General features: G+C 51.7%; 44 protein-coding genes, 3 tRNA genes, 1 pseudogene and 2 riboswitches (2 of these 50 cut by a window edge). Of the genes and pseudogenes, 8 read left to right on the forward strand and 40 right to left on the reverse strand.

The annotated features are described in order from the left end of the window. Positions 1-411 carry the 5' end (the start) of a methionine synthase gene (gene metH, locus CLV44_RS10700; protein ID WP_281257822.1) on the reverse strand. 3,300 nt of this gene lie to the left of the window's left edge, so 411 of the gene's 3,711 nt are visible here — the first part of the coding sequence; its start codon is at positions 409-411; its stop codon lies off the left edge, out of view. Between the two features lie 418 nt (positions 412-829). Here metH and CLV44_RS10705 point away from each other — a divergent pair, with 418 nt between their 5' ends. Further along, on the forward strand, positions 830-2,512 hold the full coding sequence (locus CLV44_RS10705; protein ID WP_281257823.1) for an AMP-binding protein: 1,683 nt from the start codon (positions 830-832) through the stop codon (positions 2,510-2,512). Between the two features lie 36 nt (positions 2,513-2,548). On the opposite strand, the gene CLV44_RS10710 is transcribed toward CLV44_RS10705, so the two are convergent. From CLV44_RS10710 to CLV44_RS10725, 4 genes are all read right to left on the reverse strand, one after another. Beyond that, positions 2,549-2,845 (reverse strand): hypothetical protein, encoded by a 297-nt coding sequence (locus tag CLV44_RS10710; RefSeq protein ID WP_106592115.1) that lies wholly within the window; start codon positions 2,843-2,845, stop codon positions 2,549-2,551. 47 nt (positions 2,846-2,892) lie between these two features. Beyond that, entirely contained in the window at positions 2,893-3,567 is a 675-nt protein-coding gene (locus tag CLV44_RS10715; protein WP_106592116.1) for a response regulator, read from the reverse strand. 78 nt (positions 3,568-3,645) lie between these two features. Next, positions 3,646-4,083 (reverse strand): response regulator, encoded by a 438-nt coding sequence (locus CLV44_RS10720; protein ID WP_245912667.1) that lies wholly within the window; start codon positions 4,081-4,083, stop codon positions 3,646-3,648. A gap of 52 nt (positions 4,084-4,135) precedes the next feature. Then, on the reverse strand, positions 4,136-4,795 hold the full coding sequence (locus CLV44_RS10725; protein WP_170069324.1) for a DNA-binding protein: 660 nt from the start codon (positions 4,793-4,795) through the stop codon (positions 4,136-4,138). A gap of 155 nt (positions 4,796-4,950) precedes the next feature. Between CLV44_RS10725 and gap the strand changes: the two genes are divergently transcribed. From gap to CLV44_RS10745, 4 genes are all read left to right on the forward strand, one after another. Continuing rightward, positions 4,951-5,955, forward strand: a complete 1,005-nt coding sequence (gene gap, locus CLV44_RS10730; protein WP_106592118.1) for a type I glyceraldehyde-3-phosphate dehydrogenase — start codon at positions 4,951-4,953, stop codon at positions 5,953-5,955. A gap of 108 nt (positions 5,956-6,063) precedes the next feature. Continuing rightward, positions 6,064-6,149, forward strand: a tRNA-Leu gene (locus CLV44_RS10735). A gap of 91 nt (positions 6,150-6,240) precedes the next feature. Next, the gene (locus tag CLV44_RS10740; protein WP_106592119.1) at positions 6,241-6,459 is read left to right on the forward strand and encodes a hypothetical protein; all 219 of its coding nucleotides are present in this window, start codon (positions 6,241-6,243) and stop codon (positions 6,457-6,459) included. A gap of 42 nt (positions 6,460-6,501) precedes the next feature. Continuing rightward, positions 6,502-6,595, forward strand: a riboswitch (glycine riboswitch). 3 nt (positions 6,596-6,598) lie between these two features. Further along, positions 6,599-6,698: riboswitch (glycine riboswitch) on the forward strand. A 29-nt stretch (positions 6,699-6,727) separates the two neighbouring features. Next, complete coding sequence (locus tag CLV44_RS10745; RefSeq protein ID WP_106592153.1) at positions 6,728-7,345, forward strand: trimeric intracellular cation channel family protein; 618 nt, start codon at positions 6,728-6,730, stop codon at positions 7,343-7,345. Between the two features lie 374 nt (positions 7,346-7,719). Here CLV44_RS10745 and CLV44_RS10750 read toward each other — a convergent pair. The 9 genes from CLV44_RS10750 to mtnN all read right to left on the reverse strand — a co-directional run bounded on the left by CLV44_RS10750 (position 7,720) and on the right by mtnN (position 13,883). After that, a tRNA-Cys gene (locus CLV44_RS10750) sits at positions 7,720-7,793 on the reverse strand. A gap of 19 nt (positions 7,794-7,812) precedes the next feature. Continuing rightward, positions 7,813-7,888: transfer RNA gene (locus CLV44_RS10755), tRNA-Gly, on the reverse strand. Positions 7,889-7,986: 98 nt separating this feature from the next. After that, positions 7,987-8,535 (reverse strand): CDP-diacylglycerol--glycerol-3-phosphate 3-phosphatidyltransferase, encoded by a 549-nt coding sequence (gene pgsA / locus CLV44_RS10760; protein ID WP_106592154.1) that lies wholly within the window; start codon positions 8,533-8,535, stop codon positions 7,987-7,989. A 32-nt stretch (positions 8,536-8,567) separates the two neighbouring features. Beyond that, positions 8,568-10,391, reverse strand: a complete 1,824-nt coding sequence (uvrC, locus tag CLV44_RS10765) for an excinuclease ABC subunit UvrC (RefSeq protein ID WP_106592155.1) — start codon at positions 10,389-10,391, stop codon at positions 8,568-8,570. A 23-nt stretch (positions 10,392-10,414) separates the two neighbouring features. Continuing rightward, entirely contained in the window at positions 10,415-10,729 is a 315-nt protein-coding gene (locus tag CLV44_RS10770; RefSeq protein ID WP_106592120.1) for an excinuclease ABC subunit C, read from the reverse strand. 59 nt (positions 10,730-10,788) lie between these two features. Further along, entirely contained in the window at positions 10,789-10,932 is a 144-nt protein-coding gene (locus CLV44_RS17340; protein ID WP_170069325.1) for a hypothetical protein, read from the reverse strand. A gap of 61 nt (positions 10,933-10,993) precedes the next feature. Further along, positions 10,994-11,884 carry an NAD(P)-dependent oxidoreductase gene (locus CLV44_RS10775; RefSeq protein WP_281257826.1) on the reverse strand — a complete coding sequence of 297 codons (891 nt, stop codon included), beginning with the start codon at positions 11,882-11,884 and terminating at the stop codon, positions 10,994-10,996. Positions 11,885-11,892: 8 nt separating this feature from the next. Next, positions 11,893-13,080 carry a pyridoxal-phosphate-dependent aminotransferase family protein gene (locus CLV44_RS10780; protein WP_106592122.1) on the reverse strand — a complete coding sequence of 396 codons (1,188 nt, stop codon included), beginning with the start codon at positions 13,078-13,080 and terminating at the stop codon, positions 11,893-11,895. A gap of 29 nt (positions 13,081-13,109) precedes the next feature. Next, positions 13,110-13,883: a 5'-methylthioadenosine/S-adenosylhomocysteine nucleosidase gene (gene mtnN / locus CLV44_RS10785; RefSeq protein ID WP_106592123.1), complete on the reverse strand. Its 774-nt coding sequence runs from the start codon at positions 13,881-13,883 to the stop codon at positions 13,110-13,112. 366 nt (positions 13,884-14,249) lie between these two features. Here mtnN and CLV44_RS10790 point away from each other — a divergent pair, with 366 nt between their 5' ends. Beyond that, positions 14,250-14,456: a cold-shock protein gene (locus tag CLV44_RS10790; RefSeq protein ID WP_106592124.1), complete on the forward strand. Its 207-nt coding sequence runs from the start codon at positions 14,250-14,252 to the stop codon at positions 14,454-14,456. Between the two features lie 56 nt (positions 14,457-14,512). Here the strand turns inward: CLV44_RS10790 and CLV44_RS10795 are convergent, their stop codons facing one another. The 8 genes and pseudogenes from CLV44_RS10795 to CLV44_RS17730 all read right to left on the reverse strand — a co-directional run. Continuing rightward, complete coding sequence (locus CLV44_RS10795) at positions 14,513-15,811, reverse strand: DEAD/DEAH box helicase (protein ID WP_106592125.1); 1,299 nt, start codon at positions 15,809-15,811, stop codon at positions 14,513-14,515. A 540-nt stretch (positions 15,812-16,351) separates the two neighbouring features. Further along, a complete protein-coding gene (locus CLV44_RS10800; RefSeq protein WP_245912668.1) occupies positions 16,352-18,934 on the reverse strand; it encodes a sensor domain-containing diguanylate cyclase in 2,583 nt (860 codons plus the stop codon). Positions 18,935-18,936: 2 nt separating this feature from the next. Further along, positions 18,937-19,968 carry a TRAP transporter substrate-binding protein DctP gene (gene dctP, locus CLV44_RS10805; protein WP_106592127.1) on the reverse strand — a complete coding sequence of 344 codons (1,032 nt, stop codon included), beginning with the start codon at positions 19,966-19,968 and terminating at the stop codon, positions 18,937-18,939. A gap of 197 nt (positions 19,969-20,165) precedes the next feature. Continuing rightward, positions 20,166-21,434 carry a HipA domain-containing protein gene (locus CLV44_RS10810; protein WP_106592128.1) on the reverse strand — a complete coding sequence of 423 codons (1,269 nt, stop codon included), beginning with the start codon at positions 21,432-21,434 and terminating at the stop codon, positions 20,166-20,168. Then, positions 21,410-21,721, reverse strand: coding sequence for a helix-turn-helix domain-containing protein (locus CLV44_RS10815; RefSeq protein ID WP_106592129.1), 312 nt, complete (start codon positions 21,719-21,721; stop codon positions 21,410-21,412). Before CLV44_RS10815 ends, CLV44_RS10810 begins: the two co-directional genes overlap by 25 nt. Positions 21,722-21,986: 265 nt before the next feature. Continuing rightward, entirely contained in the window at positions 21,987-22,277 is a 291-nt protein-coding gene (locus tag CLV44_RS10820) for a hypothetical protein (RefSeq protein ID WP_106592130.1), read from the reverse strand. 71 nt (positions 22,278-22,348) lie between these two features. Beyond that, positions 22,349-23,527, reverse strand: a complete 1,179-nt coding sequence (locus CLV44_RS10825; protein ID WP_245912669.1) for a hypothetical protein — start codon at positions 23,525-23,527, stop codon at positions 22,349-22,351. After that, positions 23,528-23,683, reverse strand: a pseudogene (locus CLV44_RS17730) (DUF4236 domain-containing protein); the annotation flags it as partial. It abuts the gene before it with no gap. 233 nt (positions 23,684-23,916) lie between these two features. Here CLV44_RS17730 and umuD point away from each other — a divergent pair. Next, on the forward strand, positions 23,917-24,369 hold the full coding sequence (gene umuD, locus CLV44_RS10830; protein ID WP_106592156.1) for a translesion error-prone DNA polymerase V autoproteolytic subunit: 453 nt from the start codon (positions 23,917-23,919) through the stop codon (positions 24,367-24,369). 1 nt (position 24,370) lies between these two features. Beyond that, positions 24,371-25,645: a translesion error-prone DNA polymerase V subunit UmuC gene (umuC, locus tag CLV44_RS10835; RefSeq protein WP_106592132.1), complete on the forward strand. Its 1,275-nt coding sequence runs from the start codon at positions 24,371-24,373 to the stop codon at positions 25,643-25,645. Positions 25,646-25,682: 37 nt separating this feature from the next. Here the strand turns inward: umuC and CLV44_RS10840 are convergent, their stop codons facing one another. The 18 genes from CLV44_RS10840 to CLV44_RS10925 all read right to left on the reverse strand — a co-directional run. Then, positions 25,683-31,922, reverse strand: coding sequence for a DEAD/DEAH box helicase (locus tag CLV44_RS10840; RefSeq protein ID WP_106592133.1), 6,240 nt, complete (start codon positions 31,920-31,922; stop codon positions 25,683-25,685). Then, positions 31,919-35,242: an STY4851/ECs_5259 family protein gene (locus CLV44_RS10845; protein WP_146139995.1), complete on the reverse strand. Its 3,324-nt coding sequence runs from the start codon at positions 35,240-35,242 to the stop codon at positions 31,919-31,921. The genes CLV44_RS10840 and CLV44_RS10845 overlap by 4 nt, the downstream gene beginning before the upstream one ends. Positions 35,243-35,530: 288 nt before the next feature. Further along, a complete protein-coding gene (locus tag CLV44_RS10850; protein WP_211298127.1) occupies positions 35,531-37,366 on the reverse strand; it encodes a hypothetical protein in 1,836 nt (611 codons plus the stop codon). Continuing rightward, positions 37,366-39,825 (reverse strand): hypothetical protein, encoded by a 2,460-nt coding sequence (locus tag CLV44_RS10855; RefSeq protein WP_211298128.1) that lies wholly within the window; start codon positions 39,823-39,825, stop codon positions 37,366-37,368. Before CLV44_RS10855 ends, CLV44_RS10850 begins: the two co-directional genes overlap by 1 nt. Then, on the reverse strand, positions 39,825-41,306 hold the full coding sequence (locus CLV44_RS10860) for a hypothetical protein (protein ID WP_106592136.1): 1,482 nt from the start codon (positions 41,304-41,306) through the stop codon (positions 39,825-39,827). Before CLV44_RS10860 ends, CLV44_RS10855 begins: the two co-directional genes overlap by 1 nt. Then, positions 41,290-44,676: a DEAD/DEAH box helicase gene (locus tag CLV44_RS10865; RefSeq protein ID WP_106592137.1), complete on the reverse strand. Its 3,387-nt coding sequence runs from the start codon at positions 44,674-44,676 to the stop codon at positions 41,290-41,292. The genes CLV44_RS10860 and CLV44_RS10865 overlap by 17 nt, the downstream gene beginning before the upstream one ends. Before the next feature lie 6 nt (positions 44,677-44,682). Beyond that, positions 44,683-46,107: a protein kinase domain-containing protein gene (locus tag CLV44_RS10870; RefSeq protein ID WP_106592138.1), complete on the reverse strand. Its 1,425-nt coding sequence runs from the start codon at positions 46,105-46,107 to the stop codon at positions 44,683-44,685. Between the two features lie 4 nt (positions 46,108-46,111). Next, complete coding sequence (locus CLV44_RS10875; protein ID WP_106592139.1) at positions 46,112-46,804, reverse strand: PP2C family serine/threonine-protein phosphatase; 693 nt, start codon at positions 46,802-46,804, stop codon at positions 46,112-46,114. Then, positions 46,804-47,475: a vWA domain-containing protein gene (locus CLV44_RS10880; protein ID WP_106592140.1), complete on the reverse strand. Its 672-nt coding sequence runs from the start codon at positions 47,473-47,475 to the stop codon at positions 46,804-46,806. The genes CLV44_RS10875 and CLV44_RS10880 overlap by 1 nt, the downstream gene beginning before the upstream one ends. Before the next feature lie 233 nt (positions 47,476-47,708). Next, complete coding sequence (locus CLV44_RS10885) at positions 47,709-48,779, reverse strand: PDDEXK family nuclease (RefSeq protein WP_106592141.1); 1,071 nt, start codon at positions 48,777-48,779, stop codon at positions 47,709-47,711. Positions 48,780-48,832: 53 nt separating this feature from the next. After that, a complete protein-coding gene (locus tag CLV44_RS10890; RefSeq protein ID WP_106592142.1) occupies positions 48,833-49,369 on the reverse strand; it encodes a HEPN domain-containing protein in 537 nt (178 codons plus the stop codon). Between the two features lie 20 nt (positions 49,370-49,389). Continuing rightward, positions 49,390-50,901 carry a VWA domain-containing protein gene (locus tag CLV44_RS10895; protein WP_106592143.1) on the reverse strand — a complete coding sequence of 504 codons (1,512 nt, stop codon included), beginning with the start codon at positions 50,899-50,901 and terminating at the stop codon, positions 49,390-49,392. A 34-nt stretch (positions 50,902-50,935) separates the two neighbouring features. Beyond that, entirely contained in the window at positions 50,936-52,462 is a 1,527-nt protein-coding gene (locus CLV44_RS10900; protein ID WP_106592144.1) for an AAA family ATPase, read from the reverse strand. 243 nt (positions 52,463-52,705) lie between these two features. Next, positions 52,706-52,960: a hypothetical protein gene (locus tag CLV44_RS10905; RefSeq protein ID WP_106592145.1), complete on the reverse strand. Its 255-nt coding sequence runs from the start codon at positions 52,958-52,960 to the stop codon at positions 52,706-52,708. Positions 52,961-53,010: 50 nt separating this feature from the next. Next, positions 53,011-54,168 carry a restriction endonuclease subunit S gene (locus CLV44_RS10910; RefSeq protein WP_106592146.1) on the reverse strand — a complete coding sequence of 386 codons (1,158 nt, stop codon included), beginning with the start codon at positions 54,166-54,168 and terminating at the stop codon, positions 53,011-53,013. Continuing rightward, positions 54,165-55,706 (reverse strand): type I restriction-modification system subunit M, encoded by a 1,542-nt coding sequence (locus tag CLV44_RS10915; RefSeq protein ID WP_106592147.1) that lies wholly within the window; start codon positions 55,704-55,706, stop codon positions 54,165-54,167. Before CLV44_RS10915 ends, CLV44_RS10910 begins: the two co-directional genes overlap by 4 nt. Then, positions 55,703-56,005, reverse strand: coding sequence for a hypothetical protein (locus tag CLV44_RS10920; protein ID WP_106592148.1), 303 nt, complete (start codon positions 56,003-56,005; stop codon positions 55,703-55,705). Before CLV44_RS10920 ends, CLV44_RS10915 begins: the two co-directional genes overlap by 4 nt. 29 nt (positions 56,006-56,034) lie before the next feature. Then, positions 56,035-57,671 carry the 3' end of a DEAD/DEAH box helicase family protein gene (locus tag CLV44_RS10925; RefSeq protein WP_245912670.1) on the reverse strand. The gene runs 1,798 nt beyond the window's last position, so only the last 1,637 of its 3,435 coding nucleotides appear in the window; its start codon lies beyond the right edge, outside the window; the stop codon is at positions 56,035-56,037.

Raw genomic sequence — 57,671 nt, forward strand, 5'->3', positions numbered from 1 at the left:
TGGGCCAAGAACACCGGCAACATACCGCGGCCGATTCGGAGTCTGAGCCGACACTGCATCAGCGGCCTCGCGTGCCAGACGAGCGGCAGCGACGTTAATCTCGCGGCTCAGCGCTTCCATCTCGTAATCGGCCATGGCGATACGCGTAGCGTTGAACGTGTTGGTTTCAATAATATCGGCACCGGCCTCAAGGTAGGCCGTATGGATGTCGCGGATCATATCCGGCTGGGTCAGAACCAGCAGGTCATTGTTGCCTCTGACATCCAGATGCCAATCGGCAAAACGCTCACCACGATAATCCGCTTCGGACAACTGGCGCTCCTGGATCATGGTACCCATACCGCCATCGAGCATCAAAATACGTTGGTTCAGAGCATGACTGAGCTGTGCGTGCAGATTATTGTCGTTCACGTGTACATCCATTGAGTGAGCTTTTTTAGAGAGGGCATATTGTAGTCTAAACATAAGGCGTTTTGCCTGAGGGCTGATCATGCACTATTGAAAATATTTAAAGATTGTTGCGCTGTAGAGGTTTTGTGGCTGTTTTTTTGCGGTTACGGGTTTGTCCTGAGTGCAAAACCACCCATGTCGACACTTTTTGCATCTCTGAGTTGCACGGAGATTTTACAACTCATACTAAAGTTGTTGGATGTTAGCTTAAGTGTTTGTTAACAAATAAGATATTGTCGTGACCTGTGATCACTCTAAGCCTTTTGTCGTAGTTTACTCTGCACCAACTTTCGTTAGAGTCCTGAGTTAATGACCTAAAGTGTCAACAATAAAAAGCCCTTCTGGAATGACCACACACCGAAAGTTAGAGGATGCTGCAATGACGTATCATGCAGAGTACAGCAAATCTGTCGAAACCCCTGAGCTGTTCTGGGCGGAAAAGGCGGCGGAACTGCCCTGGTTCAAGCAGCCGGTACAGATTTTGTCCAAGGATGAAAACGGTATTGATCGCTGGTTTGCTGATGGTGAAATGAATACAGCCTATATGGCACTGGATCACCATGTCGAAAATGGCCGTGCCGATCAGGCAGCCGTCATTTATGATTCGCCGGTGGCCAACAGTAAGCGGGTGATTACATATCGTGAGCTGCGTGATCAGGTTGCCCGCTTTGCCGGTGTGCTCAAGGCGCAGGGTGTGGAGAAGGGCGATCGTGTCGTTATCTACATGCCGATGGTGCCTGAAGCGCTTGTTGCCATGTATGCCGTTGCCCGTTTGGGTGCGATTCACTCGGTTGTATTCGGTGGTTTTGCGCCGCACGAGCTAGCGGTGCGCATTGAAGATGCCGAACCTAAAGTAATCGTAACGGCGTCTTGCGGTCTTGAGGTCTCCAAGGTCATTGAATACAAGCCGATGCTGGATGAAGCGATCGAGCAGTCCGTTCATAAACCGACCGCCTGCATTGTACTGCAGCGGCCGCAAGTGAAGGCCGAGTTGATCGAAGGGCGTGACCTTGACTGGGAAACAGCCGTTGCCACTGCTGAACCAGCTGACTGCGTGCCGGTCAAAGGCACCGATCCGCTGTATATCCTGTATACCTCAGGTACCACCGGCAAGCCCAAGGGTGTTGTCCGTGACAATGGTGGCCATGCGGCTGCATTGCACTACTCAATGAAGGCAATCTACAACATTGATGCGGGTGATGTGTTCCTGGCGGCGTCTGACGTGGGCTGGGTAGTAGGCCATTCTTATATCGTATATGCGCCGCTGCTGGCGGGTGCAACCACGATCGTCTACGAAGGCAAGCCCGTACGTACACCGGATGCTGGCGCTTTCTGGCGTCTGTGTGAAGAGTACAAGATCAAGGCGTTGTTTGCGGCCCCGACGGCGTTCCGTGCGATCAAGAAAGAAGACCCCGAAGGTCTTCAGATCCAGAAGTATGACCTCTCCAATCTGGAGATCATCTTCATGGCCGGTGAGCGCCTTGACCCACCGACTTACCACTGGACCATTGAAAAAACCGGCAAGCCGGTTATCGATCATTGGTGGCAGACTGAAACCGGTTGGGCAATCTGTGGCAACCTGATGGGTATCGAAGCAAAGGCTCCGAAGCCGGGTTCAGCCACGCTGCCGATTCCGGGCTTCAATGTGCAGATTCTGGACTCCGAAGGCAATGAACTGCCTGCCGGTGAGCAAGGCTCCATTGCTATCAAGTTGCCGCTGCCGCCAAGCTGTTTGCCGACGGTATGGAAAAATCATGAGCGTTTCCGTGCCGGTTACCTGTCCGATTTTCCGGGGTACTACACGTCGGGTGACGGAGGCTACAAGGATGAAGAGGGTTATGTCTTCATCATGGGGCGCACCGATGATGTGATCAATGTGGCGGGGCATCGCCTTTCAACCGGCGAGATGGAAGAGATTGTGGCGGATCATCCTGCCGTTGCCGAGTGCGCCGTCATTGGTATTAACGACAGCCTGAAAGGCCAGGCTCCGGTGGGCCTGGTACTGCTGAAGGATGGTGTCGATCTAAGCGCCATTCCAGGCCCGATCTACCCCAATATATAACTTCGCATAATGTATATTATGTTAAATTAAGTATTATCATACGTAGTGTGTCTCCGTTGGGTTATCAAGATAATTGCAGATCAGCCCAGGATGCAGTTCGACCAGCTCTCGCGTGAGCTCTGACTGCACAACGAACATTTGATGACATGGTGACAGATCTGTCTTGGCCAGGACTTCATAGAGACGCCCTCTCGTAAGGACTTTGTGGTTGTGCTCGATCAGATCAGCTTCGAGCTGAACCAGGCTGCCGACGGGGATGGCCATCCATAGCTGATGGGACTCCAATATCATCTCTGTCCCGATATCGACAACTTCGGGTTTGAGTGCGCACATGGATGCTCACCTGCAAGCTAATGGTGTCTTCAGTATAGACTGTGTGTTTAGGTCTGAATCATTCCAATGCGCAGCGCCAGATGAATGATCTCTGAGCCGTTATTGAGTTGCAGCTTACGCAGGATATTGGCCCGGTGCGCGTGGACGGTTTTGGGGCTTAAGAATACTGTTTCAGCGATGGCGTTGACGCTGCGACCTTCGGCCAATAGCGTGAAAACCTCAAGCTCGCGTCGTGTCAGTTGTGATATGGGTGAGCAATCAGGGCCACCTTCGGCTTCCTGGTTGATCTGATTACTGATCGATGACGAGAAGTATTTTCGGCCGGCATACACTTCACGGACAGCATGAACCAGTTCATTTTGAGCGCAGCGCTTGGTGACATAGCCTTGCACGCCAGCTTCGGCAACACGTGATGGATATGGACTGGCTTCCCAAATGGTCAGCACCAAAATGCGTGCGTTCGGATCACTGAGCATGATCCGCTTGATCGCATCCAATCCCCCTGTAGTCGACGAAGCCTCAGGGGTATCCTGATCCGCCGGCATGGCAAGATCCATCACAACAACATCCGGCTTGACGCTGCGGTACAGATCAACCGCCTGGCTGCCATTCTCGGCCTCGGCAACGATCTCCATATCTGCTTCTTTGAGTAACATGTGCTGGAAACCGGCCCGCACAATCGAGTGATCGTCTACCAGTAAGATGCGGATCTTTTTGCTCATTACGCTGCCTCATCAAATATGACTGAGAGGTTAACAGATTGGTTGCACCTCCTCACTCAAGATGCATTACCTTTTGGTCTAGTCCTGCAGGCTCTCGGCACCACGATAGACACCGGAGGTATCCAGATCGACGGCTTCGGCAGAGAGACCGTTGCCATTATCAAGGTGAGCCGGTATAGCGACCAGGTCATCGCTGAAGCCGATAAGCCTTATGCCCTCTTTTTCACAATGAGCCAATACCTTCTCCAGGGCTTTCAATACCGCTTCCTGGCGATCAGTGAAACGGTCGAGCTGTACGTCGTCCACCCGTTTCCGGCTGGTAACTGTTCGCAACACGTAATCAGAGCTGTCCAGTAACTGGATGGTGAGGCCTGGCAGCTTTTCACGTATCAGTACAGCCTTCACCACTTCGAACAGTGCAACATCACTACAGCTGACGACATCGCCGAGGCGACAGGCTTTCAAGCGCTCGGTAACATCCTGAATCTTACTGTCCGAACTTAGATAAAACTCCATATATTCATAACCTTATGGCTTTAAAGGCATGTGCTGCGTGAATATCTTCAATTCAGCTATTTGCTTTCAGCATGGCATTTTCCTTACTCAGCTGGTCATTCTGACGCCTGATACGCTCAAGTTCTTCTTCCTGGATGCGGGCGTTCACGCGAAGCTCTATCAGGGCTTCATCATGCAAGCCTTGATGACTACCAAGTCGTTGCAGCTGCTTCACTTCATGCAGCGCTTGATCTTTCGCCATGGTCAGACGTATTTGTGCCTCTTCCAAATCGAGAATGCGCCGTTCCAGAGAATGTTTTTCGTCAGCCAGCCGTTCGCAACGTTCAAGCAAGCGTGCATTTTGTTTCTGTGCCTCCTGGAGCGCGGCTTCCCCGCCGGAGCGTCGGGCCTCGACTGATTCACGCAGCTGCTTCTGTTGCTGTTCGATTTCGCTGCGCTGCTGGTTGAAGCGATGTTCCGCATACGCAAGCGCCCGATTCCAGGCCTGGTTGGCCAGTTGAATGACAGGCTCCGGTAGCTCCGGGTGCTCATTACGTCTCTGTACACGCTCGGCCAGAGTATGCCACCAATCGTTAAGTGCGCGATTGATAGTCGTCAAGCTGCCGCTGCCGAGTCGTTCACGAACATTTTGTTGCGTAGGTCGAATACCCTCTTCGAGCAGCCGATCTGCAATTTCGATCGCACGGTCATGCGTGTCATTTTTCTTGGGCATACGATACTCGGTATGTACTAAAGATATGTATTGAAAGTGTAGAGTATTATTTAACGCGCTATCTTGCTGAGGCGCAAGCTCAGTAAAAACAATGAGTTCCCTTAGCCCTGATTTCATCTACTATGGTAGCAACACATGCAAAGGAGTGACTTCAAATGCCAATCAGAATCGCAATAAACGGATATGGCCGTATTGGTCGAAATATCCTGCGCGCACTGTTTGAAAGTGGTCGTCAGGACGAATTTCATATCGTAGCTATCAACGATCTGGGCGATGCGTCAATCAGTGCTCATTTGACCGAATATGACTCGGTGCATGGCCGTTTCATGTGGCCTGTGAGCACAGCCAATCAGCATCTTGTTGTCGGTGAACACCATATACCGATGCTGTGTGAAGCTGACCCACACGCCCTGCCCTGGCGCGACTATGAAGTGGATGTTGTACTTGAGTGTACCGGGCGTTTTACCGGGCGCGAACAGGCCGCCATACACTTGCAGCAAGGCGCCCGAAAAGTACTGGTCTCTGCTCCGGCAAAGGGTGCGGACGCGACAGTTGTTTATGGGGTTAATCAGGGTGTTCTGAAGCCTCAAGACTGTATTGTTTCCAACGCATCCTGTACGACCAATTGCCTTGCGCCGATGGCTCAAGTACTCAACGATGGCCTGGGAATCAATCAGGGGCTGATGACAACCATTCACGCCTATACCAATGATCAGCACCTGACCGATGTGTACCATACGGATCTTTACCGTGCGCGTGCAGCCGCGCTGTCCATGATTCCGACCAAGACCGGTGCAGCCAAGGCGGTGGGTCTTGTGTTGCCTGAGCTTGATGGGCGTTTGTCTGGCTTGGCTGTGCGGGTGCCGACAGCTAACGTGTCACTGGTAGATTTGACGTTCACGGCTTCTCGTGAAACTTCCGTTGATGAGGTCAATGGCTTAATGCAGCGAGCTGCCGATGCTCATATGCGTAACATTATTGAATATAATGCGACCCCTCTGGTATCGATCGACTTCAATCACCATAGTGCTTCCTGTATTTTCGACAGTCTGCAAACTCAAGTCATGGGCAACATGGTAAAAGTATTTGCCTGGTATGATAACGAATGGGCCTTCTCTAATAGAATGCTCGACACTGCAGCATGTATGGCCCGTCTTTAATGACTATGAGCGCGCATTGGTGATTGACATTTCCTCAATACAAAGAGAAAATGTGCGCTCAACGCATTGATTAAAAAGGCAGCTTGCTTTTTAACGGCGTATCCCCCTGCCCGGATGGTGAAATTGGTAGACACAAGGGATTTAAAATCCCTCGGCCTTTGGCTGTACCGGTTCGAGTCCGGTTCCGGGCACCAGTTCTTTCTCTCGCCTCGTTAGCGCCCTTTGCAACATCGATGCAATTCTATTTACACTTTATAGGCAGTATTACTGCCAGGCCAGATCTCTATGACTGATGCTTGTGATGTCTCTGCTTTTCTAATGAGCCTTGAGCTTGAGCAGTTGGATAGTATTAAGTTAAAACTTGAGCAAACGATTACACAGCAGCAAGAAAAAAAGCGTACCCGCTCTCGCCTCCCACCGACGTTCAACGACCTGGATGCCCTCGCGGCTGACACAGGACTTGATCTCAGCGGCCTGATTAAAGACATCAAACGTCGTACTTAAGACTGATGGCTATTGGCACCCGGCAGGTTCTGCCTCTATAATCGCGCAATCGCAGGAGAGTGACCTTTAATATCCATTGGTACGCCGAAGGCGCAAACTCCCATAAACGCTCAGGCCCATGTACTGCGATACCAACTGAATCACGTCGACTGGAGAGTGGTCGGATCATGCCGACCCACCGAAGGGGCAACGCAGCGATAGCTGCGCAAACTCTCAGGTAACCGGACAGGGGGAGAGACGAATCATCACCCATATGGGAGGTTTTTTCGTGCTCACTTCTATTTATATCATTGCGATCATAGCCGAAGGCATGTCCGGTGCATTGGCTGCAGGGCGCCGCAACATGGATATCTTTGGCGTTGGCGTTATTGCTTTCATTACCGCACTCGGTGGCGGCACCATCCGTGACATTCTTCTGGGAAACTTCCCTGTTTCCTGGACTCAACACCCTATCTATATCTATCTGACCATATCGGCAGGCCTACTGACGATTGTTATTGCCCGCTTCATGCATCACCTGCATAAGCTGTTCTTACTGCTTGATGCAATGGGGTTGATCGCCTTCACTATCATTGGCTGCAATGTTGCACTTGAGCTGGAGTACAACATGGCCGTCGTGGTCATGGCGGGCATGATTACCGGCATCTTTGGCGGCATCCTGCGCGACATACTATGTCAGCGCGTACCTGTCGTATTCAGGCATGAACTTTACGCCAGTGTTTCTCTTCTGGTTGCCCTGCTCTATCTCCAGTTGAATGCTTTGGGTATTCAGCAGGATATCAATCTGGTGGCATCTTTTGCGTTTGGTTTGAGCTTGCGCTTGGCGGCACTCTATTGGCACTGGTCGTTACCAACGTTCTGCTACGAACCGGATCGGTGGAAGTAATGCTGGTAGTGGGGCCTGGATCTACTCCAGCCCCCACCATGCTTCTCAATATGCATGTAACGGGCTGCGTTGAGCCAGCCTGGCGCACTGGTCAATAACATTGAAGGGCTGTTTGTCTGCAGCCTTGATTCAAGCACTGCTGTAGGTGTTCGTTACGTGTACTCGAGGCGGGTGTTACTTGCGGTGCGTGCGGGTTAAAAATAATATGCGGGAAGATACTTGATGAAATATGATGCTAGTCAAAAATACGCACAAACAATGCTTATCTGATAGCTTAAGAGATGTATAGGATTTTTCCCTGAAAGGGGCGGATATATCAGAAGGGTTTTATTTGCATATCAGCTGCCGGTCGGCAGCTTGGATCTTTTAAAAAATGGAGGCTGGAGTCGGAATCGAACCGGCGTACACGGAGTTGCAGTCCGCTGCATGACCACTCTGCCATCCAGCCCTCACAGGTATTGTTGAGATGGAGCGGGAAACGAGACTCGAACTCGCGACCCCGACCTTGGCAAGGTCGTGCTCTACCAACTGAGCTATTCCCGCGCCTCAACAATGGAGCGTATTATAGAGACCTCAGTTTCGGTGTCAACCATATTACGAAAGAAAATTTAAAAAAAATTGCTTAAAAATTAACCACTTACTTATATGTCATCGCTCAGGTGCGGCCAGGCTGCACGCAAGTAGACAACCATTGACCAGAGCGTCAGTGCAGCAGCACCGTACAATGCAGCGATGCCCACCCAAGAGAGCATTGAATACAGCGGAGCCCCGATCAGTACCAGAATTGAGACCATCTGTAGCGTGGTTTTGAGCTTACCGATCATGGATACGGCAACACTTGCCCGCTGTCCTAGCTCTGCCATCCATTCACGCAGGGCCGAGATAACTATTTCGCGACCAATAATAATAATGGCGGGAACCGTGATCAGCGGTGAAGCAAACACTTCCACCAATACAACCAGTGCTGCAGCAACCATCAATTTATCGGCCACCGGGTCCAGAAAGGCACCAAAGGGTGAGCTTTGATTTAGCCGTCTGGCCAGATATCCATCAAACCAGTCGGTAATGGCCGCAAGACCGAAAATGCCAGACGCAAGCCACGGAGCCCAATTGTAAGGCAGGTAGTACACAAATATGAAAACCGGTATCAAAACAATACGCAGCAGGGTCAAGAGGTTGGGTATTTTGATTGTGAGCAAGAGAGTATCCCGTTACATCGTAGTCAGCTTTCGGGGTGAAGCGCTGCATATATTTCCTGCGCAAGCGCTCGGCTTATACTAGAGACTTTGGTAATTTCTTCAATACTGGCGCGTTCGATCTCTTTCAGGCCGCCAAAATGGCGCAGCAGCTCGCGGCGACGTTTGGGGCCAACGCCCGGGATCCCTTCCAGTTGCGATTGGCGTCGAGCCTTTCCGCGTTTCGCGCGATGGCCAATAATCGCAAAACGGTGGGACTCGTCACGAATATGCTGCAGCAGGTGTAGCGCAGGCGAGTCAGACTGTAGTGTACTTTCTTCACCCGTTTCCCCTTTGATCAATACTTCAAAGCCAGCCTTGCGGGTTGGCCCCTTGGCGATACCGATCACCATCATGTCCGTAATCTGCAGGCTTTCCAGCACATCCATTGCCTGTGATACTTGGCCTTTGCCGCCATCAATGATCAGCAGGTCAGGTAGCACACCTTCTCCTTTTTTGACTTTAGTGTAACGTCGGGTCAGTGCCTGATGCATGGCGGCGTAATCATCACCGGGCGTGATTCCCTCAATATTGAAACGGCGATAATCTGCTTTTTTTGGACCCTCGCGGTCAAAAACCACACAGGATGCAACCGTCGCCTCGCCAGAGCTGTGGCTGATATCAAAACACTCCAACCGCTGAGGCAGGTAGTCCAGCGATAGTGCGTCCTGCAATGCCAGGAAACGATTGTGGACATTCTGTTTACTGGCCAGATGGCTGGTCAGCTGCTGCTCAGCATTGGTTTGTGCCAAGCGCTGCCACCCTGCTCGTTCCCCCCGCACACTATGCTGCAGGCTTACTTTGCGACCACGTCGCTGCTCTAGTGCCTGCTGTACACATTCCGCCCCATCCACAGGCAGAGCCGTGATGATCAGGGGGGGAATATCGCGCGGACCTGACAGGTAGAACTGGGCTATAAAGGCTGCCAGAATCTCTCCGGGCTCATCTTCAATTGATACCTTGGGATGGTAGGCTTTACTGCCAATAACACGCCCGCCCCGGACATACAGCGTGTGAATCGAAACCCCGCCGGGTTGTATCGCACAGCCAAAAATATCGGCATCGCCGGTCTGTCCGAAGACACACTGCTGTTCTTGCACTTGCTGCAGCGCACTGATTTGGTCCCTGAGCTGTGCAGCCCGCTCAAAATCAAGTGCAGCAGCTGCAACCTCCATATCCCGACCCAGTGCTTGCATGATGTCCTGGCTTCGCCCTTCCAGAAACAACATTGCATGACGTACATCCTGTTGATACTCATCCTCGGAGATAAGCCCGACGCAGGGAGCTGTGCAGCGTCGAATTTGATGCTGCAGGCACGGCCGTGAACGGTTACGGAAGAAGCTGTCATCACATTGACGGATCTGGAAGATTTTCTGCAGCAGGTTGAGGCTCTCACGCACAGCATGGGAGCTTGGGTAAGGACCGAAGTACCTCCCCTTCTGCTTGCCACCACCGCGTTTAAACTGGAGTGCAGGAAAGGCGTCGCGATCAGAGATGAAAATGTAGGGGTACGACTTATCATCACGCAGCAGAATATTGTAGGGCGGTCTCTGCTGCTTGATCAGATTCTGTTCCAGCAGCAGTGCTTCTGTTTCGCTGCCGGTCACTGTGACTTCAATGCGCTGAATACGTGCAACCAATGCCTGTGTTTTAGGGCTGAGCCCGGTCGAGCGAAAGTAACTGCTGACACGGTTGCGGAGATTCTTCGCCTTGCCGACATAGAGAATTTTATCCGCAGCGTCATACATCTGATAGATGCCGGGTCGGCGGGTCAAACCTTGCAGGAAGGACTTGCTATCGAATTCAGTCACGGACAATGACGCGCTTTTGATGATCAGCCAACGGCATTTAGTGTTTTGTTGGCGTCCATGTGCAAATGGGTGGCTGCAGTATGAATGCGCTCCAGTTGCTCACGGGTGGTGTCGAGGATACCGGCGCCGCGGGACAAGGACACTTCCAGGTACACACCAATCTCCGCGTAATAATAGAGGCGAGCATCAAATGAACGCGCGCGTCGGAGTTTGCTGAGTGATATTTGTGCGCCATTCACCAGAATGGTATTGATATCGTTATCAGAAAGAAGCGGGTGGCGTTCTTTCTCCCCGCGCGGGGCGACGGGATCAGGTCTGGAGCGGCTGTTAACGGTCATGGAGACTCCTTAAGCGCGGGATATTGTTGGTGCCGGAGATGCCTCAGGCACCTGCAAACTTACTTCTGCTGCGCTTTGGCGGCATCTTTGCTGATTTCGCGCTTCATGAAGCGGACACCAAAGAAAGTGATCACCAGCATGGATGCGACAATCATGATACTGGGCGCAAAAGACATCATGCTGTACTTGTCGATATCAAACATAAATATACCTCAGTTGTAATCATTCGAGTTGGGGCATGCAAAACGCAGCATTATCGGAGCTTTACCCCCCTTTCTCAAGCCTTTTTAATAGGCTGGAGGTGTCCAGGCGCCCACCATCTGCGGCCTGAATATCGGCATAGAACTGATCCACTAACGCGGTAACCGGCAGGCGGGCACCATTATTACGCGCCTCATTCAGAGCAATCTGTAGATCTTTACGCATCCAATCAACGGCAAAACCGAAGTCATACTCACCCTTCAGCATGCTTTGGTGACGGTTGATCATCTGCCATGAGCCAGCCGCCCCGTGTTGTATAACATCAAATACGGCTTCACCATCAAGTCCGGCCTGCTGAACAAAATGCACTGCTTCAGCCAAGCCCTGAACAAGTCCCGCTATTGCTATCTGGTTGACCATTTTGGCCAATTGACCGCTACCAACCGGACCCAGCAAGCGCTGCGAGCGGGCATAAGCCTCAAGTACAGGGGAGGCGCGAGAATAGTCGGCATCAGCGCCTCCGACCATAATACTGAGCACTCCTCCTTCAGCACCGGCCTGGCCACCGGAAACAGGCGCATCCAGAAAACCGACACCCTTGGCCTTGGCAAGCGCATCAAGCGTGCGTGCAGCGTCAGCGGATGCAGTGGTATGGTCGATCAGAAGGCTGCCCGACTTCATCCCTGCCAACGCACCTGAATCCCCTGTGGTCACTGACAGCAAGTCAGCATCGTTGCCGACACAGGTAAAAACAAAATCCGCATCATGCGCAGCGGCTGCAGGTGTCTCTGCCGTGGTACCGGCATACTCCTGAGCCCAGCGTTCGGCTTTAGCGGATGTCCTGTTATACACACAGACATGATGACCTGCTCGAGCCACATGCCCTGCCATGGGATACCCCATAACGCCCAAGCCGATGAAAGCAATCTTTGCCATGACCGTCTCCTGATTTATCGCGTTAGTTAATGCTCCGTTTCAGCATATACAGCCCTTGCCGCCGCTGCGGCGCGCCCGCCATGAATATCACCATCCAGTTCCAGCAATGTATTCTCCAGCGCATCCAGGCACAGCATGACATGTCGCTGAGTACAGCTGCTACCCATCAGGCCGATGCGCCAAACCTTTCCGGCCAGGACGCCCAGTCCCGCTCCTATTTCCAAGCCGTAACGCTCCAGCAGCGCATTGCGCAGACGCGGATCGTCTATACCCTCAGGGATCGTAACCGAGTTGAGCTGCGGCAGACGCACATCGGCAGCTACCGCCATCTGCAAGCCCATAGCCTCAAGCCCGTCACGCAGTGCGCGATGATGCAGAGCGTGACGCTGCCACGCCTGCTCAAGCCCTTCATCCTGCAACATGACCAGTGCTTCGTGCAGGCCGTACAGTGCATTGACCGGAGCCGTGTGATGGTACGCGCGTTTTGCACCGCCGCCCCAGTACCCCATAACCAGATTCTTGTCCAGGAACCAGCTGGGGACGCGAGTCTGTCGCTGGCTAATCTTTATCAGCGCACGCTCACTGAATGTCACTGGCGAAATTCCGGGCGGGGCTGACAAGCATTTCTGCGTCCCCGAATACAATGCATCAATGCCCCACTGATCGACATCCAGCTCGATACCACCCAGGGAGGTCACGGCATCAACGATGCTCAAGCACCCGTAGTCACGTGCCAGGCGGCAGAGTGCGCGTGCGTCCGAGCAAACACCGGTCGAGGTTTCGGCATGTACAAATGCCAGTGCCTTGATGTCATCGTGTTGCTGCATGATGTGACGCACCTTGTCGACACTGACCGCTGTACCCCAGGCATCTTCAACCATCAACGCAACGCCACCGAAGCGTTCGACGTTTTCCTTCATGCGTCCGCCGAACACGCCGTTCTGGCACACAATAATCTTGTCGCCTGGCTCTACGAGATTGACGAAGCAAGCCTCCATCCCTGCCGATCCAGGAGCCGATACCGGCAGAGTTAGCGGATTTTCCGTGCGCAAGGCGTACTGCAACAGGTGCTTGATCTCATCCATCATCCCGATAAAAGCAGGATCGAGGTGACCTATAGTTGGCCTGGCCATTGCGGAAAGAACACGCGGATGGACATCTGAAGGGCCGGGCCCCATTAAGGTTCTCAGTGGCGGATGGAAGGACTTGATCATGCTTATTCCTTTAAGAACAGTTTATTATGTTATTTATCTAATGCTTCAGGTGAGGCATCGGCTATGCGCTTGACGATGGCCATGACCATCTGCGCGGAGTGCTCAGCCGCAGTTTCCAAAAACTGCTCAAATGACAGGTTTGACTCTTTGCCTGCAATATCAGATAGCGCGCGAATCACGATAAAAGGTGTTTTGAACTGGTGGCAGGTTTGCGCAATAGCGGCGGCTTCCATCTCGACCGCCTGCATGGCAGGAAACAGGACCCGGGTGCGTGCAACGCGTTCCGGGCAGCTCATGAAGCTATCGCCAGTTGCAATCAACCCTCTGACGGTGTTGGTGTGTGGAAGCTGCGCAATGCACTCTTCGGCCATGCGAGCCAACAGCGGATCGGCAGTGAACGCGGGCGGCAATCCCGGCACCTGCCCCGGCTCATAACCAAACACGGTGACATCGACATCATGATGGCGGACCTCATCAGAGATGACGACATCACCGACATTCAATGCGCTATCAAAACCGCCGGCGGAGCCTGTGTTGATGACGCAGTCAGGCGTGAATGTCTGCAGCAGAAGCGTGGTGCCGATCGCTGCATTCACCTTACCGATACCCGACTTGAGCAGAATGATTTCAACACCATGCAAGGTGCCTAGATAGAATTCAAATCCAGACAGGTTTTGTGCCCGCAAGGCACCCAGGCTGTTTTTCAGCAGCTCGATTTCCTGATCCATCGCACCAATCACGGCTATGCGCGGTGGTCTGTCCAGGTCCTGAAGCTGCTCGGAAAAAGAGGATTTTTTGGTCATTGGATATGGGTATCGTTAGCGTGATTGAAGGCAAAAAACGCATGCTACCACGGTTCAATTAATTGGCAATTCATTCAGTGTGTGGAGTCGTTAACAGGGGTAATAAAGGCGTATTCGTATTAATAATACTACGCACGTATTATGTAATTTTAGTACAGATGGCAGTGTTTAAAAATTATTGACACTGCTTTACAACGCTATAGAATGAAAGACGCTTTAAAAAGTTAAGAAGATATTTACCGGCATCAGCACAGTTTTCGACTAGTCGAGCAACGCGTACTGATCCAATCAAGTAGATAGCATCACTTTTAGAGCATTTTATCTCGGACACCTGTCCGAAAATATTTGAATTATAGGAAAGATAGCATGCCTACTACTACCGGCACTGTAAAATGGTTCAACGAAACTAAAGGCTTCGGCTTCATCGAGCAGGAAAACGGCCCGGACGTTTTCGCTCACTTCAGTGCCATCACTGGTTCAGGCTTCAAAACTTTGGCTGAAGGCCAGAAAGTTGAGTTCACAGTAACTCAGGGCCAGAAAGGTCCTCAGGCTGAGAACATCGTTGCTCTGTAATATTTAACAGAGTCGAGCGAAAAAAAGCGATCCCAGGATCGCTTTTTTTGTGTCTGTTATTTAGGCGCAGCGCCTGACGGGCGTGGAGCACGGCGGCGAAACGGCTTTTTGGCTGCCGGCGCACGCTGACCATCCTGATGCTCCCGCTTAGGTGCAGCCTGATGCTTATGGTGCGGCTTGCGCTTATGAGCGCCCGATCTGGCCGATGCTTCCGGTAGCGGATGCGTAGGCTCAAAGCCTTCTATGAGGCGTCGTTCAATAGCCTGCCGAGTCATGCGCTCGATCGCGAACAGGAAGTCACTCTCATCAGCACATACCAATGAAACAGCCTGCCCCGTAGCACCTGCGCGACCGGTACGCCCGATCCGGTGGACATAATCCTCGGAAACATTCGGTAGCTCAAAGTTCACAACCTGAGGGAGCTGGTCGATATCAAGACCGCGTGCAGCAATATCCGTGGCTACCAGCGCTCGAATCTGCCCCGACTTGAAATCTGCAAGTGCACGAGTACGTGCGCCCTGGCTCTTGTTGCCATGAATGGCGGCAGCCTTAACGCCCGCCTCATCCAGGAAACGGGTCAGCTTGTTGGCACCGTGCTTGGTCTTGGTGAAGACCAGGACCTGCTGCCATTCGCCCTGCTCGATCAGCTTGAGCAGTAGCTTGGGCTTCTGGTTCTTATCAACCGGATAAACATACTGCGTCACCGTCGTGGCTGTGCTGTTGCCCGGTGTAACCGATACTTCGACGGGGTCGTTGATGATGCCTTTAGCAAGCGTACGAATCTGATCCGAGAATGTTGCTGAGAACATCAAGTTCTGTCGTTTCGCCGGCAGCACCTTGATAATCTTGCGGATATCGTTAATGAAGCCCATATCCAGCATGCGATCGGCTTCATCCAGCACCAAGGTCTCAAGGCTATCAAAACGGACCGCATTCTGCTGATACAGATCGAGCAAACGACCAGGCGTCGCTACTAGAACATCGACCCCGCCTCTGAGCTGCATCATCTGCGGGTTAATCTTGACGCCACCAAACACGACAGCAGACTTAAGCTTCATGTATTTGCTGTAAGTGGCTACACTCTCTGCAACCTGAGCAGCAAGCTCACGCGTCGGTGTCAGAATAAGTACTCGTACGCGATTACCCTTTACCGGGGTACCCTGGCTCAGCAGCTCTAGAATCGGCAACGTGAAACCGGCAGTTTTGCCTGTTCCGGTTTGCGCGGCAGCCATAACATCGCGGCCAGCCAGAACGGCGGGTATTGCTTGCTGCTGAATGGGTGAAGGGGTGCTGTACTGTTGCTCGGCAACAGCTTTAAGCAATGGAGCGGACAGCCCCAGTGAGGCAAAACTCATGCAGTTTTCTCTTGGTTATAAAAGACGGCCCGGATGATATGGGCGGGTGTACAATGAAACGACCTTCAGAACAGGGGCCGTTATGATGCCAAGCTTACAGGAGCAGGGCTTCGTTCGCCATGACTATTGGTTGGGCACTGTTTTTATCGGTGCGCTTGCCTGACAAATCCTCACTACAGGCGTTGCCACTGCAGCTGGCAGACGGGTGAACTCTTCGTGCGCTTCTGCTAATGTCAGCGCATTATTAAATCCCATAGGACGGTACGCCAGGCTGAGCAATCGGCACGAGCACCTTTCTTAGGGGTAGATCGACACTCAAGACATACCGATACGTACCGGAAAAGCAGGAGAACAACATGAACGTCGAGGTGTGTATAAAACAGCCCTTGTTGAAAATTCACAGTCCGCTCAGGGTATGAGCCAGACTAGCGCATCCTACGCAAGCATCTGTAGCGGTCAGCCTTCCATTACTCGATCCAAGGTGGCAGCTCCCCGCCCTAACGGACGAGGGTTTATGCTAAAGGAAACACCTGAGTTTGATTACGACTGCTCGGTTATGACTTGGTTTCGGCCATTTTCTTTGGCGCGATAAAGCGCATCATCAACCCGTTTCAACAAGTCACCCTTATGATCCCCCGGACGCAAGGTAGCCACACCAAAACTGCAGGTACGCTGACCTATGACCGGAAACCTAATCTGCTCAATCCGATGACGCAGGTTTTCAGCCAACTTGTGTGCTCCTGAAAGATCAGTATTAGGGCACAAAATCATAAACTCTTCACCGCCCCAGCGCCCCGGAAAATCAGTAATGCGTGTGTTCTCTTGCATTAAGTCAGCCAACTGCCGAAGGACCTGATCACCCACTGCGTGACCACAGCTATCATTAACCTGCTTGAAGAAGTCTACATCCAGCATCATCAATGAAAAGGCCTTACCATAGCGCTCATATAGATGTATTTGATGCATTAGCAGGGATTCTATCCTGGCACGATTGAGCAAACCCGTCAGACCATCCGTTGTCGATAAGCGCTCCAGCTTCTCATTCTTGCGCTCAAGTTCTTCACGATGCTGCACCTGCTGAGTGATATCCAGCACCATGCCGATATAACGAGTTTCCCCGTCAGGTACACTTTCGTAACGTCTTGCCGCACAGCGAAACCAGCGAACATCAACGTCTCGGTCAATGATACGCGCTTCGTAATGCCAGTCCGGCATCTGCTGAGCGGTCATTGCTTTCCAACTTCTCAGTACGGGCTTAAAGTCATCTGGGTGTAAAATGCTGGCCCAACCCCGGCTGTTGAGCTCGGCCAGCGAGCTACCAACCGTATCCATGAAATATCGGTTGGCGTAAATAGTGGAACCTTCCGAATCGGCTTCAAAAATGCCAATAGGGGAGAAATCCGCCAGTGCACGGAAGCGCTCTTCACTGGCCCTCAAGGCATCTTCCGACTGCTTACGCTCAGTAATATCGGCCAGATTTAATACCAGACTTTCTATTTGACCGCCAGGGACAGATACCGGGTTACCGGTAATACGACAATAACGGCTTCCCATGCCAGCAAAATCAATCCAGTCCTCCAATACAAAAGCAATGCCCTTTAGCGCCGCATCCAACCGGGGCCTAAGCAGCTGTTGAATACGGCTGTCATCATAAAGCTGCCATATCGACTGGTTTTCAACATCCGATCGACTGCAGCTGTGGTAGCTAAGGTACTGTCTGTTCACTTGGCGATGTTTGAAGTCCCGATCCAACATTACCATCAGCTCTGAAGATGCATCGACAATCTCACCGTATCGCAGCAGGCGCTTTTCATTTTCCTTTTTCTCGGTGATGTCCGTAATGATGGCGAAGTAACAGGCTGTGCGCCCACCAACATCATTCACGGGGGTAATCATGGCCTGCTCAACACATTGCTGGCCATCACTCATGCGATTAATAAATTCACCTTCCCAAACACGCCCTTGCTCCAGATGGCTCCACAAATCCAGGTAAGTACTCTCGGGTGTCTGAGCAGAGGAAAAAATACTCGCTTGCTCACCCAAAACCTGGTTACGGTCATATCCCGAACGCGACCAATAAGTCCTGTTCATATAAAGAATGCGGCATTCAAGATCAGTTATCGCAATGGCCGACGGCATCTGCTCAATCGCTTGGTACAAATGAGCCAGATCGTTAGCTGCCTTGCGCTCCCGCACCAAGCTGTCATGCCAGCGTTTAAGAAAAAACAGCGTCACCAGCATTAACGAGCCTAGGCTCAGCAAAGAGATGAGCAACCGTTTCTGCCAGCCAGCAAGCGCCTCACTACGATTGATAACAGCAAGCGCCCTAACAGGCTGTTGACCCAATTGGCGAATGGCGTATAGATGCTCGTCAGCTAAAACCAGGCGAGTGCCGAAGGCAGAAAATTCGTTCAACGTCAGATGGCGCTGCAGTTCCACCAGCAACTCCTCCATCTTCTGTTGATCATGATCACCTGCAACCAACATCAACTTGTTCTGGCTATCCAGCAACATCAGGTGCTGATTACCGTAAGCCTCATCACTTTCAAGTTCAGCCTCGATTTGCTCCGGCGCAATGGTGGCCAGCAGAGAGCCAATAACACGACTGTCAGGGCCATATACCAGTCGGGCTAGCCCCAGTTGTCCATTATCAATACCCATGGCCATGTGGCTGCCTACCGCTATTGATGAGCGCACCCACTTGGGTGAAGATTGACGGACACCTTCTGCACGCCCGACACTCACCAGCCCTTCTCCCGACTGGTTGTATAACACTAGGCTGTCCAACGACGGTGACGTCATCATCGAGCGTATAAACAGGGGTCTTAGACCCGGCTGTTGCTCTAGCAACTGTGGGTCGGACTCAAGAATTTGGCTGACATCATGCATAACGTGATCCGTTGACATGAGGGCGATATCAAGAGCACTGGCATAGGCGCGCAACTGGGTTTGCAGCCGTTCACCTGCACTTTCAAGACTGTACTTGTAATCCTGATAAAGCCCCCAGGCCAGCATACCCGACATGATAAACAGCAACGCCAACGCGCCAGCAATCATTGGATGCCATAGCGCTCGGCGCTCGCTGCCTGCTTTCTGTGATACTTGAAGGGGAGGGACACGCATGTTCATTCTCCCAGTGCAGCGGCTGCTCTAGTCACCAAGCTCGGGTCTACCCCCATCTGGCGAACCATGGCAGGCTCTTCCTGGCGGGCAACCTTACGCCAGCGCATCAGCGTATCAGCACTGGGAGAGGTTACTTTGATCCCCTGCTCAATGAGGGCACTCCGCGCTGAAAGTTGCGCCTTGATGGCCGCATAACGCTGTGCATCAACAATTTGGTCCCAGGAGTTACGCACCTGCTGTTGCAGTGGTGCCGGCAAGTTAGCCCAGAAACGAGCATTGATCATCGGCACATATTGAGCAAAGTATTCCATATCCTCAAAACTGGTGCTAACGCCATTACGCCACAGTTTGGCACTGCGAATAGTCTCATGCGTTGTCAAAACGCCCGTAATTTGATTTCGGGAAAGTGCATCGGATAGGTCCGGCCAAGCCACCACAACCGGATCGGCTCCAAAAGCCTGTAACCGCTTCCTGTTAGCGATGCCACCTGGAATACGGATTTTAGCGCCAGCAAGATCTTCATGAGCCTGAATATCAGCATTTGTAAAATATAGATGTGCATGCCCCAAATCTAACCAACGGCCGGGCACGGCAACACCCAAACCCCTCGCGATGCGTTGGCTGACCAAAGCGCCGATTTCACCATCACGAACGTGGTAATTTTCCTCGGCTGTACGACCGTAAAACAGGGGCAACATGTACAGCCCGACATCAGGTACATAACGGTCCAGCTGCCACATACCGGGTACGGCCATTTCGACTTTGCCACTTGAAAGTGCGGCTATCACATCGCGATCCCGAAACAGCTGCGCACTGTGATAAAACTCCACATCAATACGCCCTTCAGTCACCCGCTCCAGTTCAAGGGCGAAATGCTCAATCGCCTGAGTCTGGACATGGGCTCGGGTATTCTCAGTGGATATACGCAAGCGGTACTCAGCCTGCCCCATTGCTCCAGCTGGGATCCCAACCAGAAGAGCCGCACTCAATGTAACCTTGATCAGCGCGGCACGAATTCCTGTTCTCACTTGCATTGTCCGGCCATCTCCTTCTGCAAGCCTGTGTAAAATCGTTGGCTCAATGCATCTGTACTGATTACGCATAGTGTCGCACACGGGTAACATTAATTCATTGACCTAGCAGAAACATGAACGCAGTAGACATGGAAGAAGGTCCATAAGCAGCTAGGGACTACATCGAGCCTCATCGAGCTTAAAGATCTGAGCTCCAGTCAGACCGCCAGCCGTGCTGCCATATCTGCAATCACGCCATGTTGGATTTGCCTCAGCAGACGCAACTCACCGTCTTTGCTCACCCCTGTCGGATACGGGGTTGTCTGCAGTTCTCCGTAGATCAGAGGTAGCTGCTGCGCAACTGTCTTAACCATACGATTGACCGTTTGCGCCTGTAAACGCGGGGGAACCTTGAGAATACGGCCCAGCTCTGCGAGGTAGGCAGGACTCACCTCGCCTAGTGTCCTCACTGAGCTAATTTTCCACTCCAGTCTCGCATTCAACCAACCATTGTCAGGTTCATATACCGCCGTACTGAGCAAATCATAATGTGGTGTCAGAACCACTCCTTCCGGCGACATATAGAATGACAGGTTCTTGAGGTGGTTATCCGTATTACCAATCAACAGGCAGAACACAAACCAATCGAACAACACTTTTCGCGTCGCCGCCTTGGCTCGGCACTGATCAACTATGGCCGTCAACGTGTCAGGCAGGCATTGGGTGTACTTGAATGCCCTGTCCAGCGACAACAGCTGACAGGTGTCAATGACATGCAGTCGCTGCATTCCGTTACCCTTCAGTGAACGGTCGAAACGCTCTACCAGGTAAGCTGGCTCCGGTACGTGAATCACATATACTTCGGGCACGACCAGCCCGACCGCACGCGCCAGCTTCATCATCACAAACTCATTGATGGCACTATGGGGATACTGATCGGGCTTGCTATGGTTAGGTTTCAGAATATGGGTAGACGGTTCAGCGGCATTAGGCTCAAACAGCTCTCCGTTGTCGAAAATGATAGGTAGTTTGTGCTGAGCGCCAGCCAGTGACATTCGCTTACTTCCGCCCTGAGACAACGGTACATCAGGAAGGGCTTTAATTCGAGCCGAGAGCTCCGCAAATGACAATGGGTGTCGTCCTCCCTGGCCCGGGGTCTCACCAGGGCCCAACAGGGTCAGCGCACCTGCAGACTCTGCCCCGAAATGTGCCAGCAGCCCAAAGGCATCGGCCTCATCAATATCGGCATCAGCCGCCAGCAGTGTCCGTGCCCCTTCTTCAGGAAGCAGGTTATCGAAGAACCACTGGATGGGTCGCTTACTCGATCCATCCTCGATGATAACTGCCGAGCGAGGCAGCGTCGGACACAGGTCGAACATCTTCCACGCAGAGTCGTATTCAAAGGACCATAAGTTATTATGCTCCCTCAGTGTCCCCACCTTGGTTTGGTTCGACCACACCACTAACGTTCGATCTGAGACAGCCATTTTTCGCGCCTGTGATTGGGAATAGCAGTATCTTGAGATAGCAGCTGCTGCTTGAGTACGTCGGCAGCATCACCGGGTAAATCAACGGTAACTTCAATCCCCAGCTCTTCCAGTAGCACCAGCAACAGCCCTGTCTGGATCGTAGGTTTGCCCTTTTCGACATCCACTACATATTTGTGACTGCAGCCTGCCATAGCGCCCAGATCGTCTTGGCGGAGCCCCTGAGTTTTTCGTGTGAGTCGAACCAGCGTCCCGATATCTTCCACGCTCTCGATGTGAACCTTCATATAGCCACCAAAATAACCGTTCGGTTATATAATATCGAAAAACCTGATGTTTTCAACAAAGTATAACCGAACGGTTAAATATGAACGTTGTAAACGCTCAGAGCGGCTATTAATAACCGATCGGTTATTTTAATACCAGGCAAGTGGGGTAAATAAGTGGTTGCAAGGTCCCCATCGTGCGCACAGCAGACATTCCAAGTTCTCAAAAGTGTGTGCCACAACACAGATGAAGGGGGTCAAGGCTCTATGCTCCCCTATTCCATCATCACCCTGAAACCACAAGACCAAACTCTGCAGTCTCACCATCCTGTTCATTTTCGTCAAACATTCGGCAGGCTCGCCGCTCCTCTTTCAGTGTTGCCAGAGCGGAGAAAAAGCAGCCTTCGCACAAGTGCACCTCATATCGTTCGCCATCATGACGAGATCCATATCCCCATTCAGCTCGAAGCTCGCCAAATTGAGGGGGTCGTTCCCCTCCGCCAGATGTACTGACACCGCATACATCGCAGCGCATGTCTTCGACAGCATCGACAACCTTTTGCGTCATGATTTTCATGGATGCTTCCTCTATGTATCGACTCTGTACCAGCATCAGATTACCAAGAAGGCATGATCATCGTCGCTGATTCAGGCTAGTAGCTCTATCGGCTCAACAGGTCTAAAAATCCCGGTCTTGGTCATCTCTCGCAGAAGATCAAACCGCTCCAGTGCTGCTATGGGGTCCACCTGCTCCAGCTGCTCAAAATTCAACTGCGCAAAGTCGTTTTTATCGACCTGTACTGACAGCAGATACTCATCATTAATATGCCCTGTGCCCTCATCCAGTCGTTGGGAATAGCCTGACACGACGACCCGCTCGACACCCGGAATCAGCGCCAGCACAACACCAGTCAAACGCAATACAACGCCGTGGATATGCTGGGCGTACTCCTCGCGCAACTGACGTCCTGACTTCTGTTTGATCAACAACCGACGATTACGAGCACCATAACGAGCCATGCGTGCCGGGATGTCCTCAATTTCGGGCAGGTCAACATCCAGGTAGACCGCTCGCGTGTTCAGATCGATATCAAAATCCACCACCGTTTCCCGGGGCCAGTCCAACTCGTTCAATTCCGCTGTGAGGATCTCTACGATTAACGACTGATCCTTGTCAAGCTGATCGTGGAAGGCGTCGGCCTGTTGCTCCTCCTGTTGCTGATGCGCGGCCCACGCATAATTCCATTCGGCCACTTGTTGCTCATACTGTTGGTGCTGTTGTTCGTAGGTTTTATCAATCTGAAGACAGGCGTTCTTCCACAGTTCAAGATCAAACTGCCACTGGGTGTGGGCCTGCTCATGGGCCTGAAGCAAACGTTGCTGGCGCCCCGGAATGAAACGGTCCCAGAGGCGCAGTTTCAGTTCGGGTTTGACCGGACGTGTCGGGCGGCGCTCACGCTCAGGTTTAATTGGGGCAGGCTCGGTGAAAGGTTCAGGCTCATAGTCCGGAATAGCACTATCCGGCGGTACGATGTCGTGATGGATATTCAGCAACAGGTCCATATCGCCATTGATCGAATCCATCTCGGATTCCAGCCAGCTTGCCATTCGGTCAGCATATTCAGACCAAACCTGTTGGCACTGTACAGGGGGCAGAGGTTGTCCGCTCTGGCCAACCAGACTGACTTGGCCTTTCTCGTCCAGCTGTGGCCGGAATGATGCCAGCGCATCAGATTCCAGGCGGGATTGAGCGTTCTGACGCTGCTGCGTGCGCGCCGCTCGACGCTGATGACTGGGCGAACCTGATAGGCGAGTGCGGTACGACATGCCTGTTCCAGGCACTCCCACGTTCCCCCAGAGCCCATTCTTGCCCAGCGTTACGGATGCACCGCGCACTCCCGCCGATACACTGATGCCACGCTTGCCCAAGTTCAGCCGTATACCTGGCGCCAGACGGATGGTGTTACGAAATCGAAAAGCCATAGGTGTGTATAAAACAGTCCTTGTTTAAACAGTGATTTGCTAAACGGTTGCCAAGGCGCACCGAAGCGCATGCACTGCACAACCTACCCTATTCCACGTCAGAACCAAACTTTCCCTTGGCATGAGCCGAGTTGCTGGCTTTCACCTACCGACATGTCCGCTGCTTGCAGCTTATAAAGCGCTATGTGTACAATAAAAACTGTATATATATCCAGTATAATAAAGAGATTATCATGAGTATATCCATCATTGGAATGCCAGGATCCGCTGAGAACTTAGCGAGTACCCAATTGCGGATCCCTTTGTATCTCGAACGTGTTTCAGCTGGATTCCCGTCACCAGCTCAGGACTATATCGAGGACACGCTCGACCTCAACGCTCTGTGTATCCAGCACCCCTCGGCAACATTTTTTGTCCGCGTCGAGGGTGAATCCATGACTGAGACCGGCATTTACCCTGGCGATATTCTGGTGGTCGACCGCTCGGTACGCGCCTCTCATGGAGATGTTGTCATTGCCTGTCTCGATGGTGAGATGACTGTGAAAGAGCTGGCCCTCCGGCCACGGGTCAAGCTCCTGCCTCGTAACCCGCTGTTCCAGCCTATTGAAATTGCTGATGGATCCGAACTGAATATTTTCGGCGTAGTCACCAGCATTGTTCGTCACCTACACAAAGCCGGTAGCTGACGTGGCCAAGAGCACTTTTGCACTAGTCGACTGCAACAACTTCTACGCCAGTTGTGAAAAATTGTTCCGACCTGACCTAAAAAACGCGCCGGTCGTGGTGCTCTCCAACAACGATGGCTGTGTGGTCGCCCGATCGCGAGAGGCGAAAGCGCTGGGCATCAAAATGGGGGTACCTCTGTTTCAGATACAGCATCTGATTAAACGCCATGGCGTTGTGGCATTTTCCAGTAACTATGCGCTCTATGCGGACATGTCAGCCCGGGTTATGAGCATCCTGGAGGAACTATCGCCCCGTGTGGAGGTGTACTCCATCGACGAGGCCTTTTTGGACCTGAGTGGGGTTAAGCATGCCATGTCGCTGGAGGCTTTCGGGGTTGAGGTACGTTCTAAGATTCAGCAGTGGACAGGGATAACCGTGTGCGTCGGTATCGCTCCGACCAAAACACTCTCTAAACTGGCGAACCATGCCGCCAAACGATATCCAGCCACCGGAGGTGTGGTTGATCTGACAAGCCCGGAACGCCAGCGAAAATTGATGTCTCTGTTACCTGTTGATGATGTGTGGGGCATCGGGCGACGCTTGTGCAAACGTCTCCAGGCCGATGGAATTGAATCCGTGTTAGATCTTGCCAATGCCGATCCCAAACGGATGCGCCGCCATTACTCGGTGGTTGTGGAACGTACCGTGAGAGAGCTCAACGGCGAGTCCTGCTTGGATTTGGAAGATATGACACCGACCAAAAAACAGATCGTCTGCAGCCGTAGTTTCGGTCAACGCATCACGACCTACCAAGCGATGCGGGAGGCCGTTTGCCAATATACTTCCCGTGCTGCCGAAAAGCTGCGTGGCGAGCAGCGCTGCGCCAAGCAGATCACCCTGTTCATGCGTACCAACCGGTTTAACCCAGAGGAGCCACAGTATATGCCTTCTCTAACAGCAGAATTGCCTACACCCACCGATGACACCCGCGACTTAGTTGCCGTGGCCATGCGACTGCTGAAATCCAGCTGGCGAGACGGCTACCGATACATGAAGGCCGGCGTGATGCTCTCGGACTTCTATGAATCCGGCGTCTACCAACCCAGTCTGTTCGATGAGGTGGCTACCCGACCCAATGCCAAAGCGCTGATGTCGGTGTTGGACACCATCAACCACAGTGGCAAGGGGCAAATATTCTTAGCTAGCCAGGGCTCTCAAAGGCACTGGGCCATGAGGCGTGGGCACCTTTCGCCCGCCTATACTACTAGATGGGGAGAGTTACCTCTGGTACGGTAATATAACCGTGTTAATACTAACAACCTCTAGTAAAGCCTCACAAGCTGACTTCATACAGCGCAATATCTGTCGGCCACTCGCCACCGTGCGATAGTTTGACCCCATTCCAACTGTCCAGCATCTGTTTTACTTGTTCCATGATTGGCAGACTGAAATCGAAGCGTTTCAAACCGTATGCATCCGCTGTACATTTCCAGTATCCCATCCCCTGGTCAAAGGCCAGCTTCAGCTGAGTACTCGATTCAAGTTCAAGCGTAAGAACACGGCGATGGCTTACCTCTGCCAGAGAATCCCGTGCATTGATCACTGGACGGGTACCCATAAGTGCTGAGACCCACTCCTCCAACACCTCCTCCATATCCTGCAGATTATTCCAGTTATCCCACAGCTTATCGCCCGTATGCCCAAGAGGCGCTGCAACTGTTTCGACTGTGACCGATTTGACGCCATCACTTGGGATTACACGCATAAAACCAGCCAACAACATCACCGTCCAGGGTGAACGCAGATAACGGTCTTCATACCGGATCGCGACAACCTTCTCACCCTGAAGCTTGGCCATAAAACCAGGTGCTTTATCAGTCAAAAGCGCCCTGAAGCGGTCATGTAGGTTAACAATCGGACCGTTCAGCTCTTTGGTGACCTCAAGCACGGTAGCAGTAGCATAAGTGCCCAGCCACTCGTCAGTGTTGATCGGATCAAGCTCCCACTCAGACAGTCTCTCGGAGGTCACCCAAATGCTGGCATCCTGGGCTTGCAGCCAATCTGTACCGGGAATGACAGATAGTTCAGAGTCGGAGAGCAAAGTAACAATACCCTCCTCTTTATCCACGATCTGAACTGGCGCGTGAACACCACTAACACTCTGTCCCGCATTCAGCTGTGCAACCCTGATACCAAACCGAGACAACAGCGCCAACTCCTCCTTAATGACAGACGGTAAGCTCTGCGTTTCCAGAACCACACTGACATCACGGTCATCGATCACCTTCAATGCAATCAGCTGCTTACGGAATTCAGGTGCTCCCAAGTCCCACAGGTTGCAATCACCTCCGAGGCGAATCCGAATCTCCTTGGCTGATTTGTTGATCCAGTGACGGATAAATCGACCGGGCTCATAAGGCCAATATGTGGCGCCGTCGACCGTATTGAAGGGTGCTGGCAGCTGCAGGTGTTCAGCGAAGCGGCTTTCCTGAATCCACTCAAGCGCCAGCCGCCGGTTCAGCTGCTCGAATTCAACTCGGCTGTCCTTGCTGGCCAGGCATGAAGAACAGGCCGTCTGACAATTTGCAGAGCATTCCAATTTCTTGAGCGCTGCACTCAACAGCTTTGTCATTTCCTGCAAGGCAGTCAGCACAAAGCCCGCGCCACCGGCCACGTTATCGTAGACCTGTACAATGTATCGTTTTTCGCCTGTTTCAATGTCACGATCAGGACGAACACCAAAGCCCATTTCGCTACTGGCAATGCCCAGCTGATCAGAGACAGCGTCACGCAGGGCAACCGCGAGCGTTGTCGCTATCACACGGCCTGTTTCATCCTCCGGAATCCATCCGCCCGTTAACGGGTTGCGGAAAGTCCATTCGACGACATGTGTTCTTGCCTGATAGCCGAGATGAAGGTTGGGCATAACCCTCTCGCCTGAACACTCGGGTTGGCTCTTGCTCCCCGTGGCGCCACCAATTGGACGGTGATTCTTGTCCGGTTCCATTCCTTTTGGAAGATTGCCATTGGGGGTCATTGAATCAGCGCGGCCACAGCTCATACATACCGCGAACCCATTGCCGTTCTCTCCACCGGAGCGAACCACTATCTGTCCGTTTTCACCAAAGCGAACAAAGCCACATGCAGGATCCGGCAGTGCTACAGTCGCCCCTTTGACATGCACAAGGGGCCTCTCGACAGGCATGAATTTCTGCGAAGAGACGTCATTAGTTGTCGGCTCGTAGAAATCCGTAACAAATCCCAGAGGGCGAAGCACCTTCTTAACCTGGAGATCAGGAATCTTCGCATCACACTGCGGACAATGGAGATCGTCACCATGCGAGTAGGCATACTCCTGATAGCTTGGTGTACCACAGCTCACACACTGCCAGGAAAGGTCAAACTTCTGGCTACCGCCGCTTGCTCCTTCCTGATAAGACTGCATTTTGATACCCGCCGAACGGTATACACGCCCATCAATGACAATCTGTGCGCCGGGCGCATATTCCCTTACCGCGATATCCAGCCCCCTTGAAGGCTGCTCCTTGTAGGTAAATATGTTGTCCTCTCGTCCGGATTTCTGGGAGTCAGCTGTACTTTTCTTGTTCTTGAAGTCCTCAATATTGTAGGTATTGAGGGCAACAACATTGGTCGGAAAACCATATCCCGGCAGGAACGCTCGTGCAGCCAACTCTTTCAGCAAGTACTCCCCTTCATGACGGACCTTCTCCAGCTCCAGTGCTTTCTTATAGCTCGGGTCTGTTGCCGCATTCAGGCGCAGGTTGATCTGCCGGTATTCCTCTTGCCAGCCCTCAGCCAGCTTATCAATAGCCTCAGCGCAATTAGTCGCCAAAGTATCAATGCCGGCAAGCTCCAAGGCGGTTCGTTTGACGATTCGCTTTGCCCCCTCCTCCAACGCCTTGGCCTCACTGCCCAACCAATCGATGAAGCGGTCAACAACACCCTCATGGGCATGGAAAAACCACTGTACCGTCAGTCGGGTACGGTCGCCCTCTGATGCAGTCTGTGCTTTCAAAAATTGTGACAGCAGGTAGGAGTTAACATGCCTCTGTACCAAGGGTTCAGCATTAAGCGTGATTACAGGGGCCGGAATCGCAGTACTGAATGCCCACTTGGGGTTGTTGAACACGCGCGTGTTGTGCGGATCAGATTTGCACAGGGTGTAAGCGATAGCTCGGGCCTCACTGCGGCGACCCGCGCGGCCTGCGCGCTGCAGATAGTTGGCAGGATGCGGTGGGACGTTGTTCATCACCACGGCGGAGATACCGCCAATATCCACCCCCATTTCCATGGTTGTAGAGCAGTTCAGGACGTTGATCTTCCCTTTCTTAAAGAGCTCTTCATATCCTTCCAGGCGTTTTGAGGACTGCTGAGCAGAGTGTTCTGCTGTTCGATAGTAGAAGCCTCCCTCGACTGTGCGATCAGAGATATCACTCCACAGGCTGACCTGGCGCAGCTGCTGAACAACGTCGTTGTTAGCCACCTTGCCTCGAATAGCCAACAAGGCACCTTCATCCTCACCCTGAGGAGCCAACGCAGTAAAATCTGGTACTGTAATCGACTTGCATTCCAGCTGGACGCGCTCAGCTTTTCTCGGGATATAAGGGGTTAAACCTCTAAAGGTTGTGTCCAGCAAGCGATAACTAATCGGACACACCCAAGCCTTCTGAGGCAAAGTAAAGGTGATGGCTTGGCGCGCAAGCGTGTAGCCACTGCCGCTTGGACTTTGCAGGATCTGCAAGCGTGTAAGCTCCTGCCATGCGGACTTGAGCCATTCATTGATCTTGTCTCGATCGGTAGCGGAATGCGAATCCAGCACAACACCATGAATCAGCAATTTCACTAGACGTGACGGTTGTCTTCCAGGCTTAAACTGAGGCCATGCTTTAGAGCGTGAGGTGTCCTGGTAATCAATGTTAGGCGCTACCAACTCTTTGGGCGCAAACTTGGCTCCCAACCAATGACGTTCATTTTCGTTCATGACAATGAACGTGTTTTCACGTACATGAAAATCAAGCGCCACCTTCAGGAAGTCTTTCCAATCCTGCAGGCTCAAAGCCTCCCTTTCCTGATCATTACCCACTTTGGGGGCCAGCGTTTCAGCCCAAAAACGAGGGACTGACTGAACATTCTCCAGCCCCAGATAACCCACCTGAACCAGTGCCAGTGTTTCGGTACTGTTCTGGTTTTTTGGACGGCGAGCAAACTCACGCAGCAACAGCAAGCTTGCCAGAGTCATGCTGTTGTCATGGCCACCAAAGAACTCTGGGTTCGCGTAGCGGTTGTAATCAAGAATTGAATGTTTGATATCGTTGGCGGCAGCAAGATCTGAAGCCAATTCCTGCCAGCCAAGCTTCGCTTGCTGCGAAGCACTTGCGGGGTCCTGCTTCAGCTTTGCCTGATCGCGCCGCTGCTGAGCAAAGTCCGACATACCCATCTGTTCAAGCTGTTCGGCTTCCTGAAGCAATTCTTCCACCGATTTATCCGGTAGTGCGGGAGCATTCAAATTCTCGAGCGCTTGCCGGTTACGAAGAATCGAGAATACAAGCCCCCTAAGCCGAGATCGCTCCGCTTCCTGCTGCATGCGCACGGCCATGCGTGCCGTACCCTGACGGCTGTCCGTGAAAGTGATCAACTTGCGACCACGGCCCGGAAGGCTCTCAGGATTGATGTCTTTGCCTTCAGGATCGGGACAGAACTCCAATACAGTCGGCACAGCATTGCTGACGTAGAACGGAGCCCCAAGGTAACACTTGCGCAGGAATCCTGCAGGTGCATGACCAGACTCGCCACACTGACTACACTCTGAACCTTTGTCCGTCGCCAGATGAACGTTAATCACTGAGGGTGTACTCAGCGCACCCAGCTCAGCTGTTTCCTTGTTAAAAGGAACGATCTCGTACTTCTGATCCACCTCGGTCGAAGCCAAAACCACAGACTGCTTGCCTGAATATTGACTGTCTTCGACTTCTGGTACGGACTCATCATTGACGTCATCCAAAAGCGAGAATTCATCGCCGGAATAGGGACTGGCCTGACGCAGCGTGCCATTCGCATCCTCAGCGACCAAATGCGGCGTTTTACAGTCACCGCAGAATGCCAACTCATAGACTGGAGCACTGCATTCACAGCGGGCGCGCTGAGTGACATAGACATTACCGAATGGCCATTTTTTGAGATGCTCTGATTTGGCACTGCAACCAGGGTCGATGCAGCTCCAGAGGCCATGCAGCATACGCTGGTGGAGGTGACCACGCAGTTTCAGGAAAGGCGGCTCGTCCTTTGATGGCTGGGTGTCACTCATCAAGTCGATCCACTGCAACAGCTCCTGCTGCTGTGCTTCCTTCTGCTTGCTTACCAGCGTCGTAGCCACTGCACCGATAAGCTCATTGAGATCCAGAGGCTTTTCACTGCCCACCAGCGTCTGCCGCACTCGATAAGCCAGCGGGTGATTGCACAGGGCAGTATAGCGGTCTCTCGAAACGGTGTTACCTGGGTCAATGGCACGCATTTCATCGAGTGTGCGCATGGGGTCCGGATCGTGCTCAACTGAGGGTACCTGCCGTGAACCACTGATCACCACGACCTGATCGTCAGGCACACCCGCCAGCGATGCCAGATAGGACTGTAGTTTTTGTGTCGCCCCTTCCCCGGCAATAGTTGCCGATGTAGCCACAAAACGAATTTCATGTGCCTGCTTGCCGAAGGCTTCCACCACACGACGCAGCAGCAGCGACAACTCAGCAGCCTGAGAGCCTACATAGGTGTGCGCTTCATCCAGCACAATCCAGCGCAAAGACTGCTGCTCTCGTGAAATGCGCAGAATCGGATCGTCCACCTGACGGACCAGCATGTATTCCAGCATGGTTGCGTTGGTCATCAGGATCGGTGCGGGCTCCTTGCGCAGCCGCTCACGTGACAGTATCTCGTTGGGCCGTTCGCGCTGTGTCTTGCGAACAGAGCTCTCATTTTCTTCGGTATTGCCGTTATACAAGCAGAAGCGGATGTTGTCGTTGAATGGCGAGGTCCATGCATCCAGACGCTCGCGCTGAGAGTTGATCAATGCGTTCAGCGGGTACAAAAAGAGTGCTCGTACACCCACCAGTGCGCTTTTGCTTTGTTCATGCTCATTGACCAGATCCTGCAGGATCGGAATCATGAAGCACTCAGTCTTGCCCGAGCCTGTGCCGGTGGTAATGACCGCAGACTTGGGCTTATCGGCCAGCAAGGTGTTCCAGCTTTCCAGCTGATGCTTATAGGGCCGAATATCGGCGTCAAAACCGTAGTTATCCGCGGTAGTGAGTGCGTTGACGACGGATTCCGACAGCAGATTGCCTTTCAAGTCCGCAAAGGTCGGTTCACCTGACTGCCAGCCAAAGGTATGCTCAAAAACAGGCGGCGCCAGAAAGCAGCCTTCCTCCCCCATGCGGTTGTGCATCTGCTCGGCAAGATGTGTTCTAAGCCCGGCATCGTTGATGCCCAGAATGGACAGCGTCGCTTCACGCGTACGACTCAATGACTGATTGATCAAATCCTTAAAATAACCGCTCATGAGTGACTCCCTTTAGCGTGAAGCAAACCGGACAAAGTGGCTGAGTAAACCGGCCCATACCAGCCATCCCGGTCAAAATCAGACAAAACACGAAAACCAAAGCGCAAAGCAGCTTCTTCTGCTTCCAGCTCAGACAAGCTCGCTACACCCGCCGTCAGGCAGGCTGCAAACACAGGCATATAAAAAACTGATCGCATATAACCAGGCATTTCGAGCCCCCGCATCCAGGCATAATCCTCATGCTGACGAACCCAGTTGCTCAAGGCTTCATTAAGGATCACGGGCCATTGCGCATCCTCCTGACGCATACGAAGTTTGCTTAACCAATCGGGTAGTACAAACTCAAGGGGCACCTTCCTTATGCTCTCTCCCTCACTAGCACAAAGCTCACCCGAAAAATCTTTAAACAACGGCACCTGAACAGACAGCAAGCCCATGCGCGACTTTGCACTGCTCTTGACCATCTCCTCGGGAATACCAAACTGCTGCGACACGCCCTGAACATATACCAGAAGCGCTGATTTCCATTGCTCAACCGTTATCGCTTCCCAGATGACCGCCAGTTCCTGCTGCAGTCGTTCAGCAAAACGCGCATCCATTTCGAGTCGGAATACCGCGAGGGCCAATGCCTGAGGGTGACGACTCAGATGCTTCCAGCTTTCAAAAGCTGACAGAGGAACATGCTTGTAACGCTGCTTCAGCTCAGTCAGGTAGAGCCAGCTACTGTGCAGAAAATGCACTGACATATCATCCAGCACATCATTGAATACGTCCGGCCGAAGCCTGGGGTGATAGTAACGAGCAGCAGAGTTAAGCGTTTTAATCACCTGCCCATCATCGGGTGTACAAGCAGCGACATCGGGTACATGTAGTGCCGGACGGAAGAAAGTGGCTGAGCCTTCGGCTGGATACAGCAACCAAGGGCCATCCTTTTGCAGTCGTGCCGGTAACTCGAAAACACCCGTTGTCAGGCTTTGGATTGATTGGGGTTGTAGCTCAACAGGAGCCTCCTCGGGAGTCTGCACTTTCATGGCCATGACCACAGTCCCTTCCGCCCTGTGCACCAACGGCTGAAGATTATGATCAGTCAGTTCAAAGAACTGTCCCAGCCCGCCTGTAAACCGAATTTCAGCACTATAACGACGAATATCTAATTGCTTGAGTGGGCGTGAGGTTTCTATCTTGCAACGAACAACTGCATCCTGCTCGGCACTACAGCTGAACAGGGACAAGATGTCGTCATAGAGCGAGAACAGGCTCACCTGTGTCGAGGTGCTCTTAACGTCATAGGTATAACGCTTTTCCAAACCCGCCGCTCGCCCCATCAGTTCAAGCGAGAGGTGAAAAGTTTGCGTTCTACCCGGAGGAGGCGTCATGACCAGTGACATTCCCAAAATGCGATCCAGTGTGAGGTCATGTGCTCGGAACAGGCTACCGTCATCTTCAACCAGCTGAACACCCTCTTCGGGGTAAGGTAGCCGAATTACAATACCATCAGCGTGGTTGCGTTGATCTGAGATCTCCAGCAACACCCGGTCGGGTTGCTGATCAACTGGCGTCAGCTCAACGGTAGTGGTACTCCCTTCTCTTCGAACCTCAGTGTGCAGGCTTTCGTTCAGCACACGAACCTTTAGCCCCTGCACCGTCCTAATTGAAATACGCGCCGGCACCTGCGAAGAAGCAGGCAGCGACGCAATCGAAAAATCACGGGGTAATACACCCAGCTTTCGACGCGCCAATACCTGTTGATCCGGGCCAAGCACCTCAACCTTGAAGCTTCCAACCAGAGGCAGTGAATCGATGCTCTGGAACACCTGATCATTCACTCGGTACGACTCAGGTCTTCGCCCCTCTGCCGATGCGCTGGCGAGCATACAGCGGGGCCACCCAAGCCAAGTCGCAATTGGAAGTGTTTCGTAGGGTGATAGCACCCCCTGAAATTCAACACGCTCAGCAGCAGACGAACTTCCGGGCTCAATCAGATAACTGGCACCTGCATCCGATATGATTGTGGGCTGACTAACGCGGTACCAGAAACCCACTTCTGCATCAGCAGCAACGGACGGCATGCCCTCAATTTTCATGCTGACAGGTACGCGCAACAGCACTTCAGGTGCTTTAGCTTTCACCGATGCAATGCCGACCAGATAAACCTCGTCACCCTCCTCGACAAAAACAGCAGGCAATTGGTTCCAATCCACCTCACTGAACTGAATGGTGTGCGTGTCCAGCCGCTCACCGGCACAGGAACACACTAGAAACAAAGGCTTGTCTGGCGACTTGCGGCGGCATTTAACAACCTCGGCAGGAAGTTTGACCGCCAGCACATCCCCCTCAAGCCGCCCATAGGCCGCCCCCAGCTTCAGTACCATTTGGTCGCCTTCGTACAGCGCCAGCTCAACGCGAGTCGTGCTGAGCTTACGTCCATCCAGCTTCACCTGCAGCGACGGTGCCAGTCTGACTTCCGCCAACAAACGCGCCAGTTCAATGGAGCCATCAATTCGATGCTCACAGGTAAAGTAACGCGCCATCTCTTCGGCACGCTTGCGCTCTTCTAGACGTACACCTGCATCCCTCAGCCATTCGTTAACCAGGCTGTGGCCATTTTCTTCTTCCAGCGGCAGCGGAAATTCATCGCGCCACTGGGGGTAATGGCTATTCAGATAAGCAGCGGGGTCATCCTGTTCATCAAGCGCGTGCTGCTCTGCCAGCAGCATGAGCGTCTCGATCACTCGGGCCAACAACTGGTACTTCTCTTCATTCTGAAAAGACTGAGGGAAATACTGTCCGTATTCGCAAATAACCTGGGCAATATCTCGCCCATCGCGCTTGCACTCATGGTAATGCCTGATGCCTGACTTGATTGCCCGACCAAAGCCATGCCCTTCACTCTGCAGCAGCTTCCAGGGCAGCCCGCCTTCAGCGAAAAGGGAGCCAAGATAGTCAGCACCATGGGCACGATAGCGAATGGGGCGACCCCAAAAATCCAACCCTCGCTTGACCAGGCCCTTGTGCTCAATCGGCTGCAAGCTGAGCTCAAGTTCAGAATCAAACGCTTGCCATGACCAGTTGGCGTCATATTGGCGACGATAGCGTTCTGCAACAAACAGACAGTACCCTGCCGCCCAATAAGTTCCAGATATGATGCTTTCTCGTTCTTCCGGGCACACGGACAACAATACGCTGAGCATTTGGAGCTCATTGTCGGTTGTGGCGTAGCTGTAAAGAGGTAAACCACTGGGCGCGGTGCATCCTCTTTGTTTCAAGAAGGAGTCAACCCAGCCTCGTAACCGACTTTTCGCATACTGCATGTCATTCATTGCTCAGACTCCCTTTTACCGAATCCAAAAATCTACAGACCGGTCTGATCATCCATACCGAAATGCTCAGGCTGTCTAAGCCATAAGCATGCCAAAACGAAAATATGTATATTTTTCAATTAGTTGGTGAATATTTATGTGGAAATACAAAAAACCATATGTAATAAGTATTACTTATTAGGAGCTACTTTTACGTTTCTACCTTCCTCAACCTCACCCTCTATGAAATTCTGATCCTAAATACTCTTCACAGTCGAAGGCAGCTATTCGGGTGGTCAGAGCACAGCTTCAAAGCTTACACAAAAAACTTCGCCGGCCTACAAGTTCGAAGGATATCAGCCCGTCAAGGCTTTGCTCATACTCCCTCTCCATCGCATTACCCCTGAGGTAGCGATTAGTCTTACAAGACGAACATGCGGCAATAAACCCGCTCGGTGCTTGATGAACAACCTCAACTGGACCGGAACAAACCGGACATTTCTGCAGTTCTACTATCTCTTCATGCCTTCTTTTCAGGTCCCTAGTCTGCTGTAGTGCATTATCATGCACCAAAGAACTTTCAACTTTAGAGAGATGCTCATTAGTTAGCGCCTTGAGAATTCTGAACTGATGCTTCTCTTCATTCACCTCAAATCCTGCATCAAAAGGCATCGACTTGAGCGTTTTGGTTGGTACTTTAGTGATCGCAGCGCTGTATCCTGAAACCAGTTCGCTTTGCAAAAGCTTGTCGACCAACAGTCCAAATCTCTCAACACAGTAGAGATCGAATGGTGAAAGCTGTACCCAGATGGCCTCAGTCGCTGCGCCACCTGAGCACAACGATTTATCATCAATATTCGGCCATGCAATCATCGTTACTGGCCTCTCCTTCTCCTGCAGTACAAAAGACACATCATGCAGTCGGCTACCCATGCTCATCCATGGAATCACCTCAAGTAGAATTCGCCCATCGCTATCTGAATCGGCAGATGATAAAACCAACTGCCAATCGAACCCAACTTGTCTGAGTTCGATATTGAATCGAGCCCACTTTGATGACAGTTTGTTTCCAAGGTAAGGAAGCAGTGCATGACGGAGCACTAAACCTGCATATCGTGAATAAGCATGGTTTAGTATCACATTTTGCTCCTTCCGTTCCTCAGGTGTTGCTTGCTTGCCCCCCACGATGCTCTTCAATTCATTCCATAGAACCGCCAAGTGACGGTAGTGCTGATCATGACTAAGAATATTTGTAAGATGCAAGCCGTTGCCTATCTGTGCAGAGCGGCTTACTAAAAGATAAAGCCCGCTTTGCTTTAGCCCCCGAATTGTTCCCAGAGCTTTTTCAAGATGCTCGAGTGTTGCCGCCAGCTGCTCAGAAGCTTTGCTGGTGGAGTCCTGTGTAAACGCTTTCCCCCACAGCTTGCAGATCTCCTCCGTAAGGCGATGATGTAAGTCATTAGCACCGTAAAACTCCAAAGCCTCAGTAACTGCAGACTGCAGCTGTAGAAGCGTACCGACTCGCCAAATCAAATACTGCTCAATCTTATCCAGTAACCGGGCGTAAACCCGGTTCTCATAGATATTAAAGTCATCCTCGCTGAAGCGCGCTTTTACACGCTTGGGAATCACTCCTGACAAGGTCTGACGCTGCCAACATTCCGAGTGAGATGCGAGATGAACCAAGGCTCCTTTCGCCAACTTTTTCGCCCTGGCAACATCTGTCACTTCGTCTTCATAGTGCAGATCGAGCCTTGGCCTCATGGATATTTGATGCAGATGTCCAGCATCAATAATCTCCAGCAGCTTAAGCTCGAAAGCGTTTAAAAGGCTGTCCTCATTAACCACCCCCTCAGGCATAAGTGGTGAAACCAAATCACCATCATCCTCGAGGCTGGAATCGATCGTCTCAAGTATTCGCTCGAACAAGTCCACCTTTTGATCCAAAGACTTGGGAGCTGAAGCGAATATATGACGTTGACCACGAATGACGACGGACTCCGTGCCATCGCTAACCAAAAGGCCACTGCCCTCTGAGTCCAGGACTTGTCGGCCGGAGGAAGGGTCTGTGTCTAGATATCGTCCAGGCTCAATAACGTCTGGTAACCGGTCTATCTGATCACCGGTCAGTCGATCTATCCACATCAAAAGCCAACCTCTTTGCGCTTGATGTCTTTCTCCATCAGCTCCAGCGACTTCTCGGGCAAGCCTTCAAGACCCGACTGATCCCAGAAAGTCCCAAGTGCATCCATCAGGTTACGGATAGCATCTGCGGTGACATCAAAACGACCTGTTACCTTTCCTTGACGCATCACTCTACTCATGAGCAGATGGTCCAGTGCTTCGCCTTTAGAGGCCCCTGCAGCCAACATCACCGGGATAAAACGTAACGCTTGTTTCTCAAAACGGTTGCCCCAACCAAGCCCGAAATCACTCTCAAGCCGAGATGTAAAATCATTTGCTGTCAGCTCTTGTAGCAAGCTTCTGACAGAATCCGAATGATCCTTGCACGCCTTACCAAAAGCATCCTGCAGAGATCGGAATGAGTAACTTGCGGGGCCATAATCCTTAATCTCAAATCTGTGATCCTGCTTTGGCAGTGTCATCACGTGAGAGCGGTCATAGGTTTTATCAGCCAGCTCGTTTGTTGTTTCATCATGGTTGGCCGTGCCAATAAACCAAACGTTATCGGGCACCCAGATCTGGCGGCCATTTCTCAGCATAGCGGGGGCGCCCGGCAGGGCCGTTTCAGACAAACTGATCAGGCGTTCATCAGGGTTGTTTTTCTCAAGCGCGGACAAGAATTCGGCAAAGTACTGCTCGGGGCGAGACAAATTCATCTCATCCAACAGGATCACATTACATGTATCCTTCCACCGAGGCGTCTGCGCCTGGTACAGGGCCTGAAGGCAGTCTTTCTCATAGAAGCGCCGCTCAAAGGCATTGAAGTGACCCAACAAATCATCACGGTCTCTCCAACCCGCCTGTACAGCGATGTCTGTACAGAAACCACCCATTGCCTTGGTGAAAGCCTTCGCCAAGCTGGTCTTACCAGTACCACTGATGCCCTGAAAAACGTGCAACTGGCTCATCGCCAAACCGCCCAGCAGCAATCTGATGTCTTCGACAGAGTAGAACAGCTCTACATGCTTCTCAGCTCTGGCTATACGGTACTGAAGTTCATGTGCAAAATCCTTCAGATTTGGTATATGCTCCAATTCAGTGCTGGCCTGATACTCCCTTTCAGAGTCCATCAACGACATAGCAGGGAAGGCGTTATTAGCCTTCTGGGCATTGGTAAGTTGATCAATACGGCTCTCAAGATCATCTATATGCACAGACAGTGTATTTTTATGGTATTCGAGAACGCGTTTTTCGCGCGCCACTGCCTCTAATTCAGTCGCTGCCACACGTTTAACGCTTAGCTCTCGGCGCGCCGCATCCAACTCTGGTCGAATAGCAGCAATATCTCGCTCCAAATCTGATACTTTATCACGGAGATATTGGTTATCAGCCCGCAACTCTGCAGTATCAGCAACCTCCAGCTGCCTTCTCAGATCGCAGTTTTCGTCCTTCAGATTATCGAGGGCCGAAAGAATTTCAGTCGGCGCACGTTCACCCAGAACGCTGGTTAACTCTTCTAGGTCATGTAAACGCTCTTGGAGCTTGTGAAGCTTTTCCCAGGCTTTGTCACGTTGCGCGGATACTTTTGCGATCTCAACCTCAAAACCGGCACGCTCTGCTTCCACAGTCGAGGCTACTTGATCATTCAGAGCAGATTCTGAGGCTTTAAGCTCAGCCCAATCGAGATCTAACCTGGTTCGATCTCGACTGAACTTGGCTTTTAACTGCCGAAGCTCTAACTCCTTCTCCTCCAGCTGCCTGACGCGATCTGCCTCCGCTTCCAAACTGCTGTGTTTTACCTCTTTAAGCGCCCGCTCAGCCTGTTTGACCTCCTCCAGAAGGTGCCGCTGCTGATCTCGGATCTCCTCAAGATCAGACTCTTTCTGCCTGAGCAGCTCACGTTGATGCTCTTCAACCTGCTTTAGTGCAAGCTCATTTTGCTCAACAAAGCCCGCCTCGGCATTCAACTCGCGCCGCCTCAGAGCTCGCTCCTTATCCAACAACTCACTCTTGTTCTTGGCTAATTCGAGTTCAGCTGTTTCCAGCTCTGATTGACGTTGATCACTCTCAGCAAGGTTCACTTCAAGACGCTCAACTTCGTCCTTAAGACGCTGCCTCTCGACCGCATTCTCTTCGCCAAGTTGATTCGCCTGCTCCCATCGTTGAGCGTACTCTTCGTTCAGCTTTTCCTGATATTTCCCAAGTTCTTTGCAAACATCAGCAAACCGTTCAATCCACTTAGCCACAAGGCTTGCATCTTCGTTTTGCTGCAAACGATCAAGTACAGTACACAGCCACTCCTGATCAACTTTAATATCCAGGTCTATATTGCAGGACTGGTATACCTTGGAAGCGTTTTCAAATGACGCGCTCCACACAGGACGCAGCTTTTCCAAAGATTGGGGGGCATTTGCTGCACTGGCAGTCTGTCCCTGAGATCCCTGGTTTCCATTACGTCTATTTCCATTCTTCTTTGTCATTACATCCAATCCTTAAAATTCGCCGTGAACTCTTGCGCGTACCTAATGTTCTTTATCACAACTTCTGCGGAGAGCTCTTGTGGTGCTCGCTTCTTAAAGCTGCTCTGTCCATGGCTGCTTTGATTACGAAGGTCTGCCAGCTGCAGCAAGATATCCAGCCTTAGATCTTCACCCTCCAATACCATTAGGGGATGCTGATATTGCTTCGCACCCAACACTCCCATTCCAGCAGCAAACAGCAGAGCTTTTAGAGAACTTGACGGGTTCTGACAGGCTCGAATAACTTGCCTAATATCCTGCCGAGCCAATATTTGAACAACTTCATTTGAAAATGAAGGAATTGTTAATGCTCTAAGTACTTGCTTTGGGTTTGACCTACTTGATATCCGATTATGTTCTGCGGGAAAGGTCTTGATTAACCATTGCATGACAACCTCAAGAAGCTTCTGACAGTCTCCAATTGCTGCCTCTAAGTCAGAGTCCCATCGAAGCCCTGACTCTATTTTTTCTTGCCACTGCATGAGTCGAGCAAAATAGATTTTTATGTCCGGCTGACGCTCGAGCCATGGATATTTAATAAGAATATCCAGCTCAGTTTTCTTCGACAGGGCCTCGTACCATTCTTCCTTAGTCATTGAGCCTGCATCGGGAATCCCAACCAATGGTGAAAGAAAGGTACGCAGTTTTTTATTATCTTGAAGTAACTGCTTCATGCTTGTGACCAGCCACCAGGCATCTTCTCTCAAAGCAAACGGATCTTTAATGGACCAAAGCTCACTCCCCTCCTCGTCACCCACAACCCAAAGCAGCACTCTGGCAGGCTCAGGAGACTCATCCAGGTGCTGAATGCCCTTTAAGCGCACCTGCTTTAACGGTCCAGACGTCCCATATAGTTGCTGATTTGAACGAAAGTCTCTCTGATACTCTCGATACGCCTTTGTTAATACCTCATTGTCGAGGGCTGGCAGGTCCACTTGCCCTGCTCTCGCAAGAAAGGGCCTATAGGTATCACCTGTCTTCCTTTCAGAGACAAACTCAGGAAACCGCGCAAAGGGGTCAAGCGCCTCAACTTGTTCCAGCCGAGTTACTAACCTCGGCCAGTACTCCCCGGATATTGCATCCTGAAATATGTAACCTGCTTTGAGGTTCGCCGCTTCATCTTCCTCATCATCCAGTAGCTTGAACCCTTTATCAGTCAACTCGTTGGCTTGAGGCGCCAGCCAGCCATTACTGACGCCTTGTGCAACAATAAAAGCGATCAGGTCCGGATGCAGCCCCGTCAAATTGGCAATGGCATCTTGAGATTTTGCTCCAGCTCTAATTAAACCTAAAACCGCACGCTGGAACAGATTCAGCTCGACCCTCCTTGGTTCTGGATAGAGCACGCGATGCACCATAACAGGCCAAAGTATTGCTTTTGACTTGTTTCTCGGACGCTCAGAAAACTTTAGATAAGTGCCTGTCTCAGCGAAGTGCGCCATGCTCACCTCCACACAATTTGTGGAATGCCGCCAGTGCAGGAACAGCCTCTTCTGCATCCGAGTTAGTCGCCAAATTCGCATCGCCAACGCAAATCAACATTTGCCGCTGACGACTCATGGCTACGTTCATACGGTTAGGCAAGCGCAGGAACCCGAACTGGCGATTAAGCTGAACTTCTCGCTCGTCAGGCTCACATCCCTGTTTAGGTCGAACAGCCTTATATGTTCGGACAGAAGACAGCAAAACGACATCAAACTCCTTACCCTGGAACGCATCCACTGAGCCAACCCGAAGTCGTTCTTCCTGGCTATAAGACCCATCTGAATTTGGCTTTTTCGTCCATTTGAAATCAGCATGAGGTTCATACCCAGAGTCCTGGGCCACCATCAAAGGTGTACCATTGATATAAGTTTGCGCCAGCTTTTCCATAATCAGATCCCGCTGGGCTGCGTAAAAGGTAATAATTCCAATCGACAAAGCTTCACCACCAGCCTTCATTAAGCGACATACTTCCTCTACCACACGATCTGCTTCAGCTTCCCTGATGCGACTGGTTCCTCGCTTGCAATCCCTTCCTTCAGTCACAGAAACATCAATCCACTGACAAACTCGATCTCGGTAACACTCGCTCAACTCTTTCATTTCGCTCAAAAATAACTCTGAAAAAACGAAATCCTCAGACATGCGTCCAGAATGGACCTTGCCAAGACCAAAGGCTTCATAGAAGTGTTTACTGACGAAATCACCCTGGATTGGATGCATGCGGAATTGGGTATCCAGCATTACAACCCGACGGATAGAGTCCTGCTTCTCAAGATCCAATAGCTTGATTCTCAAGCGCTCAAACAAACTGGACCGAAATGCTTCCAACTGCTGCTCTGTTAACTGATGCTCTTCCTGCAGTTGTCCCTCGATATTCGGTTCCAACATATGAGGCAGCTGCCGGTCATCCCCTACCAAAATGATTCTCCGCTTCGCCATCGCCATTGGAACGAACAGGTCCAACGGGTTAGCTCGTGCAGCCTCGTCAACAATAACGGTATCAAACGCTATCTCAGAGCTATCCAAGCCAGATACTGACTTAAGGCTAGCCATTTGCTGACCAGCTGCCTGCTGGCAGGTGGCGCCCACAACCATGGAGTATTCATCGATAGCGTCTCGCGCTGCCTGGCGGTCAAGGCCTAGACTGCTTGAGAATTGCTCTAAAACCCAAGCAACACCTTTCCTGCTCTCCTGAACTTTATGCTCAATGAGGTGCTCAAGCTTGTTCAGCAGCTCAAATCCCTTTTGGTCAATACTGAACCGCAAGTCTGAAGGCCGATAATCTGGTAGCAGGCGGTCCAATAACGTATTTTTCCAGATCGAGATTTGATCTAAAGTGTTTTTGTCTACCTGATGAGCGTCAGCAAGCTGCTCCAGAAAATCCAACAACTCCGGGGTAGGGTATTGGTCATTACGTTTTAACCAACTGAACAAGTCCCAGGCTCGATCTGCACCATCGTCAAGGAAAGATAATTCTGTATCTCTTAGTGCACGAACCTTTCGCAACGCCTTGTGATCCACGGATCCGTTTTTCTGCGTCGTATGATGGGCGCGTAATCCTTTGATGTAGTCTTCAAGCTCAGTCTCGATTCCAGGATGAATAATCAGACCATATGACCCCAGATCCTGAGCCATTGCCAAGACTCGCTCCAGCTCATCAGCCAACCGTTGAGGCTCATATCCAGCTACTCGCACAAAGGCCAAGGCTTCCGATAGCCCTTTAATCTTCTGTAGCTCAGGGTATTTCTCATACTCTGCTGAGATTTCCTTTTGCAAGTGCTCCGTTTTTCGCTGGACCCAGGGATCAATCAACTGTTCTTCATTACCTGCGCTGCGTTTCCCGCCAACGCGCGTGGCAGGCAGACCCAAGACATCACTTCTATCAAGCGCATTATCTACCGCGTCATGCTGGAAGCTGCTGATCAGTACTTGCCCTGAAAGGCTCTGCTCCTGAGCCTCTTCAGCCAGACGACGCTGAAGTGCAGCGATAACTTGAGTTTTCCCCGTTCCCGGCGGTCCGATAACAATTGCCAAATCAGGTGTATTCAGGGCAGCATCCAGTGCTTGAACCTGCTTTTCTGTCGGTTTACCTCCTTTGAATGCCTCTTTTGCATAGCGCGTCAATCCATCTACTCTCCTGCGCCGTGCTGCAGGCATAGCAACGCCTTCCAGCAGCCATTTCAACTGCGGCAAACGTTTACCTGAATCAATAGACCGCTTGGCGGACAATCGCCTTTTACCAGCTGTCCTGTAGCCAGCCAAAGAAAGGTATAGCCAGCCTTTCTTATCTCGGGGCCGAACATTTCGACGATTTGAGGCAGGCCGAAAAACCAGGTGGTCCTGCTTGAAGACAATGGTTCCACGAGGTATGTTCTGACCTGCAGACTCGCCTTGATCTGTCGTCAGCTCTTCCGTCCAATCTGGCGGGCTAGCCCCAATATCGACTTGGGTGTTTGACGGTAGATCGAGCCCAACCCAGCGCTCACGAAACTCCCGATAGTCGTCCATGGTCCGAGGAGTCAGTTTCCATGCATTTTCACGGCCATCTTCAAAAGGCGCGCAATCAACAAACTTCAGAGATCGTAACGTCTCAGCCTGCTTGAGTGCGTTCTGCCACTCCTTGTCGTTATACAGATTCCACAGTTCCAGATAACTGGCATTATCTCGCAGGGCCGCATCCAGAAGAGCCTGCTGCGACCCGCTCTTAAGCACAGCGCTAACAGACACGTCCATGAAGCTAAATTGACCAACAAGTAGAGAAAACCCACTATCTCTGCGAACATGCCGAGTTACTCTCTTGACCAGCAAGGCACCATCATTTTTTCTTTCAACATCTGCACGCCACCCCTGGCCTAGAAGTTGAAAGCCACCCTTAACTGTCCGGTTATTGAACCGCGCGATCGGAAGCCAGTACTCTGTGTCTGTTTCGACCACAAAATACTGTTTAAACCAGTCGCAGGCCTGGCCCATTTCCTTGCCTGGTATCTCCTGCTTGGCATACAAGTCCTCAACAATTAACTCATCAACACCAATCTCAAGATCCAGATGAGAAATTTCGACCGGTATGCAATATTGAACCAGCAGTTGGCCTTTCTGCTTTGTCGTCAGCAACCACTTAACCTGATCTCGCAATACCAGACTCTCGAATGACACTCTGTCAGCAGGGTTACAATCTACGGTAACGTGCATATCCCCCTGAACCGCCATCCATTCGTCACCATAGGGCTGAAACTGAATAGGTAAACCAGCCTGAAAACCGTTCAGATCTTCCTCGCTAGTCAACGTCAGTAAGTCTTCCGCAAACAGTGGTAGGTCTTTAAATTTCATGATAAATCACCACCTGAATTGCCAAACGATATGCTGCTGATCCAATTCGCCGACGTGGATCCAATAGGGAGCGTCATGCTTACCACGCAAGCTCTCTTTAAGCCCCTGGTAACGCTCCAATTGCTTAACCGTATTTCCTCGCTGTAAATGCAGTGCCCCGTCAGGAAGAGGACGGATTCCTAGCCCGTTCTCCGAGTATTCAACCTGAAGATGGTCACCGGGCCAGCGGTCATAGCTGAACGTAGGCATTAATCGTTTAAGTTCGCGGCCATCACCGGACTGAAGCACTACCTTTCTACCGGTAGCTATCCACTCATCCGGATTTTTAGTTGCAGCACCTTCAGCGGCCGGCACGATAAATTCCTCAAACAACACCAGGCTGTCATCGAGTTCTGAGGGGCAAAAGAAACATTCCTGACTGCCATCTTCATTGAAATCAGCAGGCAGCAGATTGTGGGCACCGCAGTTGGCACAACGCACCAGCCGCTCATCACACTCAGTCAACGCCTCTAGCCACTCCGCCATGGTAGGACGCTCAACCGGGTTTTTGAGGCCTTCTTCAAAACAGCGATGGAACAACTCCGATAGCCGACTATTCTCAACCAGATGGATGGGAAGGTTGCTCGAGCATTCGTTATCAAAGTCGTCATTATCGTTGATCCAGGGGTACTCCCCCCTCAGCGCAGCCTCTTCATCCTCCGGCTCACCGTCGTTGACCATGTCGCCCTTGAATGGATGGTTGTGGGTCAGCAATTGATAGGCAATGACCGCAAAACTCCAACAGTCTGTGAGACTGCAGAGCAGTTTTTCTCCACGCACAACCTCAGGGGCACCATAATCAACCGTATGCAACGTAAGGCCACGGTGGGCCTCCAGGCTGATGTTGTCGCAGTCGATAAGCCAGGTTTCTGCATGTGCAGGATCGTCCGATACAAAGATATTGGCAGGTGAAAGATCGCCGTACAGCATGCCTCTAGCGTGCAACTGATTAAGGGTTCTTGCCAGCTGCCCCAGAATGCGCAACCGCCTGCGCAGACCTCCCTGTTTGAGATAGTCCTTCGCAGACTCTTCCCCAGCCTCTAGAAAGCTATTCAACACGCTTTCAAGTGATACCAGACCATCCATGAGCTCCATCACATAACCATTGCGGGGTGGAGCCAGCAGTATTAATGGTCTGGCGAGCTTGAGGGCACCGAAATCCTGACGAGTAAGCCACTCAATGTGTTCACGCCAGCGCTGAATCGCCTGTACATCTTTAATCTCACGCCCATGCTCGTCTTTATTCTTTAATCCTTTAACCAGCACCTGTGGATGATTCGTACGGTAAACAATGCCCTGCCCCCCCCTGCTCATCTCCTCAACCAGTTGGTAACTCGCACCCTTTGTATCTTGAACAACGCGACGTGCTCTTTGTTTTTCTGTCGTGCTCATGTGCTTAATCCATTCTGAAAATACTGGCGATAGTTTTGTCATCACCATGGTATGGCGTGGACCAACCTCGTAACTCCCTCTCAAGCCAGCGTTTCATTCTTCGCTTGCTACAGCGCTGCTGACGGCGATAGACCGCATCAAAGAAAGGCTCAAGCTGCTCCGGAATCAGGTCATCCGAGATCCCGTCAGTCATCAGCAGGGCTCCGTCTCCAGGATAAGCTAGGAAAATGTTGCCACTCGTTGCCCCTAATGAGTCTGCTTGTGCCAATGTCGTGGTCTGATTACCAAAACCATCCTTCTGGCCCGTTAAAACGCGAAATTGCCCCCGGCTACGGATTAGGACCAAGCCATCGCCTGCTTGGCCAACCACGCCCTCGCCATTGCAATCTACCCACGCCCAAAGACAGGTCGTTTCATAATCGTCGTAGCAATTATCGAAGGCCGCACGCCAATGCTGGCTCAAACGAACGGGGACATCGATGCTTTGGAGATGCTCGTTACTCAGTGCAACCTTCCGAGCCAACACAACCGCCATACGCGATCCTGTATCGCTATATCGACGACTGCCCAACCCATCAGCTACAGAAGCGAAACAGCCTCCACTCAGGCCACGAACTGACATGGAATCTTGGTTCGGCAGTCCATCCTGCTCATGAGCCGGCCCTTTTACCGAAGCACCGGCAGCTAAAATTCGCATCAGAATTCCCAGTCCTCTTCATTCTCTGATGGAATCTGCAAGGGGGTTGACTGATTTGGCTTCACTGACTGGCTACGCGCACTGACGCTCATGGTCACAGCACGGAAGAATCGATGAATATCACGAGCATTTTCAGCACGGAAGAGCGGTGCCTCCGGGTCATTGGCGAAGTCTGCGAGCATGGACTCGTCGGCATCGGACCCAATCGCCATGGCAAACCGAGTCGCCTTCTGTGCGCGCTCTCCGTTTGCAAAGCGTTCAAAAGGCCCCTGCCATTCATCGGTCGGATAGCCATCAGAGATGAGAACTAGCACCGGCTTATATGAACGGGAGGGAATGCGCTCCTTGTCTTCGACTAGCGAATTGGCAATCTTCAATGCACTACCAAGTGGAGTAGGCCCAGCTGCCTCAAGCTCCTTCATGCCTTCAATCTGATGTGCTGGTGTAAGCGGAAGTATCATCTCCGCCTGATCCCCACCAAACGAAATAACGGAAACCTGTATTTCTGCCCGCAGACGGCTTTCAGAAGCAAAGCTTGAAAGCATCTCTTTCAGCCCTTGGTTTAGCGCCTCAATTTTCCCATCAATTGACATGCTGCCACTGGTGTCTGCAAGCACGATGACCGGCAGTGGGCGAGCTGATTGCACCTGAAATTTCTTGAGTTCCGACATGTATAACCCTCCGGTATTGCTTAAATGTTTTGTGCTTGCTTTGACTAAGCCAAAGTCATGCCAAAAACAAAAAACTTGTTTTTCAAATACTTAAGAAAACAGGAGATGGAGCGGATGGATGTTGAGGATAGTTTTTTACGCTATTGCAATTTTTCTTACCGTCATATCCATTGACTCGCACCGATGCCCACTGAACGAAGGCCCGTTTTCCCTGTTTTTATATTTCTGTCTCGCTAATCTACGATAGACCAAAGGTCCTTCAGCCGTGTGACCGTATGCTCCCATTTCGGTGTGCGGGGTCTGGCTACAGAGTTCTGATTCCCAAACAAACCAACTTCGTTAACGGCTTCACTCACCGCAACCTTGTGTAACCATTGGACCGGGACGAAATACTCAGCATCATCTTCACCACATTCGGCAGCTGTGAAATATTGCCCGTGGATAATCTTGTCATCCGTCAGGAAGTCATCAGCCACCACCGGATGATCCATAACTTTCGCCACACCGACATACCCTGTTCCTGGGATATTGACCCAGACGCGATCACCGGGCTTGAGCATGAACAGGGTTTTACTGTACCAACGACCACCTCCTGCCGATATGAACCCGTGAGTGGTTGCATCCTGCCAACTACGACCGCTGGGTGCTGTGCCGAAGCTGGCATAGAACTCTCCGTTCCACTCGCCCTTGCGGCCTGTATTTGCGGCATGCTCTTCGGTTTCGACAGGATCAATCATCCAGGAACGGCTGAGGTATTGGCTTTCACCATCACGGAAGACCGAGAAAAATACAGCGTTCAGGGCAACGCTGGCCTTGTCATTGAGGTAATTGATAATCCGCTCTGTGCTCGCATCCAGCTCAGCGGCCACGATCACCATTTGGTGGGAACTGTTGACCTCTTCCTCAACCGGCGCGACACCGAACTTGGCTTTATAAGCCTGTTCGAACGCCTTTTCAGCAAGGCCATACTTGCTGGCAAAATCGGCATAGATCTGAACGAATTTTTCGGTGGAGAGAGTCTCGACCCAAGCCGCGTAATCGATTGCCTGGGCAACAACATCTCTGGGAGTTTTGTCTTTCTTCAGCTCGATAATGATGATGGAGCCCGAGGCATCTATCGCCAGAAGATCGATATACTTGCCAAAATCGGTATAGACCTGGCGTCCGATCAGCAGCCAGTGATCATTGAGAATACTGATGTCCTTGGCAATTTGCTCCTCGAGCAGCAGCTCGCTTTCCAATCGCACAGAAGTCAGCGATTGCGGTTTATCACCAATTTTCCAGATACCGTGTTGTACAGCCATGTGCCTTTAATCCTTTACAACCTGACCGAGCCAAATGCTCAATGAAAAATAGCCTACACCTCACGCTCTAGTGCTTCGTCCGTCACCTCCACCAGCTTCTTGAAGAAGTTGACGCACTTTTTCATATCATCGCGGCTTACCAGATGGCTCGATTGCTTATCAGTGATTGATCGGTGAACAGCATCACCACGTTTCTTTATCCAGCCATTGAGCTTTGCCCGTACTTCCTCAACATCATGATTTGGCCACGACCAATGTGCTGTCACATCAGTACCTACAAAGTCTTCAAAAAAGTGTTTTGTTTTCTGCGAGTTGGGCGTGTGAAAGGTCTTCAAGTCCTTTTCCAGCTGCTTCTGGACGTATGCCGCTATCTGGCTGCCATCCAAGGCTCTGAGACGGGCATTAACCTCTTCTTTAACTCGATCCTCTACGTAGGTTTCCCAGGCAGTCAACGTCATGATGAGCGCCGCCCTTTTCAGCTCTTCAGGGTCACGCCCCTCTTTACGCTCTTTATTCAGCTGGTCATAAGCGCGAAGAATCTGCTCAGAGTCGTTTATTGCGATTTTGAAATTTTCATAAGCAAGAGACATAGTAAGTTCCTTGTATTCCTTTACGGGGCGAGGTCGAGCCAACTATCAAAGCGATGCAAGGGATCACATAGCTCTTCCATTGCATGGCCTCCCGAGCCAATCAGTACGCCATGCACGGACAAAGCATGGCTTTGCTTTCGACGTGTAATCTTTGAAGCCAAATCGCTGGAAGACGGAAACTCTCCATCACTGACAAGCAGGATATCTGCATCCTGCCAGGCTTCGGATTTGCATCGTTCCAAAGCCATTTGGAGCGGCCCTTCAGCATCTGTACCTCCTCCGAACGACATCGACAGAAAGCCGATCAGGCGATCCAGCCCTTGCTCATTGGGCGAGAGCTCAAGCTCTTTCACCTCATCCCGACTGCCAAACAGGTAGACATAGCAGCCGCGTTTTTCCTGAGCGGCAACGCTCAAGCACTCAAGAGTCAGCGCCTTGGCAATGGTTTCCGGATTCCCCGCCATGGAGCCGGAGGTGTCGAGACAAATGATCATTGGGCCGCACTCTTCCGACCTTGATTTACCGGCTCGTTTAACTTCGACATCCTCTGTGACTTCGGCCGCAAACGTTTCAAGTTCGATACCTTCGACGGCATAACTCAATAACGCATGTTCTGCCCGCTTAGCGTGCCAAAGCTTTTTCAGCACAGGATGCCCAAGCAATGCAGCTTCCTGAGGCAACATACGGCTGATCGAGTCAGAGCGTGTGATACCTCGGGTTTCCATAGGAACGAACGGTGTTTTGACCTCACGTTTTTGAACGCGTGTGGTGGTCATCGACTCCATGATCATTTCAATGGCCGGATTGTCCTCACTGGCTTTCATCCTGCCCAGGGTCCTGATCACCTCCTGGAGCTGAGGCAGCAGCGCCAGGACTTCCTTGAGTCGCACCATATCGAGCCAGCCATGACTTTGAAAAAAGCCTTTTGACAGATCAAAGCCCAGATGAACGACCATGCCCAAGTCAGAGAACACCGATGCAAGTGTTTCCCATACAACCAAACGCTCTTCCCATACATCCGACAGCCAGCCGCCGGCACCGGCCACCTGGGACCAGCTTGTAGCCAACGCACGCGACTCCAGTTCGGCGACCACCTCAGGACTGAGTACCGGCACTCCCCTGCTTGCCGATTTTTTAGCTCGTTTAGCCAACTTCTCCCGTAGATCCTGTAAAGCTGCTTGCTCATACTGCTCAAACAACACCGTTTGTAACCGGTGCTGCTCCAGCTGTTTGTTCTCCAGAACCTCTAGCATGTCGGCGAGCAAGGCATCGACTACTTCTTCGTTGCCATGACAGTATTTCAACAACCCTTGGGCATTTAAGTATTCATGAAGGGACTCTTGCACTTGCTGGGCGGGCCAGGGCAGCAGTTCTCTTGGTGTTTCGCCAGATAACATACTACTGCGCATCGCAACCAAGCCATGTAAACGCTCGTGAAGCGTCCCTGCGGGGTTCGTGACCAGTGCCGGAACCAGCGTTTCCGGCACGTCATCCAGAAGAGCAAAACTGCTATCAAGACCATCCAGGCGCATGGGCTCCAGAGGTGGTTGGTGAGGGGTATGACTCTCAATCACACAGCTCACCCTCTTTCACTTCACCTGCTTCAAAGATCGCTGAAGTTGCAGGGCTGCTTTCTCGGGGAAGTTCCTCGAAGCCCGTGATTACCTTTTCCATCCGCTCTAACAGCTCTTCCGTTTTAGAAATAGCGTTTCGCAGACTTGAATCCAGCTCAGGGAAAATGGATGCATCGATCCAAAGATGATTACAAAGCACCAATTTCGCTCTATCGCGCTGATTACGTAGAGTCTGTAACACAGTTTCTATATTCGACTGAGCCTCAAGGGCCGGATTAATACGCCCCTCAACATGGGCCTTTGAATATAGAATTGTTTCCATCAGAGGAATGTTTGGTATATTTTCCTCTATGGGGTCATTATCCCGACCTCTTGTGCTGGGCTCTACTGTAGGCTCATCGGTATTATGAACCGTATATAATGGCTTGCCTTCTTTATTTATTTTATGCCTCGTTTCATCTGAGTGAGACGACGTTGTAATATCACCTTCATCATCGATATATAAAGGCTGACCTGAATCGTCAATTACCTGTTTTTTGTTATCGATATCCATTTGAAGGTAACTCTCCCATGCGCTTACTATGCTCTGAAGCCTTTTGGGATTGAAATCTGCATCAATGGCAATATTCTTCTTATAAAGATCAACCAGGCCCTCAAGTTGCTCAGGCTTTTCCCACAGGCAGTGCGGCAGTATCCAGGCGTCATATATATTGGCTTCAGTCTGGTTATTGGTAAGTGCTGAAACCTTGATTAGCTTGATGACCTTGCGCCAGCGACGGTCAGACACATATATGTCCTGCTCAACCAAGTACTCCCGAAACTTCTGGCACAGCTCCAGAACCCCTTTGCTGATACCCACCTTTTCAGCCTGTGCCTGAACTTCACCCAAATCCTCAATTCGGAGACGAACATCCAGCGCCGGATCACATACCGCCTCACCCATCGTCAAAAGCTGCTGGAACGCATTACCCGACACCGGCTCCACAAAGCTGCGCAGCATGAAGCGGTCATAGAGGGCATTCAGCTCTTCGCCTTCTGGCAGCTCGTTACTGGCGGCAATGACGGAGATAAGCGGAACCTGTTTGCGCGTGTTGCCGTTATCGAATTGTCTTTCATTCAACAGGGTCAGGAGACTGTTGAGAATGGCGCTATTGGCCTTGAAGATCTCGTCTATAAACGCAACGGATGCCTCGGGAAGGTAGCCACTGGTAAGGCGGTGATAGCGATCATCTTCCAGCGCCTTGATGGAGAGCGGCCCAAACAGCTCTTCGGGCACGGTGAAGCGGGTCAGCAAGCGCTCAAAATAGTCCGCTTCAAAGAAGGCGTTTTTCAGTCGTTTTGCGAGTTCGCTTTTTGCGGTACCAGGCGGCCCAAGCAAAAGCACATGCTCACCCGACAAAGCTGCGAGAAGTATCAGTTTTGTTTGCTGCTCTCGCTCCAGAAGCCCGCTTTGCATCTCTTTAATCAAGAGGCCCAGCTTTTCCTTACGAGACATTACCTTAATGGGGGCGCTATCCATGGTTGTTTATTCCTTCAAAAATAAGTGGGTGTTAGTTAAAACACCTTGTAGCAAAGCAAACTTCACTCCAAAAACACAAAGTCCAATTATTTCAATACGTTAGGACAAGCCGGACACTTGCAAAGCAACCAAAATTAAAATAAATATTCCGATAAAGTAAGAACATTTACAGAAAGTCATTCTTGGTTGCTTCCTTACGTTGAGCTACACAGTCATTTGGCGCACAATTAAAGCCGTAAAGGCTCAGGCCACCAAAGCCTCCAGCATCTCACCACCAAACATCTGCGCCAGGCCTCCGCAGGCCTCAATGAGATCAATGGCATTGTAGCTATCCCAAACCTCACCGGACGAAACCAGATCAGTTACCAACACTTCGCCGGTAGCCGGGCGTTGCATAAAGTTCGTGGTATTCAGATCAAGATCACCACCCACAAAGATGGCATGCGCGATCATCGCAACCACTGTGCGCTTAAGAGCTGGTGCTACATCCAGTTCCAACAACAGATCCAGCGGCAGGTCGCCTAGCTAGGCGGCCACTTTCAAACGACTCACAAATCCCCTCGAAAGGCTTGTTGAGATATTGAAGAAAATAAGACTTCACTTTGATCTTCAGCAAACGCGAATGATTTAGTCTTTCGCAAGCTCGTTCTAACTACCCTACTGAAGCGCTCAAGCAAGTCCGCCGGCACATCAAATATTGGGAAAGCCTTTAGTTCCACTGGGGAAATGTGTGGAATTGTTGTTTCAGTCGGGCAGCAATGCCTTTCAAATGCCACAGAATCAATACTCGCGTAGATCAAGTCTTGCATAGATTGAGTACCGGCCCTTATTCGTGCTACCCGCTGGACAAGGTAAGTGGGTATGTCACTTACCTCCGCATGACAGACCTTTAGCCCGGAGGAGATCCAAGGACGATCCATCGCGAGAATAATATCTCCTTGTTCAAGCAGGTAATCGTCTAGCCCGTCCAAGCGATCACGCGACCAGAAACGCGTATCCTTCCAATCAAGTGCTCCAGGTAGAACATTAGCGCCTCGACATAAACGGACTGTACCCTTTGATTCTTCAATATAATCCGAGCTTTTGAATGGGTATCCAGTAATAACCGATGCCATCTGCGAAAGAGGCTTCGTCGGCCACCCCATCGGATTAGTAACAGGATCACCAAACATCTCCAGAAACACGCTGCGGAGGAACTGGTCGGCGAGGTCGATGGCTTGCTGGCGTTTGCGGCGCAGAGCATCGGCCTTATCGAGAATGACAGCGATGCGCTTTTGCTCGGCCAAGGGCGGGAGAGGGATCTCCCTGTTTTCCATAGCCGTTTTAGTCACATGAATCATGGTCGAGCCAGTGCCTTGCTCGCGCTTTATATCCTCAACATCCTTCTCCAAAACGTGACATAGGTAGTTTTTATCAACTTTCGATTCGTCTATTTCAACTTTCCAGATGTGATAGTGATAAATAACTTTACAACCGTCCCAGATTCTCGGACCAAAAGAAGCTGACCATGCATACAGCAAGTCACCTCTTTCACAGTAGTTTTTCTCTGGAAGCTCCAGATCTGAGTAATACCATTCTCTATTTGAGAAAAAATTTCCAACCCTCAGAACCGGGTATTTACCATCTTGAAGCAGTTCATCCTTTTTATACGCGCGTCCATTAAGCAACGTACAAACATCACCTAGCTTTACGAGAGGCCAATTCACAACATCCCCTCCAGCGCTTCCAGGTCCTGCTGAATCTCCACCTCCAGCGCCTTCAAGCGTGCCAGTAGCACCTTAGGCGGCTCATACTCCTCCGCTTCGTACACTTGTTCCTTGTAGCGGTTCAGCGAGAGGTCGTATTTGTTGCCGGTGATCTCGTCACGGCTGACCCAAAATGATTTGGCGGTGCGGTCATTCTGATCAGACTCTGCCACTGATTTGTCGCGGGCACGGAACTGCGCCACCAGCTCTGGCAGGTCGTTGGCTTCGATCTTCTGGCGCTTGTCATCCAGTGAAAAACCGTCCGCTTCCACATCGTAGAACCAGACGTGGTCGGTTTCGCCGCCTTTGGTGAAGATCAGGATGGCGGTCGACACACCGGCATAGGGCTTGAATACGCCACTGGGCAGTTTGACCACGGCTTCGAGCTGGTTGTCATCCACTAAGTGCTTGCGCAGCTGCTGATGCGCCTTGGAGGAACCGAACATGACGCCATCCGGGACGATGGTGGCACTGCGACCGCCCAGCTTGAGCATGCGCATGATCAAAGCCACAAACAGCAGCTCGGTCTTTTTGGTTTTGACAGTACGCAGCAGGCCCGGATCGACATCCTCTTCGTCGAGGCTGCCCTTGAACGGCGGGTTGGCCAGAATCAGGTCAAAGCCTTCGCTGGCTTCCGTCGGGAAGCGCTCACCAAAGCGCTGACTCAGGGTGTCCTGATAGTGAATATCCGGCTCGGCCACGCCGTGCATCACCAGATTCATCGCCGCGATACGCAGCATAGTGGCGTCGAAGTCGAAGCCGTGGAACATGTCGCTGTCGATATGACGGCGGTGTTCGTGCAACAGGTCGCCCAGGTAGATTTTCTGCTCGACCGTGTTGCCCTTCTCGTCCGTTACGGACTCGGTGATCACGCCTTCCGGCGAGCTGTATTTTTCCAGCAGGTATTCATAGCAGGTGGCGAGGAAGCCCGCCGTACCACAGGCCGGGTCGGCAATGCGCCAGGTCGGTTCCGGGTCCAGCATCTCGACGATAGCGCAGATGATGTGGCGCGGGGTCCGGAACTGGCCGTTAATGCCTGCAGTGGTCAGCTTGGAGAGCAGGTACTCGTACAGATCACCCTTGGTATCGCTGGTTTCCAGAGGCAGCTCGTTGATCATATTGACCGCTTTCACCAGCAGGCTCGGCTTCTGGATCATCAGCTGGGCGTCTTTCATGAACTCGGCAAACAGGGTGCCCTCGCCTGCCAGGTCCTTGAAGTGCGGGAACACACGGTCTCTTACCAGCGGAAACATCTGCTCGGCCGGCTTGTGGCGGAAGTTCTCCCAGCGGATATCCTGGTCCACTGCCGAAAAACGGTTGTTAAATCCTTTGCCGGTGCGCTGAGCGCGCTTTTCGTCGCGGCGCTCGTTCAGATCGAGCATGCGGGCGTACATCAGGAAGGTAATCTGTTCCACCACGGTCAGCGGGTTGGCGATGCCGCCGGTCCAGAACTCTTCCCAAAGCTTGTCGATCTTGTTTTTCAGTTCACCGGTAATCATGCCGCAGTCTCACTTTTTTCAATCAATTCCCAACGCAGGATTCCACGCTGGTCAATTTTGAACAACCCCTGCCGACCGCCAGGCTTTTCAGTGCACGCACGCACTGCGTAGCCCTCGGTCGTGACCTTACGGATCATTTCCTGTTCATCCATAACTTCAATGCTGTCAGTCTTTTTGTTCCCTTCCTTGGACAGACGGAAGGCAACTCGACCGGTATCTCGATCTCTCACTTTCACAGGGAACAACAAATCTCCACTGGTGTGGTAGAGACGCAATCTGCTGCAGAAAATTTCACTCATTCACTCTTAACTCGTTCAATAAAAAAATCTCAGACAGATACCCGTTTCTCGGTGCTCTGTTTCTGTGTACCCAGTTCAACACCAAACTGCTTGACCAGTTCAACCAGCGCATCCGCTGTGCTCTCGTCACTGAACACGCCGTCCAACCCATCGGTATCCAGTGCAGTAAATGGATGATCATACAGCTGGGCCACGTTGATAGTGCCAAATCGACTCAGGTAGTTTTTCAGCAGGCCTATAAAGCGCTGCTGACGACTGTCCAGGTGGATATGGTGCTGCTGCACAAAGTGGGTAAAAGCCGTTTCAACCGCCTGACTGTCCATGCCGATCAGCGTGCGCAGCAGCTGGTCCAGGCTAGCACCGGACTCCGGAAAGAAGTCTTTCAGTGTGTCCAGGTCAATGCTCGGATTCTGGATATGCACCAGCGCGTTAAGCTGTTCCAACTCGGCCTCGGTCACGGGTTCACCCTTGCGGATCTTGGCCAGTACCGGGTCGGACTCGAACAGGGGCGTCAGGGTCTTCTCCACCTCCTGGCGGAAGATCTGGTAATCGACCGTGACGATTTTGGTGGGTCTATCCGCGACTTGGTACAGCCCCTGGTCTTCCTTGATATCGATAATCGGCAAGGCCTCCGCCGGTGGCGCTGTATCCTTGTCTCGCAGATGAATAATCCCCCGCAGCGCCAGCCGTTTGTCTTCCAGCGTCGCAAAGCTGGCCGCCTGCCAGAAGCTATCCTGCTGGATATCACGAATCTGCTCCGCCTTGGCCCGCACCGGGTTCAGGTGCATCGACAGCTTGGCGACCTTGGCCAGTATGGGCTGCTTGGCAATATCCATTTCAGACGGGTTGTTCAGCAGGATAAACTGCAGCTCTGTCAGCTGCAGATCCCAGCGCAGCGCTTCAGACTGGTTCTTGATGTCACGCCACTGCATCAGCGGTGCCATTTCGGTACGCAGCAACTGCCGGGTATCCGGTGCAAAGCTATCCAGGCGCTTAGGATCACTGAGCCGGGCCTTGAGCTGCCAATTATCGCGCACGGCAATACAGCCATCATCCAGTGCATCAATGTCCGCCTTGAGCAGTGCGACGGTCTGCTTAAACAGTTCCATCTCCGCCTTCTTCAGCGCTGTTTCGGCCAAATGAAGCCGCGCTTCAAACAGCTTCTCACACAGCGACTTGCCGGGACGGCCTTCATCTTCAGGTGGATCCATGTCGAAATAGTCGAAATTGCCCCAGTGATCGAAAATAAGGAAGTGGGTTTTGGGTAAACCGGGGCCATAAAGATCTGGGCTCAGACGCGTACCACGCCCGACCATCTGCCAAAACTTGACCTTGGATTTCACCGGTTTGGCAAACACTAGATTGACCACTTCCGGGACATCGATGCCGGTATCAAGCATATCTACCGATATCGCAATGGTGACCTGGTCGTTGCCCGTGGTCTTTTTAAAACTATCGATAAGTTCTTCAGCACGATCGTACTTGGAGTGGATCACACGGCAGAAATTGCCACCATGTTGTGGATACATCTCGCCAAACAACTCTGACAGTAGTTCGGCATGCTGGATACTGCGGGCGAATATTATGCTTTTTCCGGGCAGCTGCCCATCGGCATCACGTACACCCTTTTCCATCAAGTTTCGTAAAATAGCTCTATTGGTATCTT

Origin of the sequence: Marinobacterium halophilum (genome assembly GCF_003014615.1) — a bacterium.
GTDB lineage: Bacteria > Pseudomonadota > Gammaproteobacteria > Pseudomonadales > Balneatricaceae > Marinobacterium > Marinobacterium halophilum.

What these genes read in the sequence shown, in the direction of transcription:
- CLV44_RS10900 (WP_106592144.1), bottom strand. Translation starts at nt 52,462, where the DNA reads ATGGATAGCGCCCCCATTAAGGTAATGTCTCGTAAGGAAAAGCTGGGC.
- CLV44_RS10880 (WP_106592140.1), bottom strand. Translation starts at nt 47,475, where the DNA reads ATGTCGGAACTCAAGAAATTTCAGGTGCAATCAGCTCGCCCACTGCCG.
- CLV44_RS10895 (WP_106592143.1), bottom strand. Translation starts at nt 50,901, where the DNA reads ATGCGCCTGGATGGTCTTGATAGCAGTTTTGCTCTTCTGGATGACGTG.
- CLV44_RS10705 (WP_281257823.1), top strand. Translation starts at nt 830, where the DNA reads ATGACGTATCATGCAGAGTACAGCAAATCTGTCGAAACCCCTGAGCTG.
- CLV44_RS10850 (WP_211298127.1), bottom strand. Translation starts at nt 37,366, where the DNA reads ATGTGGATAGATCGACTGACCGGTGATCAGATAGACCGGTTACCAGAC.
- CLV44_RS10770 (WP_106592120.1), bottom strand. Translation starts at nt 10,729, where the DNA reads ATGACCGTTAACAGCCGCTCCAGACCTGATCCCGTCGCCCCGCGCGGG.
- CLV44_RS10790 (WP_106592124.1), top strand. Translation starts at nt 14,250, where the DNA reads ATGCCTACTACTACCGGCACTGTAAAATGGTTCAACGAAACTAAAGGC.
- dctP (WP_106592127.1), bottom strand. Translation starts at nt 19,968, where the DNA reads ATGCAAGTGAGAACAGGAATTCGTGCCGCGCTGATCAAGGTTACATTG.
- CLV44_RS10740 (WP_106592119.1), top strand. Translation starts at nt 6,241, where the DNA reads ATGACTGATGCTTGTGATGTCTCTGCTTTTCTAATGAGCCTTGAGCTT.
- CLV44_RS10915 (WP_106592147.1), bottom strand. Translation starts at nt 55,706, where the DNA reads ATGATTACCGGTGAACTGAAAAACAAGATCGACAAGCTTTGGGAAGAG.
- CLV44_RS10885 (WP_106592141.1), bottom strand. Translation starts at nt 48,779, where the DNA reads ATGGCTGTACAACACGGTATCTGGAAAATTGGTGATAAACCGCAATCG.
- CLV44_RS10820 (WP_106592130.1), bottom strand. Translation starts at nt 22,277, where the DNA reads ATGAAAATCATGACGCAAAAGGTTGTCGATGCTGTCGAAGACATGCGC.
- gap (WP_106592118.1), top strand. Translation starts at nt 4,951, where the DNA reads ATGCCAATCAGAATCGCAATAAACGGATATGGCCGTATTGGTCGAAAT.
- CLV44_RS10795 (WP_106592125.1), bottom strand. Translation starts at nt 15,811, where the DNA reads ATGAGTTTTGCCTCACTGGGGCTGTCCGCTCCATTGCTTAAAGCTGTT.
- CLV44_RS10780 (WP_106592122.1), bottom strand. Translation starts at nt 13,080, where the DNA reads ATGATCAAGTCCTTCCATCCGCCACTGAGAACCTTAATGGGGCCCGGC.
- CLV44_RS10845 (WP_146139995.1), bottom strand. Translation starts at nt 35,242, where the DNA reads ATGAATGACATGCAGTATGCGAAAAGTCGGTTACGAGGCTGGGTTGAC.
- CLV44_RS10840 (WP_106592133.1), bottom strand. Translation starts at nt 31,922, where the DNA reads ATGAGCGGTTATTTTAAGGATTTGATCAATCAGTCATTGAGTCGTACG.
- CLV44_RS10920 (WP_106592148.1), bottom strand. Translation starts at nt 56,005, where the DNA reads ATGAGTGAAATTTTCTGCAGCAGATTGCGTCTCTACCACACCAGTGGA.
- CLV44_RS10870 (WP_106592138.1), bottom strand. Translation starts at nt 46,107, where the DNA reads ATGAGCACGACAGAAAAACAAAGAGCACGTCGCGTTGTTCAAGATACA.
- CLV44_RS10860 (WP_106592136.1), bottom strand. Translation starts at nt 41,306, where the DNA reads ATGGCGCACTTCGCTGAGACAGGCACTTATCTAAAGTTTTCTGAGCGT.
- CLV44_RS10865 (WP_106592137.1), bottom strand. Translation starts at nt 44,676, where the DNA reads ATGAAATTTAAAGACCTACCACTGTTTGCGGAAGACTTACTGACGTTG.
- CLV44_RS10855 (WP_211298128.1), bottom strand. Translation starts at nt 39,825, where the DNA reads ATGACAAAGAAGAATGGAAATAGACGTAATGGAAACCAGGGATCTCAG.
- umuD (WP_106592156.1), top strand. Translation starts at nt 23,917, where the DNA reads ATGAGTATATCCATCATTGGAATGCCAGGATCCGCTGAGAACTTAGCG.
- CLV44_RS10725 (WP_170069324.1), bottom strand. Translation starts at nt 4,795, where the DNA reads ATGCCCAAGAAAAATGACACGCATGACCGTGCGATCGAAATTGCAGAT.
- CLV44_RS10815 (WP_106592129.1), bottom strand. Translation starts at nt 21,721, where the DNA reads ATGAAGGTTCACATCGAGAGCGTGGAAGATATCGGGACGCTGGTTCGA.
- CLV44_RS10825 (WP_245912669.1), bottom strand. Translation starts at nt 23,527, where the DNA reads ATGTCGTACCGCACTCGCCTATCAGGTTCGCCCAGTCATCAGCGTCGA.
- CLV44_RS10800 (WP_245912668.1), bottom strand. Translation starts at nt 18,934, where the DNA reads ATGCGTGTCCCTCCCCTTCAAGTATCACAGAAAGCAGGCAGCGAGCGC.
- CLV44_RS10710 (WP_106592115.1), bottom strand. Translation starts at nt 2,845, where the DNA reads ATGTGCGCACTCAAACCCGAAGTTGTCGATATCGGGACAGAGATGATA.
- CLV44_RS10810 (WP_106592128.1), bottom strand. Translation starts at nt 21,434, where the DNA reads ATGGCTGTCTCAGATCGAACGTTAGTGGTGTGGTCGAACCAAACCAAG.
- CLV44_RS17340 (WP_170069325.1), bottom strand. Translation starts at nt 10,932, where the DNA reads ATGTTTGATATCGACAAGTACAGCATGATGTCTTTTGCGCCCAGTATC.
- CLV44_RS10720 (WP_245912667.1), bottom strand. Translation starts at nt 4,083, where the DNA reads ATGGAGTTTTATCTAAGTTCGGACAGTAAGATTCAGGATGTTACCGAG.
- CLV44_RS10715 (WP_106592116.1), bottom strand. Translation starts at nt 3,567, where the DNA reads ATGAGCAAAAAGATCCGCATCTTACTGGTAGACGATCACTCGATTGTG.
- mtnN (WP_106592123.1), bottom strand. Translation starts at nt 13,883, where the DNA reads ATGACCAAAAAATCCTCTTTTTCCGAGCAGCTTCAGGACCTGGACAGA.
- CLV44_RS10890 (WP_106592142.1), bottom strand. Translation starts at nt 49,369, where the DNA reads ATGTCTCTTGCTTATGAAAATTTCAAAATCGCAATAAACGACTCTGAG.
- CLV44_RS10875 (WP_106592139.1), bottom strand. Translation starts at nt 46,804, where the DNA reads ATGCGAATTTTAGCTGCCGGTGCTTCGGTAAAAGGGCCGGCTCATGAG.